Origin of the sequence: Anabaena sp. FACHB-83, assembly GCF_014697485.1 — a bacterium.
GTDB lineage: Bacteria > Cyanobacteriota > Cyanobacteriia > Cyanobacteriales > Nostocaceae > Nostoc_B.
Genome location: NZ_JACJRY010000017.1, coordinates 56,945 through 114,615 on the forward strand (window position 1 = coordinate 56,945; position 57,671 = coordinate 114,615).

The following is a 57,671-nucleotide window of genomic DNA, read 5'->3' on the forward strand; positions in this document are numbered from 1 at the left end:
GCGGCTAAAGCGGAGGAAATTCCCGGTATAACTTCAAATTCACAACCTGCTGCTTTTAAAGCTTCAATTTCCGAAGTACAGCGTCCAAAAATAAACGGGTCGCCTGATTTTAACCTGACAACTTGTTGACCAGCTTGACAGTGCTGCACCAATAATTTATTAATTTCCCCTTGGGTTGTACTTGGTTTACCACCACGCTTACCCACATCTAACCTTAAACAATTCGCTGGTACACAGTTTAACAATTGCTCATCCACCAGAGCATCATAGACCAACACCTCAGCCACAGCCAAGAGATGATAAGCCTTAACTGTCAGGTACGCCACATCTCCCGGCCCTGCACCGACGAGGTAAACTTTGCCTTGTTGTTTAGTCATGATCTGAGATTAATGCGATCGGGTAGAAAAATTTCATCCCAGAAGGCAAGATAATTAGCGATGAGTTAGTGATCGTAGAATAATTCATATACAGATAGATTACTTCGGCAAAGACGAAATCCTTAACCCTCAAGAAATAACATTACTATTTACAGAAGGTTTTGTTAAGGTATGCCCCTTCTAATTTAGTTTTTTAAGGAAGTGTTGATATGAGTATCCCACTTGTAGAACAGTCCGCAGAAGAAAAACTGATAACTCTCAAAGATGTTTCTTGGGAGCAGTTTAAAGGAATTGAAGCCCAGCTCTTGGACAACCACAATGTTCGATTGTCTTATTTATCAGGAATGTTAGAAATTATGTCGCCAATTGGTGAAGAACATGAATATGTGAAAAGAACTCTCGATTATTTATTAGAAGCTTATATGAGAGAGTTGGGTATACGTTTTTATGGTCGTGGTGGCTACACTTTAGAAGAACCTGGATATGCTTCAGGTACACCAGATGAATCCTATAGCATTGGCACGAAAAAAGAAGTCCCAGACATAGTTATTGAAGTTATCATCACCAGTGGAACTATTAATAGAAAAGAGTTATATAAACCTAAAAAAGTACCAGAAGTTTGGTTTTGGAAATCTAACTCTATCAAAATATTTCGCCTGAGCGAACAGGGTGAATATGAGGAAGTAGAAAGAAGTGGTTTTTTTCCTAATTTAGATCCAAGCATACTGCTAAAGTATATAACCATACCTGACCAGTACGATGCTGTACAGCAATTTATTCAGGATATCCGCAATTAAAAATTATTAATTTTTATTACAAATTTACCTTTAACCAGCCAAAAATTTCACCTACTGTTAACTGTAAACCTTGGCAGAAATCTGGCACTGGCAAAACACTATCAATTGCCTCAAATGCTAAAGGTTGTTTTCCCGCAGGATAAGCAGCAATAAATCGCTCGTCAGGGTCAATTAACCAACCCATTTGAGTGCCGTGATTGAGAGCGTGTAAGATTTTCTTTGTAACTTTCGTATGGCTTTGTTCTGGGGAAAGAATTTCGATCATCCAATCGGGTGCGATAGTAAACGTATTAGCAATATCACCATTTTCATCAACAGGAAGCCTTACCCAAGAAAACACAGCAACATCAGGAACTAGAGAAATTCCGCCAAATGTGCAGCGTAATTCAGGAAAAGCCCAACCCATTTTTTTGACTTTTACAACAGCATTCATTTTGGGACAGAGTTCTCCTTGAATAGTGCTATGCTTTCCTTGCGGGATATGTTTTTGAATTACTTGACCGTCGATGTATTCTGAGCTTGGCTGAGTTTCTGGTAGTGTGAGAAACTCTTCTAAAGTCAATGTTTTCTTTGGTGTTTGTACCATAGAGACTCAATTTAAAATGATTAATCAATATTTAAGTTGATTTGGCGTTGATTTTTGCCAATAACTGAGCCACTTTTTGGGCTTTTTCTGGTTGGCGTTTTTGAAATAATTTTTGGGCTGTTTGCAAATTAGTCTTAGCTGCTTCTGGTTGATTTTGCTGCATTAAGACATTGGCTAGGCGTAAATAAGCTTCGGGGTTTTTGGGACTGCGGCGAATGACTTCTTGGAATAATTCTGTGGCTTCGGCAATTCTATCTTGCTGATATACAACATCTCCTAAAAATAGACGCACGACATCATTCGTAGAGTTGATAGCAATCACTTTGCGAAACTCTGCTTCTGCGCCTGCATAGTCTTTTTGCTGATAAAGATTGATGCCTTTTTGAAAGTAGTTGGAGGTGATTAAGGTTTTCACAGCAAAATAAATCAGTAGAAAAACACTCGCAATCACTACCAAAATGGCAAGAATATCAATTACTGGAGGGGTGTCTAGCATTGTGTTAAGCCAACAAACAACCGATGGGGAATATTAAATATTCTAAGAAAAAGAGTTTCCAAATGAATTGATAAAATTGGGCGATCGCACGTTTATCTTGTAAGTCTACCGTTAAACTGCGAAACCACATCCCACACAGCAATAATAAATGGGTAATCACCAAAAATGCTGAGTTGACAGCCTCTAGCCGCAATACACCCGCCAACATCATCCCCAAATAGCAGAGGGTGAGTACCCAAAGTGCTAAGTTAAATACAGATTGCGTTCCGAGTTGAATTGTAAAAGTAGAGATATTGTACAAGCGATCGCCTTCGATATCAGGGATGTCTTTAAAAATGGCGATCGCAAAGGTAAACACTAAGATAAATATCGTCAGTACCCACACGGCGGTTGGAATTAATTCTTTGCTTTGCAGTACCCAATTAAAATGCAAAAATAAACCCAAATTCACAATTGTTCCACGTACCGAAAAAATGCACAGTGCTGCCCAAAATGGAAACTGTTTCAAGCGAATTGGTGGTAAGGAATAAGCTGTACCAATTGCCAAGCTTAATGCTACCATCCCAAATAAAAACGGCCCATTTAACCAGGCAATTACTAAAGCTAAAATCCCTGTTGTAATGACAATCAATTGTCCTATACGTCGAGAAAATTCCCCAGATGCTAGTGGTAAATGCGGCTTATTAATCTTATCTATCTCTACATCTTCTAGCTGATTTAAGCCGACAATGTAAACATTGCCACATAAACAAGCTATCCATGCACCTAAAACTGGTAAAAGGGAATTGGAAATTGGCAATAGGAAGTCAACTCGATGATTAATGGCAATGGCAATCACATATAAACCCAAAACACTCAGACTGGTGCCAATAATTGTGTGTGGACGAGAAAACTTCCAAAAGGCATATAACCAATTAAATGGCTGCGGTTTGCTTGCTAAAAGGCTGTTTTGAGAACTCTGGCGCATGAGTAGCTGAGATTAAGTATTCTGGCTTATTGTTAATCATTGTCACAGAATTAGCTGATTAACAACAGTCTTAGGTGGAATGCAGTTGCTTTGATGGACATATTGAGGGATGATGAATTTCGGACTCAGCTAAAACACATCTTTCAAGAAACCCAAGGGTATAGGTTTGAGTTTGTTATATAACTACCTGTAAAGGCTGATTAAAATTCATCACAGCAATTTTCTCATTCAAGATAAATCTGAGTATTATTGCTGTAGTCGATTGTCATAAAACGCAGTATCGCTTCCTATTTTCATTATCTTAAGTTATTAATAACACAGTATAGTATCAGTAATTTTTGGTAATGATTCCACGAATGTCAGGTAAGATAAAGACTTGGTAAACTACCTGTTAGACGCGATGTATATTGGACACTAATGGATACTGGTTACGTCATCCTGAATTGACGGTATGAATTCTATTTGAGTTTCCCCGGTGCAGAAGTTCGATGTGCAGCATTGAATGAACAACTACCAATTAACCATTCCTCTAGTAAACATCAATACTTCAAGGCTATATGGCTAATAAATTCCATCACAAAAATAGGCGATGGCGTGAGTGGGTAGGTGACAAATCATTCAACCCGATGAAACTCTTGACTTTCTTAGGTTTGGGGCGCAAGCTAAAACGGCTAGTGCCTGTGCTGATGTTAGTTTCTTTTGTGGCAGTATTGGTAGTAGATGGGCTAAAACCTGCGATCGCTCAACTACCACGCCAAGAAATTCGCGGTGTGTGGATGACTAACAATGATTTTAATGTTTTGCGCGATCGCGTCAAGGTGCGGGACGCTGTAAAACACCTACAACGCCTCAATTTCAATACTATCTATCCTGTGGTGTGGAACTCTGGCTATGCGATGTATCCCAGTGCAACCGCCCAAGGTGCAGGTATTCAGCCTTTTATTACCCGTGGTTTAGAGGGGCAAGATATCCTCGCAGACTTAATTAATCACGCCCATCGTAAAGGTTTGTTAGTTATACCCTGGTTTGAGTTTGGGTTCATGGCTCCGCCAACATCCGAGTTAGCATTAAATCATCCAGAGTGGTTAACGCAAAAGCGCAATGGTAGTGAAACTTCTATCAGCGCGGCGGGTGAAGTTGTTTGGCTAAATCCTTTCCATCCCCAAGTGCAACAGTTTATTACTAACTTGGTGTTAGAAGTCGTCACCCAATATGATGCTGATGGTATTCAGTTTGACGACCACATGAGTTTGCCCCATGAATTTGGTTATGACAAATATACAGTAGCTTTATATACCCAAGAAACCAAAAACAATCCTCCTGCAAACCCTAATGATTCAGCTTGGGTAAAATGGCGGGCAGATAAAATTACAGCTTTCATGGTGAGACTGAACCAAGCAGTGAAAGCCAGAAAACCCAATAGCATTTTTTCTGTATCACCAAATTATTATGATTTTGCTTATAAGTTCCACCTGCAAGATTGGCTGGCTTGGATACGGCAAAATATTGTAGATGAGCTAATTGTGCAAATTTATCGTCCTGATTTCCAGAGTTTTGTTGCCAATATCGGCCGTAGCGAAATTCAAGAAGCACAACAAAAAATTCCCACCGGAATCGGAATTATGGCAGGGTTACGCAATAACCCAGTCCCAATGCCACAAATTAAGGCTCAAGTACGGGCTACTCAAGAACGGGGTTTAGGTGTAGCCTTTTTCTATTACGAAAGTTTGTGGGATGTTGCTCCTGAAACAGTAGCAGAACGTCAGGAAGGATTTAAGCGACTGTTCCCTTATCCGGTAGTTCGCGCCAAAATCTGACAATTAGGTTGAAATTTAGCCATGAGGAACAAGATCCCCGACTTCTTCAAGAAGTCGGGGATCTGAACTTTAAAACAGTTTTTAATATCTGCTATTAGTTGAGTCAAACAAATGCGATCGCTTGATGTAATGAACCACAATTGAGCGATCGCATTTTACTATGTTCAATTTCAATATTCCTCACAAGTTCCTCAAATTTTAGCTGTATAAAAAATTGCACAGGTAAGATAACTAACCCAGCTATCTCAACTACTCCTAATCTTTTAAGCATACATGGAGACAGCTATGATTCGTTTGCTTGTGAATATTTTGGTATTTGTGATCAATACTGTTTATCGCGATCGCCCTTATCCTCGTTTTTATGTTTTAGAAACAGTAGCGCGTGTACCTTACTTTTCTTATCTCTCAGTGTTGCATCTTTATGAAACTTTGGGATTATGGCGCAAAGCTGATTGGCTGAAGGTTCATTTTGCCGAATCTTGGAATGAATTGCATCACCTATTAATTATGGAATCTTTAGGTGGAGACGCATTTTGGGGCGATCGACTATTAGCCAAAACTACAGCATTAATTTATTACTGGATTATTACTTGTGTGTATTTCTTTTCACCGCGTTCTGCCTATCATTTTATGGAACTGGTGGAAAAACACGCATACAGCAGTTATCACAAATTCTTGACAGCAAATGAAGTGGAATTGAAAGCCCAACCGGCTCCATTAGTAGCAATCCGTTACTATCGTGATGGCGATTTATATATGTTTGATGAGTTTCAAACATCTCATCAACCCAATGAACGCCGTCCTCAAATTGATCATCTTTATGATGTGTTTGTGGCAATTCGAGATGATGAAATGGAACACGTAAGAACTATGGAAGCTTGCCAACAAACTAATGCACAACTTTCATTTAAGAGTCCTCATACCTTGGAAATGAAGACAGTTACAGCTAACTTTGAGCTTGAGGTTCACTCATAGGACTTACGCATCAAAACGAAAAATCAATGGTTTCGGCGAGGGTATAGGGGAGCCACTGGCGTGGGCGGGTTTCCCGAATTAAGCCAAGTGGCGTGTGTACTTATTCAAAATCCTTACACCGTTCGGCTGACGCTCACGGCGAAGCCCCAAACCCTTTCACCCTAACACCCAATCTCCACAGATAATCTTTGTGCGTAAGTCCTGACTCATAAACCCCTCGGACTAGTTGCGTGTCTAGACTAAAGTCGTGCATAAGGTTCGTAGTTGCGATTTAGCGCAACTACGAACCTTTAATCTTTATGCGTAAGTCCTGATTAATCCTGTTGAGGTTTTGGAAATTCTCTCAATTATACCGAATGTACTCAGTTGAACCCAGACCAGAACTACTGGACTGTGCTTCCCTTTCCTTTTTGTCAGCATAAAGTGGGCAAGTTGCTCATCTTATGCTTACAGTGACACCCACTCCAAGTGTTCTAGACGATGCAGCAAGGAGTTTTATCTTGCTTTCCTGGGACTGTTAGAATGCCGTCTGTTGTTGGAATACTAATGGGTGACACCAGATAATCAGGAACTTTAAATGATACTGCAAAGAGTTTTATAAACGCAAGGTAGATATGGACAGCCTTGTTTGTTGTGCTGTCTTCTAGAGTCCTTTGTGAGACAAGGTTTTCAGTTTTTATATGGCACTAAAAACAGCTTTTCTATTTTTAATGCTTACAGAAAAAATAATCCCATGAATTTCCTAAACCCTATATAAAAGCTGACAACCTCTGTGGAAATTTCCACTCATCTGAGATACACCAAGCCAACTGAATGTACTCATTAAAAGGTTAATCAAATATGCACCTCTCATTCCGGCAACATTTACGCGCTGGCTGGAAATTCCTTAAATATCTAACAATACTGCTGACAGCACTGTGGTTCAGCATTTCTCTTCCCGGATGCAGCTTGTTCCCAGCCAATGTATCTCCAAATGCCTCCACTCAATCCACAAAAACTACAGCCCCTGTACAACGATTTGACGGGATAACAGTCAATGTTGTCACTCGTTCAGGCGTAATTGGTGCAGGGCTAAAACGACGAATTCCTGAGTTTGAATCGCTGACGGGAGCTAAAGTCAATTTGACGATGCACGACTTTGGCAAGGTCTATGATATGTTGCAAGCTGACTGGTCGAGTGCATCTCCTAAATATGACATGGCGGTGGCTATGCCGCAGTGGTTAATTGATTTTGTGAATGCTAATTATCTGGAAGATTTAACCGCTCGTGTCGAGGCTGATGCAGCGTTGCAGTGGGAAGACATTGCACCATTCTTTCGCAATGCCAATGCCATTCACAATCAGCGCATTTACGGTGTTCCGGTAGATGGGGATTATCATCTACTCTACTATCGCACCGACTTGCTCTCAAAAGCCGGATTAACGCCGCCCCTGACTTGGGATGATTATTTGAAAGTAGCGCAAAACTTTCATGGCAAAGACCTGAATGGGGATGGAACCCCAGACTACGGCTCTTGTATTGCCAAAGAGCCGGGACACGTCGGATTTTTCATGTTTAGCTCGATCGCCACATCCTATCTACAATCCAAAGGTACAGGGCAGGGGGCATTTTTTGACGCGGCAACCATGAAACCACTAGTAAAAAACGAGGCGTTTGCCAAGGCCTTGGATGTTTACAAACAAACGATGGCCTATGGAGTGCCTGATGATGCCAACTTGCAATTTGTTGAAGCCCGCAATGTTTTTCTCGCCGGGCGGTGTGCCTTGATGATCGACTGGGGCGACATTCCCACGCTGGCACTTGATTCAACTGTTTCAAAAGTCACGAATAAGGTTGGGGCAGCCATGACACCCGGTAGCTCTAAAGTGCTTGATCAAACCACGGGTAAATTCACGGTCTGCGATAAGTTTATCTGTCCCTACGCCATTGACGGCATTAATCATGCCCCTTTCGCGGCTAACCTGGGCTACACCGGAGTTATTTCCGCCAAAGCTGCGCCCAAAGTAAAAGATGCTGCCTATGCCTTTCTGTCCTATATGAGTCAGCCCGCCCAGGCAAATGTGGATGTGACAATTGGTGCGACCGGGTTTAACCCCTATCGAGTTACGCAGTTTAAGGACGTAGCGCCCTGGATTCAGTCTGGAATGTCGGCAGAAGCGGCCAATAACTATTTAGGAGCTATTGGCATTACCTTAAGCAATCCCAACATGGCATTAGATTTGAAATTACCCCACGCCAAACGTTATCAATTGGAAGTTCTTGATCCAGCACTAAAAGATTTCATGGCAGGAAAAATCAGCCGCGAACAGACAATGGGGCGGGTTGAGCAGGGTTGGCAGAAAATTACGGATCAGGTAGGACGGGAATCCCAAAAAACAGCGTATCGCTACAGCTTGGGATTGGAATCTTAGAGGAAAAAAGAATGCGTAAACAAAGCCTCAGCCGCAAAATTGTTTTAGCCTATTCGCTGCTAGTGACGCTGGCGGCTGGGCTGTTGACTACGGGGTTGTCCTGGCAACTCCGCACCGTCCAGCGTCAGGAAATGCGCGATCGCCTGATGGAACTTTTGCGCCTATCTGTCCCCCAAATCGACAGCGATTATCTGGCATTGACAGTGACACCCGACAGTATGAAGGAGCCGTTTTACAGAATCAATCAGGAACGGCTCAAAAATATTCAAGCTGCCAGCCCCTCCATCAGCCACATCTACACCCTGCGGCAACAGTCGGACGGGAAACTGGTTTTTGTGTTGGATTACGACAACGAAGGGGGTTCTAATGCGCTGGTGGGAGACCCCTTGCAATTCATCACCCCTGGGCTAAAAGGCGACATTGCAGACTTAGAGGAACCGCTTGTTGAACCCGATATTCTGTCAAGTCCGTTAGGTAAACCTGTTCTGTACGGCTATGCCCCAATCAAAAATCAGTTTGGACGCACCAATGGCGTATTAGTGATTGAACTAAATGCCAGTTCGGTCATTCAAAGCGAACGGCAAGCCACTGTTATTGCGTTGGGAATTTTTTGTTTAGTCTTGCTGTTGACCCTAGTGGTGATTTGGTGGCTGTCTCAGTCATTGGTGATTCGTCCTGTTCTGCAATTAAATCAGGCGGCTAAACAGCTGGCAAGCGGACAGTGGCAGCAAGTGTTACCAAGCGATCGCAACGACGAGTTGGGTGATTTGGCTAAGTCTTTTGATCACATGGCCAAGCAACTGCAAGAATCTTTTGCCACACTGGAACATCGGGTGCAAGAGCGCACTACTGAGTTGGAAGCCGCAAAACTCACTGCTGATTCGGCGAATCGGGCTAAAAGTGAGTTTTTGGCTAATATGAGCCACGAACTGCGTACGCCTCTCAATGGCATTCTCGGCTATGCCCAAATTTTGCAGCGTTCTAACTCGTTGCAACCATCCGAAAAAAAGGGGATCAGTGTTATTTATCAATGCGGCAACCATTTGTTAATGCTGATCAATGATGTGCTGGATTTGGCGAAAATCGAAGCCGGAAAACTGGAGCTAAATCCGTCAGACATTCATCTGCCATCGTTTCTGCAAGGGATTGCGGAGATGAACCGAGTCAGGGCTGAACAAAAGAAAATTGTTTTTGCGTGCGAACCTGCGGCAGATTTACCGCAAAGCATTTATGCCGATGAAAAACGATTGCGCCAGGTGTTAATTAACCTATTGGGCAACGCTATCAAGTTCACACAGCAGGGGAGTGTTTACTTTCGGATTACGGCTCATCAGCATCATGAATCCCTCGACTCTTACAAAATCCGTTTTGAAATTGAAGATACGGGTGTGGGGATGACCCCTGAACAGCTAGAAAAGATTTTTCTGCCGTTTGAGCAAGTGGGGGATGTGAAAAAGCAAGATGAGGGGAGTGGCTTGGGACTGGCGATTAGTCTCAAAATCGTCTCTCTCATGGGCAGTAAAATTCAGGTAGAAAGCACCTTGGGGCAAGGTAGTCTATTTAGCTTTGAAGTTGATCTCCCAGCATCACTGAACTGGTCAATTCAAGAGCGTCAGGACGGGAAAAACATCATTGTGGGCTATGGTGGGCAGAGGCGCACAGTCCTTGTGGTGGATGACAAATGGGAAAATCGATCGCTGATTGTCAGCTTGCTAGAGCCGATTGGATTTGATGTGGTTGAAGCCAGCAATGGTAAAGAAGGTTGGGAGCAGATCATGGCTCACAAACCCGATGTACTGATTACTGACTTGGTGATGCCCGTCATGCACGGCTTTGATTTGCTTAAACAACTGCGCCAGTCCACTGAATTGTCGCACATCTTGGCGATCGCTTCATCTGCCAGCATTTTTGCCCAAGATGAATTTCAAAGCTTGGAAGCAGGAGCCAACTGCTTCTTATCCAAACCCATCCAAGTGGATGAGCTACTGGAGATAATTCAAACCCATCTCAAGTTGACCTGGATTTATGAAGAACCAACTACAACCATAGAATCCTACAGCCAAGAGCGCGATACCCCTGCTGTGACAAAACTGTTTCCTCCACCAATAGAAATCCTGCATCAGCTGCAAAAGCATGTTCAGGAAGGTGATATAGATACAGTGGTTAACTTATGCGAACAGATTCAAAAGTCTCATCCAACATCATTTGAGTTTGCCAAAAAGTTGATTCAAATGTCTGAAGATTGTCAGATCAAACAGATGCGTGAATTGCTACAAGAGTCCTTGATTATTGCTGTTAGGAAAATGCGCTAGGACACCTGAAATACATATCTTCTCAATTCCATATATTACTCATGCAGGACAGCAATGACAACCGACCATCAGATGAGCAACAATCAAAAAAATGAATTTGTTTTGGTTGTGGATGACAATCCGACTAACTTATCAGTCTTGAGGCAAGTTTTAAAAGAAGCAGGCTTTCAAGTGCGGTTAGCAGAAGATGGGAAGAGCGCAATTGAGCAGGTTAATCTCGCCCCTCCAATCTTAATTTTGTTAGATGTGCAGATGCCTGTCATGGACGGCTTTGAAACCTGTTCCCGCCTCAAGGATAATCCCAAAACCCGCGATATTCCCGTGATTTTTACAACTGCACTGTCTGACATCGGTAACAAGCTCAAGGGGCTATCCCTAGGAGCAGTGGACTACATTACCAAACCTTTTGAGCAGGAGGAAGTCTTGGCGCGGGTCATGTTGCATTGGCGTATGCACAAGCTGACGCAGAAATTGCAACATCTGACCGAGACCCTGGAAGAGCAAGTCGCAGAGCGAACCGCATCCCTTCAGCAAGCTCAGATACGCCTAGTGCAGCAAGAAAAGCTTTCGACACTGGGGGAATTAGTTGCAGGCGTAGCCCATGAAATCAACAATCCGATTGGCTGTCTAATCAACAACATTCCTGCGGCTAAAGAGCATGTCACCGCTTTGCTACAAGCTTTGGAACTCTATCAATCTGAAGTCAAGCAGCCCTCTGAGTCGCTTCAGCAGTCCCTAGAAGATTTAGATATAGAGTTTGTGGCAGAAGACTTACCAAAGCTGTTGGGTTCAATGCACCTCAGCACCGATCGCATCAAGGAGATATCCCTTGCCCTACGCACCTTTTCTCGGATGGACAATACATCCAAAATCCCGTTTGACTTGCATCAAGGGCTTGACAGCACCTTGCTAATTTTGCAGCATCGACTGAAGGCACTAGGGGAACGACCTGCAATCCAAGTTATTAAGCAGTATGGAGTATTGCCTTTAGTAGAATGTTACCCTGGACAGATTAATCAAGTATTTATGAATATTCTGGCGAATGCGATCGATGCACTAGAGGAGTTCAATCATAGACATAGTTTTAATGAGATCAAGACCAATTCCAACCAGATTACAATTACCACAACAATGATACATAAATTTGTGAAAATCATGATTGCTGATAATGGCAATGGCATGAATGAAGAAGTAAAACAAAAGATTTTTGACCATTCATTTACGACAAAAGGAATTGGTAAAGGAACAGGTTTAGGATTAGCGATCGCCCACCAAATTGTTGTGGAGAAACACAAAGGAAATATCGATGTTTACTCCCAGCTTGGATGCGGAACTACCTTTGTCCTCACGCTACCCATTCAGGGTCAATGAAGTAGAGAGATTTTTATCGAGAAACTCTTTCAGAAATGGGATTGTAAATTAGTTTGTGTCAAATTAACTATTACTATGAAGGGCGTTGTCCCCAAACTGGCGAACTGCTGAGATTACCCCGCACTGCTTTGATAGAAGCAATTGCCCGTGGTTTAATGAACTATCTCGCTAGGGATGAGCGTTATGCTAGGGAAGGCAAGATGTATGGTGTTTTATTAGTTGAATTGCCCAGTGGTGAACAAAAAGTTATTCAAGCTTTCTCAGGATTATTAAACGGTCAAAGTGTTGTTGAGGGCTGGGTTCCACCAATTCCGGGACGAGAAGCAATTGCTTTATCAGAAGCGGAGACTTTAGCAAAATTAGAGGCGATTAAACAAGAAATTATTAATTTACAAGAATTACCAGAACGACAGCAGTATGAAATATTATCTGCTGAATTTACACAGCAATTGCAAGTCATGAGCGATCGCCATCGTGAATGCAGATATCAACGCCAAGCCCAACGCCAAATACTGGGCGAAACACTCACAGGTGAAGTTCTCACCACTGCACTTGCAGAACTTGACGCAGCCAGTCGCAAAGATGGGATTGAACGGCGACAACTCAAACGTCAGCGAGATGAAGTTTTACAGCCGCTTCAACAATTAATTACCGCCGCAGATACCAAAATCAGAGAATTAAAACAACAGCGTAAAACCTTATCTCGTCAACTCCAAGCCCAAATGCACGCTGCTTATTCGCTGATGAATTTTTTCGGTCAATCTCTCACCTTACAACAATTAATGCCGGATGGTTTACCCACGGGTACAGGCGACTGTTGCGCCCCAAAGTTGTTGCATTACGCCGCCACCCATCACCTTAAACCCCTCGCAATGGCAGAATTTTGGTGGGGGAAATCTTCAGGAGATAAAATTCAAGGGGAATTTTATGAAGCTTGTGTAGAACGTTGTCAGCCGTTGATGGGATTTTTGCTGTCGGGTATTAAACCTAATAGTTCAAGGGGAGTTGTCAGTCCCTCCGCTACTAGAGAGGAGATTATCTATCAAGACGAATGGCTAATTGCTGTGAATAAACCTGCGGGACTATTATCAGTTCCCGGCCGTTATCAAGACACCCAAGATAGTGTAGTGAGTCGTTTACGGAATTTATTAGCTGATGGGACGAACCTTGTATCTGTGCATCGTTTGGATCAAGAGACTTCTGGTATTTTGTTGATAGCACGCGATCGCAATACGCACTATCACCTCAGTCAACAATTCCAACAGCGACAAGTGCATAAAGTTTATGAAGCAATTTTGGCAGGTGCGGTGACTCAAAATCACGGTGTGATTGAATTACCACTTTGGGGAAATCCGCAAAATCGCCCTTATCAACAAGTTGATTGGCAACATGGTAAACCCAGTGTCACCAAGTTTCAGGTAATTGCCAAAGAAGGCGAATACACCCGCGTAGAATTTATCCCCCTCACCGGACGCACCCATCAGCTGCGGGTTCATGCGGCGGTAGGATTAGGCGTGGTAATATTGGGCGATCGCCTTTATGGATGTAATGCTAATGCAAATCGTTTACATCTCCACGCCAGGGAAATCAGTTTTTACCATCCCCAATTAGCCAAAACTCTTCATTTACAAGCAACAACACCTTTTTAAATCAGTGTCATCTACCATTGGTCAATTGTTACTGCTAATTTTTCACTGCTAAGGTAATTAAAAACTACCAATTGCGAGTGATATGAGATACAAACTCTTAGGCAAAAGTGGGTTGAGAGTTTCGGAACTCTGCTTGGGAACGATGACTTTTGGTGAAGACTGGGGTTGGGGTGCTTCTGTTGATGAAAGTCGGAGAATTTTTGAGACTTTTACAGCAGCCGGTGGGAATTTTATTGACACCGCCAATGGTTACACCAACGGTAGTAGTGAAAAAATTGTTGGTGAATTAATTGCTCAAGACAGAGAACGCTTTGTAGTTGCAACTAAATACTCTTTTCCCTCGCGGATGGGAGAAAATACAGGTAATCCCAATGGTAGCGGCAATCATCGCAAGAATTTGGTGCAATCCTTAGAAGGTAGTCTCAAACGACTGAATACAGACTATATTGATTTATTTTGGTTACATGCTTGGGATTTTACCACTCCAATTGAGGAGGTAATGCGATCGCTTGATGATGTGGTGCGTCAAGGTAAGGTTCTTTACATTGGGATTTCTGATGCACCTGCTTGGATTGTGGCTCAAGCTAATACTATCGCTCAATATCAAGGCTGGACGCAGTTTGTAGCTTTGCAAATTGAGTATAATTTAATTCAGCGAACACCAGAACGAGATTTGCTCCCAATGGCTAAAGCCCTTGATTTAGCAGTCACACCTTGGTCGCCCTTAGCTGGTGGTGTACTGACAGGTAAGTATAATCAGCCTCTGCAACCAGGAGAAGAACAAGGTAGGCTTGCCAACACTGCATTTGGAACTGTATCAGAACGCAGTTTAGCGATCGCCGCAGTAGTGAGTCAAGTTGCTACGGAAATTGGCGCTTCACCTTCGCAAGTCGCATTAGCTTGGTTACGCGCCCAAAGTGGTGTAATGATTCCTATCGTCGGCGCACGCAAACTCAGCCAATTTCAAGATAACTTGGCTTGTTTAGATATCACCTTATCGCCGGAACACCTGCAACGCCTCAACGAAGTGAGTCAAATTGAACTAGGTTTTCCCCACGACTTCTTGCAAAATGACATCATCCGCGATCGCCTGTTTGGTGGTACATTCAATGCGATCGACAACCACCGCCTTTGAATTACTGAGTATCCGCAAGAGTAATCAAGATAATAAATCATTCCTGCGGAAAAACCATCTGTCTTTCGGAAGTTCCCCAAACTCCATCACTATTTGTAGACTCAATGTGTCGATCAACAAATTTAGAACCATGAGCGACAATAAGCAGACATCCCGTCTTTATCCCTCTCGTATTGATATTCCTGCCGAAGCACGTTCTCAAATCGTAGCCATTCTGAATCAAACATTGGCAGCTACCTTAGATTTGAAAACCCAGACAAAGCAAGCACACTGGAACGTTAAAGGTACAGACTTTTATCAGTTGCACGAATTGTTTGATGAGATTGCAGGCGAATTAGAAGAATATGTTGATACAGTGGCTGAACGTGTCACCGCGTTAGGTGGCTATGCTTTCGGAACCGCAAGACTAGCGGCTAGTAACTCCATCCTGCCAGAATATCCTCTGGATATTTTGGATGGCAAAGACCATGTAACCGCATTAGCCGACCGTTTTGCACCTTACGCTAAACATATCCGAGAAGCGATCGCTAAAACCGACGACTTAGGTGATGCAGACACCGCAGACCTTTACACCGAAATTTCTCGCACCATTGACAAACGACTGTGGTTCTTAGAAGCTCATTTGCAAGTAGCAGAAATTAAAGCAGAGAATGGCTCTGCTACTACTAAAACACCAGCTACAGTTAGATAATTCCTGGCAAACTTCATAGTATCCTTTTGGTAAGTACGCCACTTTTTAGTGCGTACTTTTCATTTTATAGGTAGATATTCTAATATTTAAATAAGTCGAAAGCCAGCTAGATAAATCAAAATTCTCTCTGAGATTAGTGATTAATTGGCAGTTAAAATCTAGCGCATCGATTTGGTAATTAATTAACTGCATTAATTTGCATATTTCTGTACACAAGAATATTAATTATTGAGATTACCAAAACTAAATCAACTGAGGTAAATTTATGTCTCAAAATACAATTAACTATTTAATTCATGATCGAAACAATCGCGGTCGGAGCCAAATCGGCTGGCTAGATAGTTACCACACATTTTCCTTCAGCCATTTTTATGATCCCAATCGGATGGGATTCCGGTCTCTGCGCGTGATTAACGACGATCGCATTGCGCCTGGTGCGGGTTTTCCTACCCACGGACATCGAGATATGGAAATTCTCACTTATGTGCTGTCTGGCGCTGTTGAGCATAAAGATAGTTTGGGTACAGGTTCAGTCATTCGTCCTGGTGATGCTCAAATTATGAGTGCAGGTACAGGAATTATGCACAGCGAGTTTAATCCCTCACCCACCGAACCACTCCATCTACTGCAAATCTGGATTTTACCAGATGAGCAAGGCTTGGCTCCCAGATATGAACAAAAAGCATTTTCTGTAGAAGAAAAACGCGGTCAATTACGCTTAATCGCCGCCAAAGATGGCCGCGACGGTGCGGTAACAATTCATCAAGATGTGGATTTATACGCCTCTGTTTTAGAAAGCGGTGATGTGGTGAATTATCACCTGAAACGCGATCGCTATGCTTGGTTGCAAATAGCTCAAGGTATAGCCACACTGAACGGCGAAGAACTCAGAGCCGGTGACGGTGTACAAATCAGTGGCGAGGAAAAACTCGAAATTAGCACCAACCTGAGCGCGGAAATCCTGCTATTTGATTTAAAGTGAGTTCCATGAGTGCTGTTTGACCTCCAGCTTTTATCAGTTGACAATTGTCAACTGATTAGATTTACAAATAACTCATCGTGATGGCGGAAAAATCAGCACCCCCTACTACTGTAAAGGCGGGTTAATAGGGGATTTCCTTTACCCAGAGATTCTTTTACTCAACCTGCCCTTACCTATAAAGATAATTGCCAAAACTAACCTAGGATATCATACGCTTTTATATACTTACGTAATACTTCAAAAAGTCTTTAATTTTATTGCCTGTTATTTTTGGTAAAAACTACTATAATTGAATCCACTAGATAAAATACTTGCAACCATAAGCAACCCCTAACTGTGTTTACAACTGCATTTGCACCAAAAAACCAAACCCAATCAGGTGAACTACCACGAGATTTATTTGCTGCTATTGAGGATTTAAAAAAAGAACTCAATGCGGTAATCTTGGCGCATTACTATCAAGAACCAGATATTCAAGATATTGCAGATTTTATTGGTGATTCGTTACAACTGGCGAAAGCCGCAGCTCAGACCAATGCAGATGTAATTGTCTTTGCTGGCGTACACTTTATGGCAGAAACAGCCAAAATTCTCAATCCTGATAAGTTAGTACTGTTACCTGATTTAACTGCTGGTTGTTCTTTAGCAGATAGTTGTCCACCAAAGGAATTTGCGGCGTTTAAAGCAGCTTATCCTGATCATTTGGTGGTTTCGTATATTAACTGCTCTGCTGACATTAAGGCAATGAGCGATATTATTTGTACTAGTTCTAATGCTGTCAAAATTGTGCAGCAGATACCCAAAGACCAGCCAATTATTTTTGCTCCAGACCGGAATTTAGGGCGCTATGTCATGGAACAAACTGGCAGAGATTTGGTACTGTGGCAAGGTAGCTGTGTTGTCCATGAAACCTTTTCCGAAAAGAAAATCGTCCAGTTAAAAATAGCACATCCCCAAGCGGAGGCGATCGCGCACCCAGAATGTGAAACTAGCGTTTTGCGCCACGCTAATTATATTGGTTCGACGGCAGCTTTACTCAAATATTGTCAGACCAGCCCTGCCCAAGAATTTATTGTGGCGACAGAACCAGGAATTATTCACCAAATGCAAAAATTTGCGCCAGATAAGCATTTTATTCCTGCGCCACCGACAAATAATTGTAACTGTAATGAGTGTCCGTTTATGCGACTCAATACATTAGAAAAATTGTATTTAGCGATGAAAAATCGCGCTCCTGAAATTACAATGTCTGAAGATATTAGAGTGGCGGCGCTGCGTCCCATGCAACGGATGTTAGAAATGAGTGTTTAAAAGTGCTGCTGTCACAAACTTGGAATATTTGAGAGCAAAAAGATATCCGACTTCTTCAAGAAGTCGGGTATCTGAACAAGCTTTGATCACACTATTTAACTGGAAAGAAATGCTGTTTAATTACATCTAGCTGTGAACAATTCCAATAATCAATGTGAGAAATAATCAAATCATCAGAGTTAAGTTTTAATTCGCTCCAGCCAGTGATAGAAATGCGGGGTTTCCAAGGTAAAGGACTATTCCAACTCAGTGTCCACTCGGTTTTGATAGTGTCTCCCAAACGTTGAATACTATGTAAATCCATTTTGAGATTTAAAAAGAAAGTCTGGATAAATTTAATCATCCACTGATAAAGTTTAAGTCCTCGAAATTTGAAAACCGCATCTTGAAAATAAACATCTTCTGCGTAAATTGAATATGTTTGATTTTCAGGAAATCTTTGATAATCTTCTTTGAGAATTTCGATAATATCCATGAATAAAAATAGGGAGTAGGAAGTAGGGAGTAGGGAGTAGGGGGTAGGGACTAAGAATTAGGGATTAGTATTTTTTCTCAGCACTCAGCACTCAGCACTCAGCACTCAGCACTCAGCACTCAGCACTCAGCACTCAGCACTTTGCTATATTTCATTCCAAAGGCGTTCTAGTTGATATTGCCAAGTTGCTAATACTTGTTCTCTATCGTTAGCAGATTGGTTAATTTCACCCATTAAGCCTTCTGCATAAAATCTGTCTAGGTTTTGCATTGTGGCTTGTAGAGATTGTCCTTGCTGTTTTGCGCCTTGGATAATTTTGCGGAGGCGGTTTTCAATAAATCGATTGAAGACATCATTTAAACCAGCTTTATGAAGAGAAAGCAGTCTAGAAATAGCATTGGCAAAATCCGCACTCACTAATGTACCCATATTATGGTGATAGACTCCCCAAACTACTCCGTCATAGATGGCGTAGCGGGTTTCCTGAGTTTCATCAAAGTTGGCTTCTAAAAATTGGGTTAAAAATGTTTCCGCTTCTTGTAGCGGTACAATCGGCAATAGCACTCGCAGCCAAGTTTGGTCTTCTGACAGCAGCACTAACAGCCGAAAACTAGGTGAGTCTACTTGCCAAGATCCAGGTGCGATCGCAGCTATACTTTCTGTACCAAAGAATTCTGTTAGTGTTACCGCAATTTCGTCAGGTGTCATAGTCTAAATTTGAGCTTTACCATCTAGGGTAACGCTTTCAAGGCACAAAGGTTATCTGTGAAATTTGGGTGTCAGGGTGTGGGGGTGTTCTTTTAACTCAGCACTCAGCACTTTCAACTCAGCACTCTTCATAAAACTGTGCGCTGTAACTCTGGGAAAACTTTGGCTACTTTACTCAGCACGTAATCACCGTAGGTTCCTTGAAAGTTATGCACACTGGCTTTATCCCAACGTTCTTGAGAATCTTCTTGGACGACGTGATTTAATTCAATCGGTTTGACTTCTACATCAAAGTTGGGATCGAAGAAGAATGGAAAGGATAGGCGATCGCGTCCACTAAAATTTTGTACCCGATGGGGTGTAGATTTGTATAATCCGCCTGTCATGCGATCGAGCATATCGCCGATGTTACAGACAAAGGAGTTCGGTACAGGTGGCGCATCAATCCAGCGTGATTTTGATTTGATTTGCAAACCACCTAAATTGTCTTGTTTGAGAATAGTTAATACGCCGTAATCTGTATGTTCACCAACTCCCCAGCGAATTTTGTCGTTGCTTGATAACTGATCAGGCGGGTAGTTAAAGATGCGAAATAATATTAAGGGGTCGCTGGTGTAGCGATCGCTAAAGTAAGATGCTTCTAATCCCAAGCTTAAGGCAATACCTGTCATTAAAATATGTCCCAGCTTGGTCATTACTGACATATACTCTAGTACTGTCTCACGAAATAGTGGCAGATTAGGCGGAAACAAATTTGCACCGTGCATAGGTGTACCAGCTTTTACCTGCGGGTGTGATGAAGTTAATTCCGCACCAAAATAAATCCCCTCTTTTAAATCTGGCTTTCCTGATGTGAGTTCGTCACCAACAGGAAAGTAACCCCGCCATGCTTTTCCACCTAACGCCATAGGGATTTGCATTTTGGTGGCTAAATCTTGGGCAAAAAATTCACGGCTACAATCTTCTAGGCGCTGCTGCAAGTCTATATCTACACCATGCCCAATAATATAGAAAAATCCATATTCCCGACAGGCTTGACCAATTTTTGTTGCTGTCAGGTGGCGATCGCTACTTTCTGTGACTAAGGCACTGATATCTATAATCGGAATTTGGTATTGTGTGATTGCCATAGTTTGATTTTTTAGGTAATATTTAACACATCAATTTTTGATATATCTCATCACCTTTCTTAACTTAGTGAGTTATTGATAAAAATAATTAACCGCAGATAGATTTATCCTTCAGTCAACATAGTAAAATTTTCTCTCAATGCCAGATAACTTGTAGTTAATCTCTGCTAAATAACTGTGCAGAAATTCTTAACCTAAATTTGTACTAATTTTAACTGGTTCTTTGCTCATACTGTCTGTCTTCATAAGAAGATTATGGGGTAACAATACTAAAATACACTAAATCTATCAAGTTTTAGATGTATCGGCTAATTTCTTTCTGACAGAAGAAAAAAGGAGTCATTAATGTGATTGATTAAACTGACAATCGCACATCAATAAAACTTTTAAATATTACGGTAATGTCACCCGAAAAATTGACAAGATGCGACGCTGCATCAACTGTCTTTTTGGGATTTTTTTGTGTGGATTTGTTTAATTGAACGTGAGGAGTACAAATGCTTGAGGCTATCGTTGTTGCTTGGCTGTTATTATTTTTTGGTGATTTTTTATCTACATTCGTGTATCACATACCTGAGCATGTTTTTGGTAGCCTCCACTTAAGAACACATCATTCTTGGAAGAAGGACTTTCGCCACTATGCCATATTAACGGCAAATCTTCAGGTACTTTTAGATGGAATTTTGGGAGCTTTGCCTTATATAATTATGGCATTTATTTTCTGGTCTTTCTCTCCCATTGGTGTGATTTTAGGATTGCTATTAGGTCAGTTTCATGTATGGTGGAGACACGTTAGTGTTTTAGGTTGGCAAACTCCAAATATTATCAATGTTGTGTGTCAATTTCTATTCATCACCACTCCCGAAAGACACTGGCTGCATCATAATAAAACGAACCTGGGTTTTGGTGATATTTTCACTTTCTTTGAGCAACCTGCACAAATTTGGCTGCGGTGGTTGCGTCTTTTGAGAGTACGTCTGCGTTATTCGCGGATTTAGTTAATTGTTAAGAATTCAGGGGTCAGAATCCAGAATGATTAATAAATCAAGGTTTTGCTAGGCAGAGATTCTCAAAATCTAAAACTATGAAATATCAAACTGTGATTAATTCTGACTTCTGTATTCTAAATACTTACTTTAATGGCTTTACCAATTCTCCATTTTTTGGAAAATCGGTAAAGCAGAAATCGGTTTAAATATTCTTAGCTAATTGTCGTTCGGGTAGAAAAGCTAAAATTATATGTTCTTCTGGTATTCCTTCTGCGATTAAATCTGTGATAATGCCAGTTTCAATACCGTCGTATTCTACCCAAACTTTTTGCTCATGGAGAGTTACATAAATTATATTGCCTCTAACTCTTCTGCCTCGTTCCCAGCCTACTTGCATTAAGGCATATCGATTTTGCTGTTCATCAAAAACAGTATCTAGCCGAATTTCTCCATGAGATGGAGTAAATTGGGCATATTTCTGAATTACTTGTTTTATAATTCCTGCATAATTCGTGGTGGTATCCATTGTTTTACCTCTACCTTATTTGAATCTATAACCAGCAATTTCATAGGTAATTCACTAATCACCAATTGACCGATAGGTTCGCTAAATATTGCTTCGTAGATAATGTCTGTAATAGCAAGATATATTTCCCTTTCTGGATCAACTTGATTGAGTAAAAGTTGATAAAGAGTATATTGACCTATTGCTTGTTCTAAATCGGCAATTACAGACTTACCTCTAAATTCCTTAATTTCTATCGCAATCTGGCAATTTTGCCTTTCAGCACCAATAAATTGCGATGAAATTTGATGAGAGTTACTAGACTCTGTTGCCGCTAAATCTACAAACAAAAATCGTTCACCGTAGGATATTATGTATGGATCGTTGGTAATTGTCCAACCATCTTTGATGATAGCCTGTTTAACAAGAGTGTGAATAGTATCCCTTTGTGGCATAAATTGAAGCACATTTTCACCATAAAAAAGCCTCCCACATTGGGAGGCTAAAATTTTAGCGGAGACAGTTTTTAAACTAGACAAACACAACAGCGATCGCACCACCAAAGGCGGCGAAAATTGCAGAAACGACGGCTGTAGCAAATAACCACCAAGCGGCTGTGGCTGCGGCTTTGCGGGTTTCTTCGGCTTGCTTTTGGGCTTGACGTTTGACTTCTTCTAAACGGCGTTGTGCTTCTTGTTGGATGCGTTCTGCGCGTTGTAAGACTGTGTTCCGAGCGCGTTCTACTTGGTCAATAATGCGGTTAGCATCTTCCTCAGAGATATCTTCGCGGGAACTCATGATGGCGACTAGGGTATCACGGTTGAAGGCAGATAGGCGATCGCGCAAGGCATCAAATCCAGCTTGGGGATCGTCAAATAACTGGCGGATATCCCGCTTAACGCCATCATAATTAAGTTCTGGGCGATCTAAAGAATTGAGATAGTTACGGATACGGTCAAAAATATTATCTACAACATCTTGTATCCGGCGTTGAATACTCCGTATTTGTTCGACAAATTGATCCCGGACGGAAATCATATTGTCGGCAATTCTGGCGGCTTCTTCATCACTCATATCTTCCCGAATTTTCAGTAAAGCGATGATAGTAGAACGGTCAAAATGCGCCAAGCGATCGCTCAAACTTTCTACCCCGACCCGTGGATCATGCAACAATAATTGCAAGTCACGTTTAATACCTTCAGGGTTGAGTTCTTCTTTGCCTGTTTGCCGCAAATATTCTTCCAGATAAGCTTTGAATGTATCCATTCTTTGCTGGGTACGAGTAGCAAAACGGCGGGGCGCACGCGCAATATTGCGGATTGATGTTTGCATCGAGTCAATTATTTGGTTGACTTGTTCTTCACTCAAGTCTCGTCGTTGACTCAATAATTTCACTAAGGTATCTCGGTCTAATTGCGATAAACGTCGCCGCAGGGCGATCGCACCTTCTCTAGGATTGGCAAACAAGCGATCTAAATCTCGTTGAATCCCTTCGGGGTTGAGTTCTGCTTTGCCAGTGTTCCGCAGATAATCTGTAATTGTCGTCATCACAGAATCATATTGTTCTTTGGCTTTGTCAGCGACGGCTTGCGGTGCGTGGCGAATACTGTGCCAAGAATCTTCCACAGTATGAATAATGTTATGAACTTGGTCTTCGCTCAAATCTTGGCGCTGACTCAATAACTGTACCAAGGTATCGCGGTCAAAACGAGACAACCGAGTGCGAATGGCAATCATCCCGGCTTGGGGGTCTTCTAATAATCGCTTCAGGTCGGCGCGAATTGCATCAGGATTTAATTCTGCTTTGCCTGTGTTCCGCAGATATGATTCTACATTCAACCACAGGGTTTCGGCTTGATATTTTGCCTGTTCTGCTATACCTTGGGCGGCAATTAAAACGCGATCGCGTTGTCTTTCCAATTCATCTAAAATTGGTTCAACTTCATATACTTGCACATCGTTGCGTTCCAGCAGAATTTGTCGCATTTCTGCCCGGTCAATTACTGCCAAACGGCGTGACAGTGTTTCATAATCTGCATCAGAGTCGGACAACAAAGACTGAAAATCCCGTTCAATACCTTCCGCCGTCAAATCTGATTTTGGTGTGACTAACAGATAACTTTCAACTCGCCGTTGTAAATCTTGGGTAATTTCTCGTTCTTCTTCGGCTGTAACGGTGACTAATACTGATTGACGCACAACTTCTAGATGGTCGGCGATGCGTTGAATTTCAACTTGGGTGAGTAGACCTCTATCTTGCAGAATCTTGACGAAATCATTACGAGACAGGCGGTCTAATTCTCTTTTAATAATGCCAGGGTCGGCGGCTGGGTCATAAATAACATCGCGGAATTCTTGGGCGATTCTTTCTTGGCTGAGTTGCCAAGCATAAGTGTTATGCAGATAATTTTCGATGTCAACGCGAATTGGGCTGTAAGGTTGGGAAGGTACGGGAAGACCTAGTTTATCAGCTTGTTCTGTGGCTTTATCTTTGGCTGTGGTTAGGGACTGTAAAATCTTTTCCACATCAATATCTGATAAATCAGTGCGTCCCAAAACAATCCCAGTCAAAGCCGTTAGACCTTGCTGGACTGTCTGCTGAATCAGTCCAGGTGTGGCTTTTTGGTCGGCTGGTTTAGCTGAACGGCTTTCAGTAATTAACTGTTCTAGTTTGGCGTTGAGTTCGTCAGTTCTGGTTTGTCCTGGTGGTAAAGATTTGAGATAGTCAACTAATTCCCCTAAACGGTCTGGAACAGGTGGCTGTTGCCCTACTACTTGCTGCCAAACATTGTAAAGTGTATCTGCAATGCGGTTAACGTCGCGTTTAGAAAGGTCGGTGCGACTGCTGACTAAATCGATAAATTTTTCGCGGTCGATCTGGCGTAAATCGGGGCTACCGGCGTTAGCGTAGCTTAACGAAGTTATCGCTTTTAATTGTGGATCATTAAGTAATTTTTCAAATTCGCCCCGGATTTGGGAGATATCCAACTCAGGCGGACGCAGTTTTTCTAGGTAATCTTCAACATTTTCTCGAATACTAATCGGGTCAATTGCACTACCTAATTCTCGACGTACAGCAGCTGCGGCGGCTTCGGCAGTGGCTACCACTTGCTGATTTACGGCTTTCGCACCCAAGGCGGCGGTAGCAGTTCCCATAATCGCCTGAAAACCAGAGGTAGCAGTATTCACCACTGAACCAATTAAGGAACCCACAGTAGTAGAACTAACCCACACTAGTAATAAGAAGTATGCACCCCAAATCACTAACCCCAAAATCGCCCCTAATCTGGGGTCAAAAATCACTAAGCTTAATTTTACGGCTAGGAAACTGGCAATTAATAAGGCGATCGTAACAGTGACTAATGTCCAAATCCCTACAGCCGTCCCAATTTTGCGAATTGTGCCGCCAAAACTACCTGCTTCCCCATGATGAGAATCCGCATCTGAGGAATGTCCCAAGTAGGAAATACCAGCAGCAACGGAGAGATTAGTTAGCACTAATTGAAAAGCAAAAGCTAAAATCACCCCGGAAATTAAGGCGACAAAAAAGCGCGGCCCGGAGGTCAGCACCGATGCTTGCGCTGGCGTGACGTTGGAGGGATCTACAGAAATTTGTGCTACCCATAACAATGGTTTGTAGAGTCCCAACATAATGCCTGTACTTTGAATCATTGTATTTCCTTATTTTTTAATGTTTAACTTTGGAGAGATATCAGAATCATCTGAGCAGCAATTATGCAATTAATATCTGTTAACAATCGCTATACCTAACTCTTGTAAATCTCAGAATCGGGCAATTTAGGCGATTCCAGCATCCATCTGAAGTTTGAATAATATATCTAGCGTCGGGTAGAAGTTTGATGAATCGAAAGATTTAATTTTGGGGAGATTGCTGAAATTATCACAGGAAAATGCCTATGATTATAAATATTGTGGCGATTAATTTCCATTAATTAATATTGTCTAAATCCTCTGATTTCATCTTAAAATATCCAAGATTTAGCTAATAGCAATTTACATTTATTTATAAATATGCTTTTTAGCACCTCTAAAGAAAGAGATGTTAACAGTTTTTGGCTGTTTGTATCTTCCAGAAGAGGTGGCTAGAGTTTGTACCTCTAGACGGAAAGCAGGCTGGTGGTAAATAGCTAACGTGAAGTTAAGTAACAAATCAATTTGGACTCAACAAATGGAACCTCGCTCCTCGACGAATTTACCACCAGTCGCTACAGAGTATAACGGCATAGACCGCAATGCGTTTATTTTTGGCTGGACTCCCCAAGCTGAACTCTGGAATGGTCGCTTGGCTGCGATTGGTTTTGTGGCTTATTTACTTTGGGATTTAGCAGGTTATAGCGTTCTGCGCGATGTCTTACATCTAATAGGTCGCTAAATAGGACTTACTTACGCATCAAAACGAAAAATCAAGGGTTGTGGCGAGGGTGTAGGGGTGGGAGGATGGTAAAGAAATCTTTCCCCCCTCTCTTCCCACACTCCCCACACTCTCCTCTCTTCCTACACTCCCCACACCCCCTAACCATGCGTGAGAAATTCGGGATAGGGGTGTACTGATTCAAAATCCTTACACCCAATCTCCACAGATAATCTTTGTGCGTAAGTCCTGACTAAAGAAAAATTTGCCAACACTAAATTAATTTTGGAGAACAATCATGGAAACTCGTCCCTCTACAGATTTACCGGGAGTTGCTAATGCTTATAATGGACGCGATCGCAATGAATTTTTGTTTGGTTGGACTCCCCAAGCCGAACTCTGGAATGGCCGTTTAGCAGCAATTGGTTTTGTGGCTTATTTACTCTGGGACTTAGCCGGCTATAGCGTAGTTCGTGATGTCCTGCATTTGATTGGTTACTAATATATGGGAATAGGGAGTAGGGAGTAAGGGTGTATGTATCTAAAACCCTTACTCCCAATCTCCTTAGTCCTGGTAATGAGTAATGAGTAATTACTCATTTCCTAATGGTCTGGGAAGGCGGAACCAAAAACGGGAACCGCCTTCGGGACGAGGTAAATAACCAATATTTCCACCCCAACGTTCAATCGTCATTCGACAAAAATAAAGACCGATTCCTCCTCTACCTGCGCGATTTTGACCTTGGGAAAACTTTTGAAATAAATTATTGCTCATTTCTGGTGATACACCTTCACCTTCATCATCAATAGTGAAGAGTACATATCCTACTTCTGCTTGCAAATTAATAGTTACTGTTGAGTCTTCTGGACTGTGGCGATAAGCATTTTCCACCAGATTTGTAATAACTCTGTCTAGGCGTGATTGTTCGCCTACAACTTTCCAATCGGCTGTGCTGTCAACATTAGCTGCAAGCTGTAACTGTTGGTTAGTCAGTGCAAAGGTAGCTTTAAATAGTTCGATAGTTTCTTCTACAGCCCTAAGAATATCAGGCGCAGTGTCAATATCTACGATAAAACTTTCTAGCGATCGCACCTCATCCGAAAAAGCATCTAAAATATTTCTAATTAACATTTCTTGCTTAATCGATTGCTTACGAGCGATTTCTAAATTTTCCTTACCTTTATCTGTTAAATTTTCAAACTCTAGCAAGGCTAAACAGCAATTAATGGCGTTGAGTTGCCCTGCTATATCATGAATAATACAATTAATTAAGACTTCTTTTCTTTGATTGTCTTTTAATAATTGTTGATAATTTAATTGTTGTTCTCGACCTGCTTGAATTAGGTGCTGTTTATATTTAAATTTATCTTCTGCTAATTCAATTAATAAAATTTTACTTTCATTTACACACAAAGCATAAGCTTCTAACTGCTCTTCATAGCCATTTAAATTTTTTTGACTCCAAAGACCAGAATTAAGCTTACCAATCTTATTTTCGCTCCAAAAATCTTCGGCATCAAACAAAAAATTTTCTAAAAATGCAAATTCCTCTTGCGGAATTAACATATCCATGCCAAATCTTAATTGCTGGCTACAAAAACGCTGTAACCATGTAGGTGGTTGAGCCGTAACTCTAAATAAGCCAATATCAATTCTTTCTAAGACTAAAATATTTAAGCCTAAGAATAAGTCAGATAATATAGTTGTAGTCATATCATAAAAATATCTAGCAATCCAACTTGATAACTGAACATCATTGCGTAGGCAGGTAATAGGAAAAAGAGATTATAAATATACCTTGTTTTTTCCCAAATCAAATATGAGTTTTATAGATAATATAGTTTTTATTCTTAGGAAACCTTCAGCAAGCTCAGTGCATCGCTGGGTGATTAATATTGGTGGAAAATTTCGTGATTCATGGGTGAAATCAAAATAAAACTTTTTTCTTCCTTTAAACTCCATCCTTTATGGGTGGAGCATTTTGAATTCTGTCTTCTGACTCCTGTTTATTAATTATTCTGAATTTTGACTGCTGATTCCTAAATCTTTCTTTATCAATCTATCAGATTGTTCTTGTGCTAGGCTGGAGTAGTTGGCTTCTTGCTGCATAGCTGAGAGATGCTTTTCATCTAACATACTATTCAATAGTAATACCCAATCACCTTCCTCGGAGGGAAAAATATGGACATCCGCACAGATACTTGCTGCGATTTTGATTAAGGGGAGAAATAACGGAGAGTCATCTATAGGTAGTAAACCTTCGAGAAAAAAAATTTGTTCACATACCGATATTCCTTGACTGAGATTTGTAATGCCATACTCAGCGAGTTTTCCCCCCCAGGCTTCCAGTCCACCGTCCTTGTTGACTAAGAGATAAGCAAGCGATCGCTCTTCGATAATAAAATTGAGAATATATAAAACTACAGCCTTGGGGATGTCTGCCATTTATCGATTGATGATTTGATGAGCAAGTGTTTGAAAGACTTCTTCCACACCCTGTCCTGTTTTAGCACTGGTTTTAATTACATTCCAGCCTTTGCTGAGAATACTATCTAACTCCTGGGGTTCAATTTCCCATTCCTCTGTCATATCCCATTTGTTAAAGACTAAAATAAACGGTACTTGACCAATACTTTCTTCTACTTTAGTTTGCAACTCAAAAGCTTTATCGAGAGTGCTACGCCTTGTACCATCTACAACTAAAATATAACCGGATGAGCCTCTGAGGTAAGACATTCTAACTTTCTGAAACTCGTCTTCACCGTAAAGATCCCAAAGAATTAAATTAACATTGTTGCCTTGCAGACTGAGAGTTTTTTTATCAATTTTGACACCGACAGTTGTATAATACCTATCAGAAAAAATACTGTAGATAAACCTGGAAACTAAACTGGTTTTACCAGTAGCAAATGCACCTACCATACAGATTTTTTTTTGCAGCATGATTTATTTACTTTTGTCAGTGATGAATACTTGAAAAGACACTCTCCGATTCAGTTGTCTGGCATCTAAATTTAATTCTGGTTGATAAGGTAGTGTAGAACCTAAAGCAGCAAGTTTAAATTTATTGGTATGAATTTTCGGCAGATTTAAAGCCGTAAAAATTTTATTCGCCCGTATTTGACTGAGGAGGAAATTTTGTCCTTCTGTACCAGTAGTATCAGTGTGACCACGAATTAAAACTTGTACGTCCTGATTTAAGGATTGAGCTATTTTGAAAAGGGTAGAAAAATTTGTCCGTAACTTGGGAATTTTTTGATTTTCTCCAGGAATGAACTCATCTTTGCCTTCAACAAATAAAAATGTCGTGGATTCAATTTGATTTTTAGCCGATTCTAGTTCTTTTAGTTCATTTGCTAATAGGTTTTTAGTTTGAAATTGTGTGATTCCAGGAATAAAACGCCAGAGTTTCTGAGCTTCTGTAATCCATTTTTGTGATGCGTAGCCACTAGCTACAAGAATGCCAGAATCATTCACTTGTAGTTTTGTAGTGGTTGGTGGTTGCAGTAATTCTGTGGCTCTTTTAGTGATAATTTCTGGTTCTAATGATATGTAAGATTGCCATTTAGCTATAACTTTATCTGGCTGCAAATTGGTTGATTGAATCAGGGTGTTGGGATCTACAGCCACAGGATCACGCATTCCTGAAATAAAGTGTTTCCCGTTGTAATATCGAGTGTTCAGCACCACAATTCCCGGTTGGGAGTTTAGTTTATGGAGATAAGTTTGCCAACGGATATTTTCTCTCACAGCAAAAAAGCCCCAACTTCCAGCTGCGATCGCCATTAAACCGAAGAAAGTCCAAGCATAGATATAATTTTGCCGAGCCGGAGTTTTATACTGTGCTGTTAAGCAGCTTTCTAAATAAGGTTCACTAGCTTGAAATGGTTCGGTTTCGCCTGTAAAACTCTGGAGTTCTGTTCCGAGTTTAAGGTGTAATTTTTCAATTGCTGCTTGAAAAACGACGCGTAATTCTTGCGGTGGTTTACCGCGAATTATCCCCGCGATAATTGCTTGTGGCCCTGCTTCCACCCAAATTGTGAGTTCGCCAAAGCGCAGACTTCTTAATGTATCTTCTTGCTGTACTTTAAAGGAATCTTTGACAAAATCTTGAATTGCTGTCAACATTGCTGCTACTAAATCGGGATCTTGAACGGCTACTTGTTGTAACCTGACATGATGCAGCAATAAACTAGTGTGTCTGTGAATCAAAAATATTTGCTCAACGCGGTAAATTAAAGTCCGCAGCAAGACAATTTCTGCAAAGGATTTTCCGGTGCGCCTAGCTTCTAACCTCCATTGAAAACTTTGTACCGACAGGCTATTTTCTAAGGCTTGGTTCAGCGATTGCATCATTTCGTCTAAGACGTTAGCGATCGCTTTACGAGAAGCTGGGCCAATAATGGGAAAAAATGCTTCAGACAGCACATTTTCATCTTGGCTGACAGAGGCTTGAATTGCTTGTTCCACAGTCGCAACCATCGCTTCTACTAGCTGCTGATCTTGCTTGGTACGCAAAACCACAGCTTCGGGAAGCAAACGACTGATATCTTCTGGTTGAATTTGCGGATTATTTAATCTTTCGTAGAGTTTATTGAGTTGAGAAGGTTCAATCCCCAGGAGTAAACTGCGAAGTAAAGTGAGGTCATCTTGATTGAGAGAATCTAAGTCAGCAGATTCTCCATTCATACTTTTTGCTTCTGTAGGTACTCGATTCGGGAGATAATTATTCATTACCCAAATCCCTTAATCTAAACAAGTAATTTAAATTTCATCTCAAAATTTATGATCTGTATTCAGTCGTACTGCTAGTTCTGTAAACAAAGCAGCCAACTTAGAACGGTCTGTTTTCTCTCTTTGCATTTCTTGCATTTCGCGTTTGAGTACCGCTAAAATTTCTTCATATTTTTGCTGAAGATCATCCTGTAAATTTTTCGATTGATTGAGGATATGTTCACGCAATTCTCGTTGACGGTTGGTAGTTTGTTCGTCAACTTGAGAAATTTTATGTTCTAAAGATAAGTTACTATTTTTCTGTTCTTCCGAGAGCGATCGCATCCCACTATCACGCTCTAATTGCTCTTTCTTCAGTTGTTCTGTTAACGAATCAACCTCTTGTCTAATATAACTTTCTAAAACATCTAAACGTTTGCGGGTTTCCTCTCGCAAGCTCACAAGTTCTGAAAATAAATTTTCTTCTAAGCGAGTCAGTCTTTTGTCAACATCACGTATCTGGTTGCCAAACAGAAGGTCTCGGACTTTATCTAAACTGTTAGTTTCACCAATTCCATTAGTAGTAAATTGTAGTTTGTTATTGACTTGATTCACCCCCCCTTGTACTGGTTCAAGCGCACTGTAATTGGTATATTCTTCAGGCGGGTTCATAACTTTGATCCTTTTTGAAGCTGATTTAGATTTTGCTCTTATACTTATAATGCAACATTTATAGCCACTACAAAACCATACACGTAAGTATATTTAAATACGTGCTGTTAAAATCATCCCTCTCCAGAAGGAATTTGTATTAGTTGTGATTATGTCTAGATCAGAAATCGCACTAACACATATAATCCCGAAGTTGCTAGTTGCAAAAACATCACGGGAATACCGTAGTGCAGAAAGGTTTTAAATGATATGCGGCGACCATGTTGTTCGGAAATACCAGCCGCAACTATGTTAGAAGATGCGCCTACAAGTGTACCGTTACCTCCCAAGGTTGCACCAAACATCATGGCGTAAAACAACGGTAAAACTTCAGCCGGAAATTGCCCTTGAAAGTCTTGTGCTAACACCTCTGTTGGCGCTAACCCTACACTGACAATATATTGTTTGAGTAAGGGTACCATTGCCACCACTAAAGGAATATTCGGCACAACACTAGATAATATCCCAACAAATAATAATAAAACTAAAGAACCGAGAATGATATTTTTTCCTAAAATAAGTGCCAAAAAACCTGATAAACCACTAATTACACCTGTTTTTTCTAAGCCGCCAATTAATACAAAAATACTCATAAAAAATATTAATGTACTCCAATCAACATCACGTAAAATATTGTTAACATTATCAATGCGGCTGTGATGAGATAGTAACAAAGCCAAAGCTGCACCTAATAAAGCCACAGCAGCAGGTGAAATCGGCACTGGTAAAGATTCACCAATCACAAAAAATATTAAGACAAAGGCGATAATCACCGCCCCCACAGTTAATACTCGTGGATGATTAATTTGGGGATGTGGTAATTCTTCCAGATTATCTAGCTTAGTCTGCCAAATTTTCCGAAATAAAAATGGTAGGGTGGCTGTAACTGTAACAACAGCAATTACGCCACCTAAACTTAATTTCCAGAGATAATCGATAAAACTAATATTAATTGCATCTCCCACAATAAACGTCGCTGGATCACCGACTAAAGTTAATAAACCAGCACTATTAGCTATAAACACCATTAATATCAACAATGGTACAAAATTTATACCTATTTCTTCTGCCATTGGCGGAATTAATGGCGCTAATAACATTACGGTTGTGGCATTGGGTAAAACTGCACAAATCGGCGTAACAATCCCGACAATACTTAATAACAAACGTTTGCCATCACCTTTGGCTAAAATCACAATTTGAGTAGCTAAATAATCAAATATTTTAGTTGGTTCAAATGCTCTGACAAGCACCATCACACCAAAAAATAACCCTAATGTTCCATGACTATTACCGATATAACCCACAGCTTCTTTTAATGTCATGACGTTGGTGAAAACTAATAGCAATGCTCCCAATAAAGCAGCGATAGTCAGATGCACCCATTCCGTCATAATTAGGAGAATTACACCCAAAAAGGTGAAAACGCTCAGGATAGCTTGCCAATGTTCCACTTTATGCCTCTTGATATCTAGCTAGTTAGTTGCATATTACTGAAAAAGCCACCTAAGAGCTGATGCGTAAACAAAAGCTTAAGATGCCATTCGCCTGATCATCAGACGAATCAATGAGCCATGAATCATAGCTTTTTTACCACTATCAAAACCTTATACCTCCTGCACTGGCTTCTTTTTTCCTCGCTACAGTAGAGTATTCATCTCATACCATTTTGGATTTTAGATTTTGGATTGGGTAAGGGTTGATCGGTAAGCTTTTGAGTCATCCATCTGTCGCAATCATTTTTTAATTTGGTATCACCCTCAATTTTGTCGCAGTTGGTAAATTTGCAGCCAAAATGCCAAAATCATTTCTGAATTATGACAGTCAGTGATGCCAGCAAAAAATTAGTCAGAGAAAGAGCTAAATTTCTTGGTTAATTTTTTCAACTGTAAGTTTCGGGTATACCCACAGGTGATAAACCTGCGATCGCTCGCAAATTTTGGCAACGAATTAACTCGGTAAAATCTAACCCAGGACGTTTTTCTGCTTTTGCCATTGCTTCAATTGCAGAGAGTAAATATTGAGCCGCTTCTGTTTCCGAATAACCCCGGCGTTGGGCTATTTTAATGGCTGCTTTATCTGCATTTAACTCTGACTCTGATGATTGATTGCTGCGCCAGATGCGGAAAGCTGCGATCGCACTTAATCCCACAGCCACACCCACACCCACAGCATCAGACTGTGACGATTCAATTAATCCCGCCAACAATCCCAGCAACACAACCCCTTGATAAATATCCGGTTTAAACCATCTCACCCCACTCAACCAACTCACCTTCTGCAACAGCAATAAATCCCGTTGTGGCTTGGTTAAACGTCCCCACAAATCAAAATTAATATATATCGGTCTATACTGTTGCCAAGGCAGAGGAAAAGTAGCATCAATTACTTGTGCCTGCTCCGGTTTGCTGACGATTTTAATTGCCATTCTCCCCGAAGCTGGCATGACATCTAACAACCGACGAATTTCAGCATTTTGTTCCATCTTTGTATTTTTTGCGACTGTTGTGGTTAGTTTTGATGAAAAATTGAGATGTTCAGATCCCCGACTTCTTTGAGAAGTCGGGGATCTTGACCTTTAGACAAATTAAGAGTTGTAAAAAAACAGACGAATTTAGCAAAATACCAGATAAACAGATATATATTAATTCGGGCTGATATGCTGCCTACTGAGATTAAATTTTAAATTACATGGACGCTTTTGCTCCCATCCCACCTGAATGGACATCCAAGGCAGTTCACGCCTATGAATTTTGCTGTCCAACTTGCCGTTCTAGTAGTTTAGAAGCATTACAGGTTTGGATCAATCGGCGATCGCCTGTATTCTCAGAAGAACATCGCCGCAAATGGCAAGAATTTTATCAATGCCATTGTGGTTGTGCATGGTGGGCTTGGAGTAGCGACAGACCGCCATCAGATTTAGTCAAACCAGAAGATAACTTGAATTTGTGAAAATTATAATTACTCAGATCCCCGACTTCTTTGAGAAGTCGGGGATCTTGTTCTTCACAAATGCTCCTAATAAATAAAACCCCACCGTTAGGTAGGGTTTTATTCATCTCATCCAAAACTGAAATCTAGAAAGAGAAGGTGGTACGCAGTGTACCTACGTAGATAGTATCGTTGTTGTCGTTATGTTCTGGGTTGAAGATTACCAACAAGCCAGGAGTAACTAAGATGTTATCGCTGACTTTGATTTTATAAAGACCTTCTAAGTGATAAGAAGTGTCTCTGTCGGTATTTGCTCTAGTACCAAAATTGAGGTCAGTAACTTTGGGTGGTTGACCAAAAATGATACCCAAGGTGTTGCCTTCTCTACCCAAGTCTTTAACTGATAAGTTAGCAGCCCAGTACCAAATATCTGCACTACCAGAGGTTGTACCTTGTACAGCTTGTGCATCGGTGTAGCCTACCCAACCACCAATGCCAATTTTATCGGTGGGGCGGAAGTTAGCCATGAAACTGTAGTTATTCGCTGTGGTACCAATATTACCGAAAGGTCTGTTGGAAAGAGAACTACCTTGGCTACCAAACAGGTTGACATCAATACCGTTTGTAGTAGGACTATCATTTTGATAGGTATGAGAGTAGGCAAAACCAACGTTGATCTGTTTGCTTGGTTTGAAGTCTATTTGACCAAAGTAGGCATTAGATCCGTTGAACAGACCATTACCTTGGCTGGGGTCACTAGCGTTGGGTGCAAGATACGCACCTGTTAAGCTGATGGGGCCTTTGGGGTTGAGTGTGACTGTCAAACCAGCACCGCCAGGAGATGATGCACGATAAATTGGGCTGAAACGTCCGTAGCGGGATAAAGCGCCTGTACCGCTACTTCTAAAGTCTGGGTTGAACACGTTAATGTTGTTCCACAGTTCCGCACCAAAGGCATCAACCTTGACTCGCACTGCATCACTCACCAGGTTGAATTCATAGTTGAGTTTATCAATTTCAACCTCGTTTCTGTTATCACCATCATGGCCTAAGCGAGTCATGTTGGTTCCTGTAACAGCAGTACCAAATTGCGTGAGATTCCGAGCTTGCAAACGAGTTTGCAATCTGTCTGAACCTGTAAAGCTGGTGTACAAGTTCAACCGCACCCGGTCAGCCAAAATAACATTGCTATCTAAATCACGGTTGTTGTTGCGATTAGTGTCTGTATCAGCGCGGTCATCCCCGAAAGGAGCAGCTACAGTAAAGATAGCTTCACCAACCAACTTGGTGGTAGTAGAAAATTGATTAGCTTCTAACTCAGAAGTGCGGGCTTCTAGTGCATCTACCCGACCACGCAGAGTTGCCAATTCCGCAGAAAATTCTTCTTGTAGACGTTGTAATGTGGCTAAGTCTTCTTTGGTGACTAAATCTGCTGTGGCTGTAGCAATTAATTCGTTAACTCTGTCTAAACAAGCATTCAAACCAGCCGCAAACTCATAACGAGTCAAAGCTCGGTTGCCCCGATATGTACCGTTGGGATAACCTGCGATACAACCATAACGTTCTACTAAAGACTGTAACGCTTGGAATGCCCAATCTGTTGGTTGCACATCCGAAAACTGGGATACAGATGTTACTTGACCCATGCTGTCGTTTTGTTGGGTTAATTGTGCAACAGTTGTGATTTGTTCGTTAGCTTCTCCAGCTAAGGCACTGTTAGCTGCTAATAAAGAAGCAGCTAAAACTGCTGGACTAACTTTTAGTACATTCCAGAAAGAATTTTTCATGATTTTGTTTGCTTTCACTCACACCATACCGTCAAAGTTTCTGGGTATTTTCCTTATTATTTTTTAAGGGAAAATACTCAGGAACTCTGTTTTGATTATATCACGTAAGTGTGAATTTAGAAAGCGAAAGTTGTACGAAGTGTACCGACGTAGATCGTATCGTTTCTGTCGTTATTTTCTGGGTTGAAAATTACCAACAAACCAGGAGTCACTTGAATATTGTTGCTAACTTTGATTTTGTACAGACCTTCCAAATGATAAGCAGTGTCTCCATCTCTACGGTTAGCAACAGGAGTATCTGTGACTGTTGGCTGCTGACCAAATACTAAACCCAGTACGTTACCTTCTCTACCAAAGTCCTTGAGTGCTAAAGTTCCAGCCCAGTAGATGATTTCTGCATCTCTACCTCTATTGGGGCCACTTTCCGCTACAGCATTAGAGTAACCAGCCCAAGCACCAAGAGTCAACTTATCACTAGGTCTAAAGCTAGCTTGGATACCATAGTGATTACCTGTGGTTGCAACAGCAGTACCAAAGGGGCTGATAGCAAATGTACTACCAGTATTACCAATAAAGTTGATAGCGTTACTTGCTGTACCAGCTGGTGAAGTTCTACCACCGTCGTAAGTATGGGCGTAGGCGAAACCAATATTAAAAGCTTGACTGGGTTTAAATTCTAGTTGTCCAAAAGCTGCATAGTCACCGTTGAACAAGCCAAAGCCTGCATCGGGGGTACTGGCTTTAGATGCTAAATAAGCTCCACTTAAGGTAATAGGGCCTTTAGGGTTAACAGTAACCGTTAAGCCAGCGCCGCCAGAACCTACACGATAAATCGGGCTGAAACGTCCGTAACGTGAAATTGCACCTGTTCCACTGCTTCTAAAGTCTGGGTTGAAGACGTTGACGTTTTCCCACAACTCAGCAGTGTTAGCATCAACCTTCACCCGAATAGAATCGCTCAAATTGAAAGCGTAGTTAATTTTATCAACTTGAACTTGGTTGTCAGTCGGGTCAGCAAATGACAGACGGGTTTGACTGGTACCGGTGACAGCTCTGTTATTGGCGATATTACCAGCTTGTAACCGGACTTGCAGTTGATCTGTACCAGTGAAGCTGCTCAGTAAGTTTAAACGTACCCGATAATCAAAAGTAGTGTTGGAGGTTAAATCTGTTGTGGGTGTACTGGGGTTAGATACCGCTTGGTTCCCACCAAAGGCTTGAGATACGTCAAAAATAGCTTCACCAACTAACTTGGTGGTAGTAGAAAATTGATTGGCTTCTAACTCAGAAGTGCGGGCTTCTAGTGCATCTACCCGACCGCGCAGAGTTGCCAATTCCGCAGAAAATTCTTCTTGTAAACGTTGTAATGTGGCTAAGTCTTCTTTGGTGACTAAATCTGCTGTGGCTGTGGCGATTAATTCATTAACTCTATCTAAACAAGCATTCAAACCAGCCGCAAACTCATAGCGAGTTAAAGCCCGGTTGCCGCGATATGTACCGTTGGGATAACCTGCAATACAACCATAACGTTCTACTAAAGACTGTAACGCTTGGAATGCCCAATCTGTTGGTTGCACATCCGAAAACTGCGATACGGATGTTACCTGCCCCATGCTATCTGACTGTTCAGACAACTGAGCCACGGTTGTGATTTGTTCGTTAGCTTCAGCAGCTAAGGCACTGTTAGCTGCTGATAAAGAAGCAGCCAAAATTGCTGGACTAACTTTTAGTACATTCCAAAAAAGTCTGTTCATTATCTTTACTCTCACTCACACCCACTAGTGCAATGTATGGATGTATTTGGGCTACAATCGCTGCTTGTTTTATGGGTATTCACTAAATAATTACAGGCATCAATATATCAGACAGGATGCAACCAACACAAGTTAATAAGCATTGTTTTTAGCTATAGTTTGGGTAGTAAATTTATTTGGTAAACGCAAAATAATCCGCCGCTTGTATCTTAATAAGACTCCTTCTTCTTCAAATTGTTGTAATAGTCTGGTAATTGTCACCCTAGTGGTGTTTAAAACTTCGGCAATTTCTTGATGAGTGATGTTGATGTCGATAACTCGATCTTGTTCGACATCCCGTCCAAATTTATCACTCAGCCAAACCAAAAATTTCCATAACCGCAGGGAAATGGGTTTGAGATGGACAATGCTTAAAAGCTCTTCTGATTGTTGAATATGGGAAAACAAACCTGCCATATCTTGATGCCAGAGATAAGCAGGTACAATACTTACCTCAACACTGGTAAGGCACTCAATTTGGTAGGGTTTCACTTTCGATAAGGGAGAACCAATCAAATCTCCTGGCCCCCAGTAACCTAAAGTGATGAAGGTTCCATCTTCAGCCCAAGTAAGGGTGCGGACTGCACCACGCTCGATGCGCCAGATGACCTCGTTTCTTAAGGGAATAATTTCTTTTCTGGCAAAAATTTTTAGTGATAGTTGCTCACTAATAGATGCGGTGGGAAATGTTGGTGTCAGACTAGTAGATGTCATTATAAATTTTATGGGATCTGGTGAAAGTTTTGATTTGTTCTCAAGGCGATCGCAGCAAAATTAATTAGACTAATTCCTCACAGCTATTTGCTTGATAAAACCAGAAGATTTTAGCTAAATAATAGATGGCTGATTATGTGGCTAATTGAGGATTTTGATATATTTTGTTAGTAGATATTGCCGTTTTTGTGATAGCGATAACCGCCGGTTTTGGGGGTGCATTTGGTGTTTTATCAGGCCAATTAGAACCCAGGGGAACTTTGCGAGTTTGCAAAAATTCTTCACCTGTGGTAGAGGTCACTACAAATTTTCTGGTTTCGATTGCTTGGTTTTTTCTTGTGCCATTTGTTTCACCTGGATGTTGTATGGATAAGAACATAGTTGTTTGATCATTTGTGAAACAAGGGCCTGTCGTTTCACATTCCATTGGCCCCATTGCAAATAAAAAGGCTTTGCCTGCATCTGCGCCACTGGTGGGGATAAACCACATAGAGTTATTGCCAAACAAGCCAGACAAACTCACCGATTTTCCGGGTTCAGCATTGCGGTTATTCACGGCGTTATTGAGTTTGGTGGTGGAAATATCTGTCACCATCCAGACATTACCTTGTCGGTCGAGTAATAAATTATCGGGATTGGCAAAACCCATCCCGCCTGCGGCTGGTTCTCCACCTGTGGCTAACATTTGCCAACGAAAACTCATGGCTGCGGGGTCGTTGTTATCTTCAGTTAAACGCATCACCCAGCCGTATTCATAGCCTGGTTCACCTTTGGGACTTTTAAATACTCGCACATCCGAACCACCTTGTTTGTCTGGCGCACCAGAAGTAAAAGTGATGTATAAATCACCGTTGGGGGCTATTTCTGTATCTTCTGGACGGGCTGTGCAGGTAGCGCCAGCAGCATTAGCGGCGTAATGTGCATCAATTAAAATTGCGCCTTGTTTTTCTTCGGTGTTGCCTGTGTAAAGGTCTGCGAGTTTTTGATACTTTTGTTTGTACTGGGCGATCGCTTCATCTGTGGTGACTGCAAAATAACCCGCCTTCAGGTCTGTTGTTTCAGCTTTGGTTCCCAGGGGCAACAAAATGATATTACCAGCAATTTGACTCGGTACATCTGGATTCACCGGAGTCTCGGCTTTTAGGGGTATCCAGTTACCAGTACCATCAGCGTTGAATTTGGCGGCGTACAGCATTCCCTGTTGTAATAGCCGTGAATTGCCTTTGTCTTGGGGATTTTTGACTTGATCTCGACTAACAAACTTATATATATGTCCGCCACGGCGATCGCATCCTGAATAAAATGCGAGTGGTTTACCTGCTTCTACCCGCACACCGACGGCTTCATGGCGATAACGTCCTAACCAAGTGTGTTTTGTCCCATAATCTTGGGGGTTAGCAGGGTCAATTTCCACAATCCAACCATATTTATTCCCGGCTAAACCAAATACATTTCCTTGTCCGAATAATTCTTCATCACCCAAAGCAAAGGGCAATGTCCCAGGGTCAAAAGCTGTACCATCAGCATAAACTGGTTCTGGTACTTGGGCTTGGAAATTTTCTTCGGCACTCAAAACTGTACCCCAAGGTGTTGTTCCCCCTGCACAGTTAGCGAAAGTCCCAATAATGCGATCGCCCAGTTTATCGATGTATCCTTGTCCTGTTTGCTTGCGAAATATTGCCACGGCTGGGCCTGTGGCTTTTAAATAGCGATTATCTTTTAAGCCCGAAATTCCACTAATGCGTCTATCTGCTGGGGAATTAGTTCTTTCCCACTTACCATTGGCTGTTTTTTGCAGGGAAATTACACCTAAACCTTGGTCTATTAAAGCTGCTTGACAAATTTCGGCAATTTGAGCTTTTACTGGATTATTATCTGGCAAAGCATATGCGTTAATGGCATTTTTACCAGAATTTGTGCTGTCTAAAGCCGCTTTCACCTCAGCAAATGGTAATGATTGACCAATGACTTGCTGATAAGTTTCCATCCAAGGAATCGCACTGATATACTCAAAGTTCACTGCCAGATAACCAGCATTTTCTGTGGTGGAGATAAACGATAAATAATCGTTGTTATAACCAAAGCGCGAATCCCCGACTTGATCACCCCAAGCCGCAATGACTTGATATCCAAACCCTTCTGGCAGTACCAAGTCATCTACAATTTCATAACTACTATATTGGACTTGTTGCTGTTCTCGATTAAAGCCTGCTGTTTCTAAGGGAATCGGCCCTTTAATGGGTTTAAACGAAAATGCCGATTCTCCTACAAATGATGTGTTTCTTTGCGTCGTTGTCTTTTGACCGCAACCTGTGAGATTAGCCAGCGCCAATGCACTCGCGCTACCTCCCATCAATAGCAATAAATCCCGACGCTTGATACTCATTTATATCAGTAAAGCGATAGTTCCTGTGATTTCCGATACTCTAATCAGCTAAGGTTAAGAATAGGTAAAAATTCAGTGAAATCTAACTCAGTTAAGCAAGTTTTAACTTTTTGGTAGTTCAAAATACCAGTCATACCATTTCACGAAATTACTGATAGAAATCGCTTCCTCTGCAACTCTGCTTCTGGTCGCCGAGCGAAGTCGAGGCGCTACTTGCATATCCGTATCATTTTTAAAGTGAAATGGTATCAGTTCAGATCCCCGACTTCTTAAAGAAGTCGGGGATCTCTTGATTCCTCAGCTAAAAAAATCGAGAATTGGAACTTTATATATCCCAATTCTCGATTTTTTTATGTTGTATTTAGTAACAAAAGATTTGCTAAATCATCAATTCCATAATATGGAGAAATCTCAAGAACTCATATTTGATTTGGGGAAAAATCAATACAGCCACTCCCCATTCCCTACTCCCTATCCAAACAAGTAGATTCGGCAATCCAACCGGTTATTAACCACGTTGACCAGTGACAATATATGCTACTCTCTGACCAATATTAGTAGCGTGATCTGCCATCCGTTCCAGACAACGAATTGCTAGTGCTAACAAAATAATTGGCTCCACCACTCCAGGAATATCCCGTTGTTGAGCTAAAGTTTGATAAAGGCGATCATACGCATTATCTACCGCATCATCTAAGTGCTTAATTCCCCGTCCGCCAGCTTCATCTAAATCAGCCAAAGCTACCAAGCTAGTTGCTAACATTGCTTGGGCATGGTGTGACATGATTTCAATTTCTGGTAAAGATGTATGAGGTGGATAAGGGAAAAGTTTAACTGCTATTTTGCCTAAATCTTTAGCATAATCTCCTATCCGTTCTAAATCTCGGACTAATTGCATAAAAGCACTCAAACAGCGCAAATCTTGGGCTGTTGGTGCTTGAGTCATGATGGCTGTACAGTCTGATTCTATTTGTCTATAAAAACGGTCAATTTTTTTATCTAATTGGGGGAGTTCTTCAGCAGCCGTAAGGTTACGAGCAAATAACGCTTGGTGGCTGAGGCGAAATGATTGTTCTACCAAAGCTCCCATACGTAAAACATCTCGTTCTAAGCGCCTGATGGCACGCGCCAACTGAGAACTGTCAGGGTTGGAATTATAAACGACAGCTTCCACACTTGTATTCTCAAAAGTGAAGATACTATTAACTATAGTCTTGGCTTTGAGAGTTCGCCACAACTTCGGGAAGTATCACCTGCATCCAAGCACCACCTGTTTGGGGGTGATTCATGGCTTTAATGGAACCACCGTGAGCTAAGAGAATTTGCCGGACGATCGCTAAACCCAAACCATTGCCGACAATAGAACCAATGGAATTATCTTGTAAGGGGGAATGTGTTCTAGCTTTATCTCCCCGATAAAATCGCTCAAAAATATGTGGTAAATCGGCTTCGGAAAAACCTGCCCCAGCATCAATTAAATTTATTTCTAACAAGGGAGATATCGAATTATTTTGATGATTGTCTTCAGAAAATTTAATCTTTGCTTCTACTTGAATGTTGGTGCTAGGAGAACTGTATTTAATACTATTGTCAAGCAAATTTAGAAAAACTTGATAAATTCTGGCTTGATCAGCTTTTACCCAAATATCTTCCGGCCCAGAATAGTGAAGTGAGAGGTGTTGTCTTTGTGCTAAGGGTTCTAAGGTTTCCCAAACCGATGTAATCAGCGATCGCAATTCCACTGGTTCTAAATGCAATTGCATGGTTGGGTTAGCTTCGATTTGCGTTAGTTCTAACCAGCCTTGGACTAAGCTAATTAATCGGTCAACTTCTTGCATCAAGCGGTCAACCCAACGGTTTAAGGGTGGTTCTAGGCGATGTTGTAAGGTTTCTGCAACCAGGCGAATGGAAGTTAAGGGTGTTCTGAGTTCATGGGCTAAATCAGAAAATGAGCGATCGCGTTCTTGATTTACGTCTAAAAGTGGTTGACGATTTTCTAAAAATACGCCTACTTGACCATTGGGTAAGGGTAAGCCAGAGGCGCGTAAGGTCATAGACTTGATTGTAGGTAGTTCGGCTGGATTGTCGGATGAGGGATGAAATAACCATTCTTTGGTTTGGGGTTTTTGGCGATCGCGTGTTTGTTCCACCAACCGATCTAATTCATAGGAACGCACCAATTCTAACAGCAAGCGCACCTGTCCCGGTTGCCATCGTTGCAGATATAAAATTTCTCGCGCTTGTTCGTTGCACCACAGCAATTGATTTTCTTCATCTACTTGCAAGTATCCTATGGGGGCAAAATCCAATAGGTCTTGATAAGTTTGTAGGGATTGCTGTAAATCTTGGCGCTGCTGTTGTAATGTCTTGATTTCCTGACGCAAACGAGGTAATAGCGGTAGAGCTACATCTGTAGAACTAGAGTAGGGTTGAAGAACTCTCCCCAAGTAACGGTTTAATTGAATCTGTTGCCAAATCCAAAACCCTATACCTACCGCCAAACCTAGAATTAATCCCAATAAGAACATTGTGAGTCCCAGTTGCTAGTTGCGTCGTAATTAATAAAAACTAACAACTATCTTCACCAATTATCCGAAACGATAGCCAAATCCTCTTACAGTCACAATATATTCGGGGTGGCTAGGATCTAACTCTAACTTCTCCCGCAACCAGCGAATGTGAACATCTACAGTCTTGCTATCGCCAACGAAATCTGGCCCCCAAACCTGATCTAACAACTGTTCCCGCGACCAAACTCGCCGCGCATAACTCATAAACAATTCCAGCAACCGGAATTCTTTCGGGGAAAGATTAACTTCTTGACCCCGCACTAGTACCCGACATTCTTGGGGGTTTAAGGTCACGTCTTTGTATTTCAGAACGGGTAATTGCGGTAAAGTGCTTAAACGTTGACGACGCAACAAGGCGCGACAACGAGCCACTAATTCCCGCATACTAAATGGTTTGGTGAGATAGTCATCTGCGCCAACTTCTAAACCCAACACGCGATCGGTTTCACTTCCCTTGGCACTCAGCATCAAAATCGGCACTGGATTGCCTTGATGGCGCAATAAGCGACAAATATCTAAACCATTGATTTGCGGCAACATCAAGTCAAGAATCACCAAATCAAAAGGGAACTCACCGGAGTTGGGTTCAACACTTTTGAGATACTCGATCGCAACCCTGCCATCTGGCGCTGTCACGACCCCGTAACCTTCCTCCTCCAATGCTACAGAGAGCATCTCTTGGATTAACTCTTCATCTTCTACCACTAGAATCTGACTTGTGTGTCCGATATCTGCTCTGGCAGAATACTTGGTCGATTCACTGGTGTACATTGATATCACAAAAGTCTGCCCTGTGCTTGTATCAATATTGAGAAACGAGTCAATTATCTAATCTCTCGGTGCATTCACTGTCGCACCTGAGCAAATTACTTTGCAAAAAGTAACATATATAACAGTCATGTCTACAAAACATTATAAAGCAAGTTTGTTGCATATTAGCAAAAAACTCGTTGTCAAACTTCACACTCAAATGTTATGGAGTTTGCTGTTATCTGCTACTAGTTGCAGACTAGGTGATTCTACACTGCTACATCGCCGAAAAACAAGCTTTTCACGTCAGCCATCACTCTCTCTTGACAAGGGCAAGAGAGTTTGAGTATACTTGTTAGTACAAATTTACTATATACAAGCGATCGCAGTATTAGGTAAGGACATTTTAAAGCCTTCTGCCTTCTACTAACTAGAAGCCATACCAACAACTAAAGCAGTACGGTTAATTGACATCGTACTGGATTTTAAGTATTTCTTTATTCCAGTATTTGTACTGAACAAAAATCACTGTGTTAAAGGTTACTCTGATGTCTGCATAGGGTAGCTATTGGTATGGTTTGCTACCTGTTCAATTCATTGCTAATTAAGGGAGTTTGAGTATGACTTCAGTTGCAGTTAAAGACAGTAAACAGCAACTAATACAAGCATTTCAACAAATTTTAGCTGAACAAAAAAAATTAGAATCAAAAATTGCGACTAAACAAGAAGAAGCTGAAAAAGCCAAAAACCAAGAAATTTTAACTGCGGCTTCTACATATACAGTTGATAGCATTGTTAAAGGTTTAGCCGATTTACAACTTGAATTTGGTAGTATTGTCACCTCTCTATCAGAAAAACTGGCAAAAGAAAATTCCAAATTAGATGAACTCAACCGAGCGATAGAAATTGCTACTCAAAACCTTCAAGAACTGCAAAGAATTAGAATTGTTGCAGATACATTAGATATTCTTACTCAAGAACATCAAGAAAAGTTAAAAACTTTAGAACAAGATACCGCCAGTAAACAAGAATCTATTGAAAAAGAAATTGCTCTCAAACGTAAAGAATGGCAAAAAGAGCAGTCAGAATATGAAGAAGCTATCACAGCATACAATGATACAACCAATAAAGAACGTCAACGAGAACAAGAAGAATATCAATATAAATTAGAAACTACTCGTAAGCTCAACACCGATGCTTACGAAGCCAAAAAACGCACCTCAGAAAGAGATATCCAAGAAAAGACTGAACAGAAAGAAAAAGACTGGACTGAACGGGAGAAAGTTTTATCTAGTAATCAAGCTTTATTTAAAGAATATCAGCAAAAAGTAGCAGCCTTCCCCACTGAATTGGAAGAAGCCGTGAAAAAAGCGCGAGAAGAAGCAATTAAAGAAACTAGTCAAAAAGCCAAAATTGAAGCTGATTTATTTGAGAAAGAATGGGAATCTACCAAGCAAAGCTATGAACTCAAAATCCAAAGCTTAGAACAGACAATTACCAAGCAAACTGAACAAATCGAAAGTATTTCTACCCAATTACAAGCCACCCTGAAGCAAGCGCAAGATTTAGCCATGAGAGCTTTTGGTAATTCTGCTGCTAAATAGATAATTCTTATCTGAGTAATTTAGAATCATTGGAGGTTAAATATGGCTAGTAAGAAACTCACAGATAAGAATACCAAGGCGGAAATTCTGCAAGCTTATGAAGAGTTATCTAAAGAAACATCAGGGCTAAAAACTCAACTAAATCAAGCCTTAAAAGCAAATCAAAATACCAACGTAGAAAAGCCAAAAGTAGAACAAAATACAACTATCACTATGACTCAGCCTGCAACTATCCAACAAAAGATGAATTATACAATTGAAAGTTTAGCTAAAATTCAATTGGGCTTTGGTAGTGCAGCAAATGAGTTATCAGAACAGTTAACCACCCAAGCTTCTAAATTAGGAGAAATTAGGCAATCTGTAGAAACAGAAATTACCGCCTTAAAACAATTACATAATTTAGAAGTTGGTGAAGATACATTAGATACTTTGATTACAGCCTATGAAGATAATTCTAAGGCATATCAGGAAGAATATAATCAGCGTTATGAAATATTATCACAAGAAATACTTGAGCAACGTATTACTTGGCAAAAAGAACAGGACGAATATAAGCAATCAATTAAAGAACGCAATGATAATTTAAATAAAACCCGACAACGAGACACAGCCGAGTATAAATATGATTTGGAGTTGCAACGCAAATTAGAATCTGATGAATATGAACAAACTCAAAAAACTTTATACAAGCAGTTAGAAGAATTTCAACAAGAAACAGAAAAGCAATGGGCTGAAAAGGAAAAACAAATTGCAGAACGCGAAAAGCAGTTTGAAGAAGCGAAAGCAAAGGTAGAAGGATTCCCGAAAGAGAAAGAAGCAGCCATCAAAAAAGCTACGGAAGAAGGTAAAGGAATCGCTCATTACCAAGCCAAGGTAAAATCTGATTTATATGGGAAAGAAGTCGAGGGACAGAAGCGTTTTTATGAGCAGAGATTACAATCTCTAGAACAAACTATTACTAATCAAGAAACACGGATTCAAAATCTATCGAAACAATTAGACTCTGCATTGAAACAAGTCCAAGATTTAGCAGTTAAGGCAATTGAAGGAACTGCAAATGTCAATTCTTACCAAGCAATTAAAGAGATTGCGTTAGAACAAGCAAAAAGTCAGGTGAAGAATAAATAAAAATTAATTTAGAGACGTAATTCTAAATTACGTCTCTACTATTTAGGCATAATTTGTAGTCAATAATTATTGATAATCAGGGTTCGGTTTTATTCGGTTTACCATTGTTCAGAGGTTTCTTGCGGGGCGTTACGCTTTCATTAGATTTTTTGTTGGGTTGGGGGTTGGGGTTTGATTTTTGGTTAGACATAATACTGTGGAATTAACTCTATATTGACATACAACAAGAATATTACTGAATCCAGAAATTAGTCAAAAAATTTACATATAAAAATAAAAAAGAGACGCGGTTATACTTGCGCCTCTAGATAGAGAAGAAACCCAATATTGTAAAAAATTAAAAGTTTTAGTAAATGTGATTGCTATAGTTAGTTAAGTTTTACAAAAAACTATTCTGGTTTATCAATTTTGTTCGAGTTCTGTTGATTGATTGTGTCAATTTTGCCAATGAACCGAATAGCACCAGGTTCTGTTTGACGTGGCTTACCGTTATTCCGGGGTTTTTGACGAGTCATAAGATTACACTGATTGTTCGTAAACTCTTTACTACTTTAATTACAACAGTGTAAATAGCTATTCCGGAAATTAGAGACGACGGATAAAGTAGTTGCAGTTGTAGAGACGCTGGATACAACGTCTCTACTTAGGGCGGAGTAGAAACTATGTATGATTGTGTTTAGCCGCGATTTTAAATCGAACTATTATTAAGCAAAGGAAGAAAAGCCAAGATTTGGTGGTACATCTTGAATGCGTCCTGGGCCGATCGCTCGTAGTGCTTCTTTGAGTAAAATATCGCCAGTATACAAAGCACGTCCCACAATTGCACCTGTGACACCTAGTGGTTCTAAGGCTAATAAACTCAACAAATCAGTTACCGAACTCACACCACCAGAAGCAATTACGGAGATGGAAATCGCATTGGCGAGTTCGCGTAATGCTTCAATATTGGGGCCGCTGAGAGTACCATCACGGTGAATATCTGTGTAGATAATGGCTGCTGCACCTAATTCTTGCATTCGCACCGCGAGTTGGGTGGCTAAAACTTCCGAGGTTTCTAACCAACCACGGGTAGCGACTTTCCCATTTCGTGCATCAATACCGATGATAATTTGTTGGGGAAATTCTTGGCAGAGTTCTTGGACTAGCTGTGGTTGTTCGACAGCGACAGTTCCTAAGATTGCCCATTGTACACCCAAGTTAAACACTTGCTGCACACTAGAGCGATCGCGCAATCCACCACCGATTTCAATTGGTACTGATATTGCTTGAGCGATCGCTTCAATCGCTTTCAAATTTACTACTTTACCTGCTTTTGCGCCATCTAAATCAACTAAATGTAAGCGAGTTGCACCTTGATCTACCCATTGTTTAGCCACATCCACAGGATTCTCACTAAAAACTTGGGATTTTTCATAATCTCCCTGATACAGTCGCACACAACGACCTTCAAGTAAATCAATTGCAGGAATTACATCCATTTATCTTATCCTTGGTTAATTTTTGTTTGAAAAGAGAAGTGAGAGCTGAGAAATAGAGGGACGGGGTAATGTAACAATATTCTTGAATCCCTATTTATTTAGCTGATTCACTGCACTATTGCGTTCTCGCTCAATTTGTTTGACTAAACTAGCGGGTAATTGGGATTTTTTAGTCAAAGCTGTGTCAAAATTAGCGATCGCATCTCGCAGCAACTCTTGACTTTTTTCCCGTTTTCCCTTTTCCCTGAGAATTTGGGCTTTGAGATAATACAACTCTGGGTTATCTGGTGCGCCTTGAATTGCTTGATTGGCATAATCTAAGGCTTGAGTATATTGTTTCAAATCTCGGTAGCCGATCGCAATGCCTCTATCTGCCAAATATCTTGGTGCTGCACTTGTCTCTAACCGCCCAATTGCCTCATCTGGATTGGCAAAGGGTAAGTTAACAGAAAGCATCAAATCCATGTAGCCTCTGAGTAAATTCAATTCGGGGTCTTTGGGCGAAATCGCTTCGGCTTTATCTAAATACTCGTACACCTGGCGCAACCTACCTAAAGCTTGAGTCGCACCTTTCGCCGCACCTTCCCGCGTCACAATTACCGCACCTTCAAAAAAATGCCCAACGGCGGTGTATAAATTACCACGCAAAGGATCACTAGCAACTAATTTCTGCCCAGCATCTAAAATTTGCTGGCTATATTTATCTAAACCTGTCATATCCCCCTTGGTGTATGCCAACGATGCTTGCATGGCATAAGCTAAGGGTTCATTTGGTTCTTTTGCTAAGGCTTCTTTGAGGTGACGTTCCGCTTCGGGATAATTACCTTGTTGGAAAATAGCTTTAAAAGCCGCTTCTGTATGATCGCCAATTTGATGTGCTGCGTTGCGTCCAAAGGGGTCGCCAGCAAAAGCAGGAGTTACCCAAAGATGAAATGCGATCGCAGTCGTAAAACTTACCTGGGCAATTTTGGTTAATTTAGTAAAAACTATTTTTGCATTGGGAAATGGTTGAGTCATCAGCACCCTCAGAATAATTGCGGTTGAAATAGTTTTATATGTTACCTAGAATGCAACAATGTTTCATCTCAATTTAGTCCTAATAGCAGTAACCAAGTTAGTTAATATAGCAGAAGGCAGGAGGCAGTGGTTCGGCTACTTCGGCTGCGCTCAGTACAAGTTCGCTCACCAACCAGGCAGAAGGAAAAGTCTTACTATTCCTGGCATTCAAGCTTTGAAATTGTCCTAACATCTCTGACTACCGCTATACATCGATGAAATGCAAATAAAAACAACATCCTTCTAACTCTGTAACCTATCACCTCTCACCTGTAACCTATTTGTCATTACATTCCCAAAAGGTTGACTAGGCTCATTTTTGCAAGTTCCCATGATTGTTCTAGTTCTGAATCTAGGGTTCTTCTGCCAAAATAAAAAGATAGTCTGGCTGTGAGATCATGCTTGAAGCGTTTCGGAATTCTCCGGTTGTACTTGGTGTAGTTAACGTTAGTTAGTAAGCTATTCGCCAATTTTGGTAATTTTAACAAATGCTCTATCTCAGAAATTTAGTTTATCATCCCACAGCTTGCCCAACCGCAATTCTCAAGTCAGTTAACCTAGAATTACCCCCTCAGCAATTAGGTTTAATTATTGGCCCTAGTGGTTCTGGGAAAAGCACCTTACTCGAAATTTTGTCTGGACTGGCCGAACCAACTTCTGGCGGAGTGTTTTGGCGAGAACAAGGACTCATCGCCGAACAACTACAACAACTAGCGGGAATTGTATTTCAGTTTCCTGAACGGCACTTTTGCGGCGGGACAATTTTAGAAGAATTGCGCTTAGGACATCCAGAGTTAGGAACAGAACGAGTCAAGCAAGCACTTACTGAAGTGGGATTAGAACATTTATCTTTGTCTGCTGCGCCTTATGCTTTAAGTGGAGGACAGCAACGGCGTTTAGCTTTAGCAGTGCAGTTAATTCGTCAGCCAAACCTCTTGTTATTAGATGAACCTACAGCCGGGTTAGATTGGTCAATGCGCCAGCAACTAGTTAATTTATTGGCGAAACTCAAACAAGACTGGACATTGTTAGTAGTAACACATGATGCTGGAGATATGTTAGCGATCGCTGACTGTTGTTGGACACTCAATCACGGCGAACTGCAATCAGTTGATCCAGCGACACTTAGTAGTAAAGTGAAAGAACCCCAACCAGCAGCGTGACTTCATAAGTATGAAGTATGAAGTGTGAAGTATGAAATTTCATCTTTTAGTCTTCTGCCGTTTGACCAATGACCAATGACCAATGACTAATGACTAATTCCACCACTCCCTTGCTGCCAGAAATGGCAGAAATTTGGCAGCAAACCCTCAATTGGCAACCAACTACACAGCAACAGGCACAATTCCAGCAACTTTATGAGTTAATTCTGGAAGGTAACAGCCAATTAAACTTAACTCGCATCACCGCACCCCAGGAATTTTGGGAAAAACATCTCTGGGATTCCTTGCGGGGAATTGTACTCAACAACCAATTTATTACATCTCTCCAAACAGGTGCATCTGTTATTGATATTGGTACAGGTGCAGGTTTTCCCGGCGTTCCCGTAGGAATAATTGCACCCAACAGCACAATTACTCTGTTAGATTCCACCCGCAAAAAAATTGCTTTTATCGATAAAGTATTAACTTCACTAGAACTCAGCAATTGCAAAACTCTCGTTGGCAGAGTTGAAGAAATCGGTCAGCAAACTCAACACCGCCAAACCTATGATCTTGCCCTCATTCGTGCCGTCGGTACAGCTTCCGAATGTGCAGAATACAGCCTACCATTAATTAAAAAAGGTGGTTTAGCCGTAATTTACCGAGGTACTTGGACAGAAGAAGAAACCACAGTTTTGCAAAATGCTGTGAAACAGTTAGGTGGTGAAATTGCAGCAATTGAACAATTCACAACTCCCTTAACTAATAGCATTCGCCACTGCTTATATTTGCGAAAGATAGCAAGCACACCGCCTCAATTTCCCCGCGCGGTTGGTGTCCCTCATCAAAAGCCATTGTGACGTTGAAATACTTATGAGAAATGAAAGTTTGACGAAAATATCATAATCAGGACTTACGCAAAGTCATGAAAAAACGAACCGCAAAGGGCGCAAAGGACACGAAGTTAAGAGGATTTGAGAGGGTGTTTGCGTAAGTCCTAATAATTATGTACTTGATTACTTACGAAAAACTTTCAACTTTACCCTGATAAAGCTGTAATTTTATCTATGGAAGTCAAGCTTTAGTAGTCAATAAATAAGAATCAAATTTTCTGACTTTGCCGAAAACTCAGATAAATGATGCTTTTTAGTAGCCAATGCAGCGCAACTTCCTTGCTTGGTCGTAGCTCAAGGAGTGCGATCGCGTTTGTTGATTATGTTGTTAAGCACATTTAAATCTTTTTTACTAAATTTTAAGTTTAATAAGCTTCAAATATCGTGACCAAAGAAGAGTTTTACTGGAGTAAACACATTGTTGCTATTGAATGGTGGCTGTATGAGTGTGATTTGCCAAATAAATTAACTTGGGCAAGGCTTCGGGTGTTTGATGATGCTACGGCTGACTCTTGCTTTGAGGAGGGAGGTAAATTGTACGGTTTTGAAAATCGGGATTTTGCGGCGTACATTCTCAGCGAGGACGAATATGTAAGCTTTCAAGGAATGGATGTAGAGGATGAGCAAGAATACGGGATAAAACTAGCAGAAATTTACACTCCTGCTTGGCTAGACAATCCTGATCAATTATTTGAATACTTTGGAAGCTACTAAGTGAACACAATTTATGAACTCGATATTAGCTTCAATAGTGCAGAGAACTTGCAAAGCACTAACAGCGATCGCCTAGCCTAATGTCGTGTTATATGGGTTAACCGACATTGGGGTAAAGTCAGCTAGTATAAGCATTTAGATTAAACTCTGCTCTCATTGCCACTCTGCTAAAAAGATGCCTAAGTTTGCACACTAAATTCTTCAGGAGCAATACCCCAGTTTATCCAGCTAATACCATCTTGTGCTGATTTAATATCCGGTGGTACGCGCAATACATGAATCCTTTGGGTGCTAGGACAGGTCATTTTCAACAAAGAAATTGGTTCTATATCTATATCGGAATTAATTTTAAGAAGTGTGTATTCTTGCCAGGAATCTAATTCAACTGCTTGTAACTGTTCAATAATTCGAGAATAACCAATGCCTTGAATTAACACGCGCCGCAGTTCAGCATTCTTTTCTTCTAACAACCATTTTGGTTGCCATTCCTCTGGGTGTAATTTGCCATATTTGTCTGGCAACCTAACACCGTGATATGCGTAAATACTATATCCGTCAGCGAATTGAACTGCTGCTTCTCCTTCAGCATGGAGAAGGTATTCGTGATCAAAGGATAGTTTGGTTGAGCGAGCGCAGACAAAGCAGAATCCGTTAAAAGGAAATATTATTCCACCCATCAGTAATACTTGTTGTACAACTTGATATAAATCCGGGTCATAGTAACAATTCAACTCTGAAATGAAAAAATCAAACGTGGCAGCAATGTATATCCAATTAAAAGGTGAAATACATACATAATTTATCTTCTTGCTCCAAAGTCGCCAAACCAATTCAGATTGATTCCCAGACAGAATCATATTTAATAAGTTAAACGGATTGTCAGTATAAAACTCTAAATCATCACCATCTAAACTTCTTAATAAATAGTTTATATGATTTGAACTGCTTTTTTTCAATAATGTTTGTTTCCAAAAATCTTTAAGTTGTTTATTGACTATTTTTTCTATATTACCTACTAAATTATTATTCAATTGGCACTGAGAAGAATTAAGTAATAGCATTTCATTGATTGCTGCATAGGGGCTATTACACAAAATAATTTGAGGACTTCTTTTATTTACAAGTGAATAAATTTTTTCAGTAAACTCTAATACATTATTATTAATAGCTTCAGTCGAAAATGCTATGTTTCTCCACTTCTGCCAATAATTTAAAATTAAAGCTTCCTGTTCTGGTGTTAATTTTTTAGATTTTTGATTAGACATTTTAAGCTAAAAATAGTCACTGTCTAATTGTGGCTACACTGCTCCCAATTAAACATTCGTAAAATCCTTGATTTCTTTATGGATTGGGCGTAAGTAAGAAAGCCCATTAAGAAAAAAATTAGATTATTTGTTCAATTGCCTAAACTGTAAGACTTTCAGCCGCCGCGAACGCGCACCTTGATTGCGAAACACTGGCGGTGATCGCAGTTTTCTTCCCCAGCTTCGACTGTGCAATAGAGATGCACAACACTGGCTCTCACAACCATTGATTTATCTGAGTGTGACTAGTGTTAGTAAGAAATTCAGGGTGGAATTTGCTTACTTTGAGGGTATTGTAATTATCGCTTGACTGGGAGCGATCGCACTCACTCATCTAAGGTATTGTAATTATCGCTGGATTTGGAGCGATCGCACCACAACCCACCATATTGTGCTGTACTAGCTTTTTTCTGGACTCCAGTGGCTGGTAATATTAGCAACAGAAGATTCTGGGGGTAAATTCCATGAAAGGCAGCCTAACAGCATGTTTCTTGAAGTACTTAGAGTTACGGTCAGGCTTGCGCTGCTTGAGTGCTAATCAGTTGTATTGGTTACTGCTGTTATTTTCTCCGCCTTTATTTGTTGCTTCTTCGTCTATAGTTTCATTGGCTGCACCTTTGGAAATCGCTCAAGCTGTACCAAATGCTGCAATTTCTCGTCCGACGCTGAAAATTGGCTCTCAAGGGGAACGTGTTTCGGAGTTGCAAGCCGCACTCAAGCTTTTAGGCTTTTACTCAGGCAATGTTGATGGAGTTTATAACGAAAATACGGCAAATGCAGTTTCTCGCTTCAAGCAAGCCGTTGGTTTAAATCCTGATGGGGTAGTTGATGCGGCTACTTGGCAAAAACTGTTTCCTAAAGAACCAGCATCTACCAACACGGCTGCATCTTTGTCCGCAACTCGACCAAGCACTACCAACGCTGCTGTAGCGAAACCAGAACCAAGACCTGCTACTCCTAGAACTAGAACCACCCAAGTACCAACACTCGCACCAGAACCAAAACCAGTTAACCGCAGAACTCCCACAACGCAACGCAGAACTCCGACAAAGCCAGCAGCACCAACTATTACTTTTCGCCAAGTTCCGGGAATTCAATACACTGCGGAAGGATATCCCATTTTACGTTTAGGGATGAGTGGTCAAGATGTCATCACGTTGCAAAAACAATTACAAAGGTTTGGTTTTTTGAATAGTGGTAATGTCGATGGTGATTTTGGACGCACCACCGAAACCGCAGTGAAAGCGTTGCAAAGGCGTTATGGGTTAGAAGAAGATGGTGTAGCTGGTGGCGCTACCTGGGACATTCTCTTGCGGCGATCGCCTGGGCAACGATAGGCTAATAATACGTAGTTATGTCAGTTTTCAGTAGGGATGGTATATGGCATCTCTACTCAATTTATGTGATGGAAGTAGTACCTGTTTGATATGAAACACTTTTTGTTAACTTGGCTGGCTACTGCGGTGGCGTTACTGATTACCTCTAGAATTGTCGATGGTTTTATTGTCAATAACTTTGTTGCGGCTTTGGTAGCAGCATTGGTTATTGGCTTGGTCAATGCTTTTATTAGACCAGTTTTACGCCTGTTAGCCTTTCCTATTACTTTACTAACTTTTGGGTTATTTACATTTGTCATTAATGCTTTATCTCTGTGGTTAGCCAGTGCTATTACTCCCAGTACTGGTTTTGAGATTAAAGGCTTTTTACCCGCATTGCTGGGGTCAATTGTATTATCAATTGTGTCGAGCGTGATTAATTATTTTCTCAGAGCTGTTGAATAAATAATGACAATTCGCAATTCGCAATGACGTGACGCTCGTTCCTCGCTAACGCAATTAAGAAATCTAGCTCCAGTAAGACTTTCCTGATTTATATCTGTCGCATTCTTTTCTTAAATTGGTATAAGTTGGTGCTGTCATTATTCATTGGCGACAGTTTCCAGACGACTTAAATTTCGTAATATAGTTCAGCTTATTTGCCAGACTTCCTTCTCCCTTGTCTCCCTTGTCTCCCTTGTAATTACAACTCCCTGAATCACGCTTAAATTTCTTGCGCCACCGCTACAGTTACTACCCCAGGTAGTTCTGATAAGCGGAAAATATTTTTTGGAACCAATAATTTAGCACCAAGTTTGGCATTGTCAGCCGCCAAAATCGCCGCCGCTTCTGCAACACTGGGTGTTCCCGTGGCTGTGGTAATGATTGCAGATGGGTTGGGGACTATGACAGTAGATAACTTTGCTGCGGAAAATGTTTGCAAAAGCCAATGGCGTTGATGGCAAATTTCTATTAATGCTGTATCTGATGCTTTTGTATCAATGGTAGCAATTCCGGCGATCGCACTTTCATCGAGTAAATATTTTTGAAATACTTGTTCAATGGCTATCACCATCAACTGCGCCGAAGTCCCTTGTTTAAAACCAATTCCCACCCACAAATTTTGTCGGTAATCAGAATCTTTTGCCTGGGATTTTGTAGTGAAATTAATCAGCAATCTCCGATGATTTGAGTTGGGGAAATTGTCGTTGATTGCAATACCGGAAAATTGATCGATAGAATACTGTTCCCAAAAATTAAAAACTATATATTGAACTTGTCTAGCACAGTAGGAAGCACCAAGGGAGAGGATAGGCAAAAACATTAGGTTATTTCCTCATATTTTGCTTCATTTTTAGCATTGAAGCATTAACTTTTCGCCTGTGCTTTACCTTGGTGTTTCAATTTCTTTTTCTCTGTCGCAGTTGGCGAAAATAGCTGCGATGGAGTTTTGCTGTTTGGAAGTTAAGTAGAACGACGAGAAAAAACCAAAGTATGTAAAGATAAATAAATACGTAATATTTGCGATCGCAGTAGCTACAGCATTCAAGCTTACAGTTATCATAAATCCACTATCAATAAGCCAAATAGCGGCAAAATTTTATGTGTCTATTCTACTGGTAAAACTACTGATGCGCTAAACCTGGGGGCGATCGCTTTTCGCGGCTATTTAGTCAATTGCAACGAATCTTTGCTAATTCTAGGTAAGATGAAGTGCGATCGCCATAACTCATCACAGGTAATCTTACCTATATTTCTCCACAGATTCCACAGCAACATTAAATTGTTGAGCAATCTGTTCTACACTCATCCCACTTTTCAGTAACAGTGGGACAGCAACTTTCAAAATTTCTTCTCGACCTTCCGCTTTTGCTTCCTGATATACTCTTGTTTGTTCTAAAGTCAGTCCTAGCATAGCTTCTACTTCCTCTCGACTCAAAGATGAAAACTTGTAAACAGCAATTGTCGTAATAATTTCGATGATTTCGGTTTTTGGTAGTTTGCCTGTTTCTTCTAATTTTACCCGTTGAATTAGTTGCTTGGCTTGTTCTGCCATTGTTTCGGAGGATGCGGTTGTCAACTGTATTAAGTTGATGCCTATTGGCAGAGTATCAGAAGTACCTAACTCATCCAAATAAATGCACTGAACTTGGTCGCTGTTTAAAAATATGCGATGAGTTCTTTTATCGTTTGGTTCTAAAGAGCGTGATGGAAAGATTACCACACAGTACCAATCATCGTATTGATCTTGATTGCGGTTCAAATACATCATTGATTCCGTAAAAAACCGATGATAAAGACCTTCATCTTTCTGAAATTGCACTTCGGCAAAAAATATAACTCTAGATGTTGCGTCTTCTGGTGGTAAGAAAACACCATCAATCCGAAAGGCGGTTTCTTTCACCTCCACTGACTCAAATCGATAGTTTTGCGCCTGTGCAGGACGGTTATCAACGAGTTCAAATATTAACGCAGGAAACCGCTTGAAAATTTGGTAATAAATAGAGTCGCGTTTCACAGAAATATTTAAATATGGGAATTATTTCGAGATTAATTTTATCAGTCTATATCTAAATACTTAATAACAAGGCGATCGCTCGTTACGGAATCAAGGTATACCTTT

Annotated in this window: 54 protein-coding genes (1 of these 54 cut by a window edge); 22 read left to right on the forward strand and 32 right to left on the reverse strand. The window is 40.9% G+C overall.

The features are described 5' to 3' along the window. Positions 1-377: the 5' end (the start) of a uroporphyrinogen-III C-methyltransferase gene (gene cobA, locus H6G79_RS20075; protein ID WP_190591361.1), read on the reverse strand. 1,210 nt of this gene lie to the left of the window's left edge; 377 of the gene's 1,587 nt are visible here — the first part of the coding sequence; it begins with the start codon at positions 375-377; its stop codon lies off the left edge, out of view. Between the two features lie 209 nt (positions 378-586). Here cobA and H6G79_RS20080 point away from each other — a divergent pair, with 209 nt between their 5' ends. After that, complete coding sequence (locus H6G79_RS20080; protein ID WP_190591362.1) at positions 587-1,174, forward strand: Uma2 family endonuclease; 588 nt, start codon at positions 587-589, stop codon at positions 1,172-1,174. Between the two features lie 16 nt (positions 1,175-1,190). Here the strand turns inward: H6G79_RS20080 and H6G79_RS20085 are convergent, their stop codons facing one another. From H6G79_RS20085 to H6G79_RS20095, 3 genes are read right to left on the reverse strand one after another with little or no spacing between them, the layout of a single operon-like run. Further along, complete coding sequence (locus H6G79_RS20085; protein ID WP_190591363.1) at positions 1,191-1,760, reverse strand: Uma2 family endonuclease; 570 nt, start codon at positions 1,758-1,760, stop codon at positions 1,191-1,193. Positions 1,761-1,791: 31 nt separating this feature from the next. Beyond that, a complete protein-coding gene (locus H6G79_RS20090; protein ID WP_190591364.1) occupies positions 1,792-2,256 on the reverse strand; it encodes a M48 family metallopeptidase in 465 nt (154 codons plus the stop codon). A gap of 4 nt (positions 2,257-2,260) precedes the next feature. Beyond that, positions 2,261-3,223, reverse strand: coding sequence for a homogentisate phytyltransferase (locus H6G79_RS20095; RefSeq protein WP_190591365.1), 963 nt, complete (start codon positions 3,221-3,223; stop codon positions 2,261-2,263). 557 nt (positions 3,224-3,780) lie between these two features. On the opposite strand from H6G79_RS20095, the gene H6G79_RS20100 reads away from it, so the two are divergent. Beyond that, positions 3,781-5,040: a glycoside hydrolase family 10 protein gene (locus H6G79_RS20100; RefSeq protein WP_190591366.1), complete on the forward strand. Its 1,260-nt coding sequence runs from the start codon at positions 3,781-3,783 to the stop codon at positions 5,038-5,040. Positions 5,041-5,143: 103 nt separating this feature from the next. Here H6G79_RS20100 and H6G79_RS20105 read toward each other — a convergent pair whose 3' ends face one another. Next, positions 5,144-5,311, reverse strand: coding sequence for a hypothetical protein (locus tag H6G79_RS20105; RefSeq protein WP_190591367.1), 168 nt, complete (start codon positions 5,309-5,311; stop codon positions 5,144-5,146). A 14-nt stretch (positions 5,312-5,325) separates the two neighbouring features. Here H6G79_RS20105 and H6G79_RS20110 point away from each other — a divergent pair, with 14 nt between their 5' ends. The 9 genes from H6G79_RS20110 (at position 5,326) to nadA (ending at position 17,878) form a co-directional block, all read left to right on the forward strand. Further along, positions 5,326-6,015 (forward strand): alternative oxidase, encoded by a 690-nt coding sequence (locus H6G79_RS20110; protein ID WP_190591368.1) that lies wholly within the window; start codon positions 5,326-5,328, stop codon positions 6,013-6,015. A gap of 840 nt (positions 6,016-6,855) precedes the next feature. Next, complete coding sequence (locus tag H6G79_RS20115) at positions 6,856-8,427, forward strand: ABC transporter substrate-binding protein (RefSeq protein WP_190591369.1); 1,572 nt, start codon at positions 6,856-6,858, stop codon at positions 8,425-8,427. 11 nt (positions 8,428-8,438) lie between these two features. Further along, complete coding sequence (locus H6G79_RS20120) at positions 8,439-10,739, forward strand: ATP-binding protein (protein WP_190591370.1); 2,301 nt, start codon at positions 8,439-8,441, stop codon at positions 10,737-10,739. Between the two features lie 72 nt (positions 10,740-10,811). Beyond that, entirely contained in the window at positions 10,812-12,110 is a 1,299-nt protein-coding gene (locus H6G79_RS20125) for a response regulator (RefSeq protein WP_190591458.1), read from the forward strand. Between the two features lie 53 nt (positions 12,111-12,163). Then, complete coding sequence (locus tag H6G79_RS20130) at positions 12,164-13,759, forward strand: RluA family pseudouridine synthase (protein WP_199333999.1); 1,596 nt, start codon at positions 12,164-12,166, stop codon at positions 13,757-13,759. An 82-nt stretch (positions 13,760-13,841) separates the two neighbouring features. Beyond that, a complete protein-coding gene (locus H6G79_RS20135) occupies positions 13,842-14,894 on the forward strand; it encodes an aldo/keto reductase (RefSeq protein WP_190591371.1) in 1,053 nt (350 codons plus the stop codon). Between the two features lie 130 nt (positions 14,895-15,024). Then, positions 15,025-15,585 carry a DNA starvation/stationary phase protection protein Dps gene (gene dps / locus H6G79_RS20140; RefSeq protein WP_190591372.1) on the forward strand — a complete coding sequence of 187 codons (561 nt, stop codon included), beginning with the start codon at positions 15,025-15,027 and terminating at the stop codon, positions 15,583-15,585. A gap of 265 nt (positions 15,586-15,850) precedes the next feature. Further along, complete coding sequence (locus tag H6G79_RS20145) at positions 15,851-16,567, forward strand: pirin family protein (protein ID WP_190591373.1); 717 nt, start codon at positions 15,851-15,853, stop codon at positions 16,565-16,567. A 336-nt stretch (positions 16,568-16,903) separates the two neighbouring features. Then, entirely contained in the window at positions 16,904-17,878 is a 975-nt protein-coding gene (nadA, locus tag H6G79_RS20150; protein WP_190591374.1) for a quinolinate synthase NadA, read from the forward strand. A gap of 91 nt (positions 17,879-17,969) precedes the next feature. Here nadA and H6G79_RS20155 read toward each other — a convergent pair whose 3' ends face one another. The 3 genes from H6G79_RS20155 to H6G79_RS20165 all read right to left on the reverse strand — a co-directional run bounded on the left by H6G79_RS20155 (position 17,970) and on the right by H6G79_RS20165 (position 20,191). After that, a complete protein-coding gene (locus H6G79_RS20155) occupies positions 17,970-18,353 on the reverse strand; it encodes a DUF2358 domain-containing protein (RefSeq protein ID WP_190591375.1) in 384 nt (127 codons plus the stop codon). 144 nt (positions 18,354-18,497) lie between these two features. Then, a complete protein-coding gene (locus H6G79_RS20160) occupies positions 18,498-19,061 on the reverse strand; it encodes a hypothetical protein (protein WP_190591376.1) in 564 nt (187 codons plus the stop codon). Positions 19,062-19,189: 128 nt separating this feature from the next. Then, positions 19,190-20,191, reverse strand: a complete 1,002-nt coding sequence (locus tag H6G79_RS20165) for an isopenicillin N synthase family oxygenase (RefSeq protein ID WP_190591377.1) — start codon at positions 20,189-20,191, stop codon at positions 19,190-19,192. Positions 20,192-20,688: 497 nt separating this feature from the next. On the opposite strand from H6G79_RS20165, the gene H6G79_RS20170 reads away from it, so the two are divergent. Next, positions 20,689-21,189, forward strand: a complete 501-nt coding sequence (locus tag H6G79_RS20170; RefSeq protein WP_190591378.1) for a fatty acid hydroxylase — start codon at positions 20,689-20,691, stop codon at positions 21,187-21,189. Positions 21,190-21,382: 193 nt separating this feature from the next. Here the strand turns inward: H6G79_RS20170 and H6G79_RS20175 are convergent, their stop codons facing one another. From H6G79_RS20175 to H6G79_RS20185, 3 genes are read right to left on the reverse strand one after another with little or no spacing between them, the layout of a single operon-like run. Beyond that, positions 21,383-21,706, reverse strand: a complete 324-nt coding sequence (locus tag H6G79_RS20175) for a XisI protein (protein WP_190591379.1) — start codon at positions 21,704-21,706, stop codon at positions 21,383-21,385. Next, a complete protein-coding gene (locus tag H6G79_RS20180; protein ID WP_242048472.1) occupies positions 21,673-22,284 on the reverse strand; it encodes a XisH family protein in 612 nt (203 codons plus the stop codon). Before H6G79_RS20180 ends, H6G79_RS20175 begins: the two co-directional genes overlap by 34 nt. Next, positions 22,217-25,357: an MFS transporter gene (locus tag H6G79_RS20185; RefSeq protein ID WP_190591380.1), complete on the reverse strand. Its 3,141-nt coding sequence runs from the start codon at positions 25,355-25,357 to the stop codon at positions 22,217-22,219. The genes H6G79_RS20180 and H6G79_RS20185 overlap by 68 nt, the downstream gene beginning before the upstream one ends. Positions 25,358-25,874: 517 nt before the next feature. Between H6G79_RS20185 and H6G79_RS20190 the strand changes: the two genes are divergently transcribed. Both H6G79_RS20190 and H6G79_RS20195 read left to right on the forward strand, forming a co-directional pair. Further along, complete coding sequence (locus H6G79_RS20190) at positions 25,875-26,078, forward strand: high light inducible protein (RefSeq protein ID WP_190591381.1); 204 nt, start codon at positions 25,875-25,877, stop codon at positions 26,076-26,078. 277 nt (positions 26,079-26,355) lie between these two features. Then, positions 26,356-26,559, forward strand: coding sequence for a high light inducible protein (locus H6G79_RS20195; protein WP_190591382.1), 204 nt, complete (start codon positions 26,356-26,358; stop codon positions 26,557-26,559). A gap of 90 nt (positions 26,560-26,649) precedes the next feature. Here H6G79_RS20195 and H6G79_RS20200 read toward each other — a convergent pair whose 3' ends face one another. From H6G79_RS20200 to H6G79_RS20230, 7 genes are all read right to left on the reverse strand, one after another. After that, positions 26,650-27,771, reverse strand: coding sequence for a sensor histidine kinase KdpD (locus H6G79_RS20200; protein WP_190591383.1), 1,122 nt, complete (start codon positions 27,769-27,771; stop codon positions 26,650-26,652). A gap of 300 nt (positions 27,772-28,071) precedes the next feature. Then, positions 28,072-28,503 carry a hypothetical protein gene (locus H6G79_RS20205; protein WP_190591384.1) on the reverse strand — a complete coding sequence of 144 codons (432 nt, stop codon included), beginning with the start codon at positions 28,501-28,503 and terminating at the stop codon, positions 28,072-28,074. After that, a complete protein-coding gene (locus H6G79_RS20210) occupies positions 28,504-29,001 on the reverse strand; it encodes a Rab family GTPase (protein ID WP_190591385.1) in 498 nt (165 codons plus the stop codon). 3 nt (positions 29,002-29,004) lie between these two features. Then, complete coding sequence (locus H6G79_RS20215; RefSeq protein WP_190591386.1) at positions 29,005-30,792, reverse strand: OmpA family protein; 1,788 nt, start codon at positions 30,790-30,792, stop codon at positions 29,005-29,007. A gap of 42 nt (positions 30,793-30,834) precedes the next feature. Beyond that, positions 30,835-31,443 (reverse strand): hypothetical protein, encoded by a 609-nt coding sequence (locus tag H6G79_RS20220; protein ID WP_190591387.1) that lies wholly within the window; start codon positions 31,441-31,443, stop codon positions 30,835-30,837. Positions 31,444-31,598: 155 nt separating this feature from the next. Continuing rightward, positions 31,599-32,936: an ArsB/NhaD family transporter gene (locus tag H6G79_RS20225; protein WP_190591388.1), complete on the reverse strand. Its 1,338-nt coding sequence runs from the start codon at positions 32,934-32,936 to the stop codon at positions 31,599-31,601. A gap of 428 nt (positions 32,937-33,364) precedes the next feature. Then, positions 33,365-33,967, reverse strand: a complete 603-nt coding sequence (locus H6G79_RS20230; protein WP_190591389.1) for a DUF3318 domain-containing protein — start codon at positions 33,965-33,967, stop codon at positions 33,365-33,367. A gap of 206 nt (positions 33,968-34,173) precedes the next feature. Here H6G79_RS20230 and H6G79_RS20235 point away from each other — a divergent pair, with 206 nt between their 5' ends. After that, positions 34,174-34,434 (forward strand): hypothetical protein, encoded by a 261-nt coding sequence (locus tag H6G79_RS20235; RefSeq protein ID WP_190591390.1) that lies wholly within the window; start codon positions 34,174-34,176, stop codon positions 34,432-34,434. Positions 34,435-34,559: 125 nt separating this feature from the next. Here the strand turns inward: H6G79_RS20235 and H6G79_RS20240 are convergent, their stop codons facing one another. From H6G79_RS20240 to H6G79_RS20270, 7 genes are all read right to left on the reverse strand, one after another. Beyond that, the gene (locus H6G79_RS20240; protein WP_190591391.1) at positions 34,560-36,200 is read right to left on the reverse strand and encodes an iron uptake porin; all 1,641 of its coding nucleotides are present in this window, start codon (positions 36,198-36,200) and stop codon (positions 34,560-34,562) included. A gap of 116 nt (positions 36,201-36,316) precedes the next feature. Then, positions 36,317-37,954 carry an iron uptake porin gene (locus tag H6G79_RS20245; RefSeq protein WP_190591392.1) on the reverse strand — a complete coding sequence of 546 codons (1,638 nt, stop codon included), beginning with the start codon at positions 37,952-37,954 and terminating at the stop codon, positions 36,317-36,319. Positions 37,955-38,086: 132 nt separating this feature from the next. After that, entirely contained in the window at positions 38,087-38,707 is a 621-nt protein-coding gene (locus H6G79_RS20250) for a Crp/Fnr family transcriptional regulator (RefSeq protein WP_190591393.1), read from the reverse strand. A 133-nt stretch (positions 38,708-38,840) separates the two neighbouring features. Further along, positions 38,841-41,093, reverse strand: coding sequence for a PhoX family phosphatase (locus H6G79_RS20255; RefSeq protein WP_190591394.1), 2,253 nt, complete (start codon positions 41,091-41,093; stop codon positions 38,841-38,843). Positions 41,094-41,601: 508 nt separating this feature from the next. Next, positions 41,602-42,267, reverse strand: coding sequence for a phosphate signaling complex protein PhoU (gene phoU / locus H6G79_RS20260; RefSeq protein ID WP_190591395.1), 666 nt, complete (start codon positions 42,265-42,267; stop codon positions 41,602-41,604). A gap of 28 nt (positions 42,268-42,295) precedes the next feature. Further along, entirely contained in the window at positions 42,296-43,621 is a 1,326-nt protein-coding gene (locus tag H6G79_RS20265) for a PAS domain-containing sensor histidine kinase (RefSeq protein WP_190591396.1), read from the reverse strand. Between the two features lie 60 nt (positions 43,622-43,681). Then, the gene (locus H6G79_RS20270) at positions 43,682-44,434 is read right to left on the reverse strand and encodes a winged helix-turn-helix domain-containing protein (RefSeq protein WP_190591397.1); all 753 of its coding nucleotides are present in this window, start codon (positions 44,432-44,434) and stop codon (positions 43,682-43,684) included. Positions 44,435-45,033: 599 nt separating this feature from the next. Between H6G79_RS20270 and H6G79_RS20275 the strand changes: the two genes are divergently transcribed. Both H6G79_RS20275 and H6G79_RS20280 read left to right on the forward strand, forming a co-directional pair. Further along, on the forward strand, positions 45,034-46,017 hold the full coding sequence (locus tag H6G79_RS20275) for a hypothetical protein (RefSeq protein WP_190591398.1): 984 nt from the start codon (positions 45,034-45,036) through the stop codon (positions 46,015-46,017). 42 nt (positions 46,018-46,059) lie between these two features. Further along, positions 46,060-47,145 carry a hypothetical protein gene (locus H6G79_RS20280; RefSeq protein WP_190591399.1) on the forward strand — a complete coding sequence of 362 codons (1,086 nt, stop codon included), beginning with the start codon at positions 46,060-46,062 and terminating at the stop codon, positions 47,143-47,145. Between the two features lie 389 nt (positions 47,146-47,534). Here H6G79_RS20280 and H6G79_RS37385 read toward each other — a convergent pair whose 3' ends face one another. The 3 genes from H6G79_RS37385 to H6G79_RS20290 all read right to left on the reverse strand — a co-directional run bounded on the left by H6G79_RS37385 (position 47,535) and on the right by H6G79_RS20290 (position 49,640). Continuing rightward, a complete protein-coding gene (locus H6G79_RS37385; protein WP_277877280.1) occupies positions 47,535-47,660 on the reverse strand; it encodes a hypothetical protein in 126 nt (41 codons plus the stop codon). Positions 47,661-47,849: 189 nt separating this feature from the next. Next, positions 47,850-48,623, reverse strand: a complete 774-nt coding sequence (gene hisA / locus H6G79_RS20285; RefSeq protein WP_190591400.1) for a 1-(5-phosphoribosyl)-5-[(5-phosphoribosylamino)methylideneamino]imidazole-4-carboxamide isomerase — start codon at positions 48,621-48,623, stop codon at positions 47,850-47,852. Positions 48,624-48,713: 90 nt separating this feature from the next. Beyond that, on the reverse strand, positions 48,714-49,640 hold the full coding sequence (locus H6G79_RS20290) for a Sll0314/Alr1548 family TPR repeat-containing protein (RefSeq protein WP_190591401.1): 927 nt from the start codon (positions 49,638-49,640) through the stop codon (positions 48,714-48,716). 527 nt (positions 49,641-50,167) lie between these two features. Here H6G79_RS20290 and H6G79_RS20295 point away from each other — a divergent pair. The 3 genes from H6G79_RS20295 to H6G79_RS20305 all read left to right on the forward strand — a co-directional run bounded on the left by H6G79_RS20295 (position 50,168) and on the right by H6G79_RS20305 (position 52,428). Then, positions 50,168-50,842, forward strand: coding sequence for an ABC transporter ATP-binding protein (locus H6G79_RS20295; RefSeq protein WP_190591402.1), 675 nt, complete (start codon positions 50,168-50,170; stop codon positions 50,840-50,842). 89 nt (positions 50,843-50,931) lie between these two features. Next, the gene (rsmG, locus tag H6G79_RS20300) at positions 50,932-51,681 is read left to right on the forward strand and encodes a 16S rRNA (guanine(527)-N(7))-methyltransferase RsmG (RefSeq protein WP_190591403.1); all 750 of its coding nucleotides are present in this window, start codon (positions 50,932-50,934) and stop codon (positions 51,679-51,681) included. A 417-nt stretch (positions 51,682-52,098) separates the two neighbouring features. Beyond that, positions 52,099-52,428 carry a hypothetical protein gene (locus H6G79_RS20305; RefSeq protein WP_011319159.1) on the forward strand — a complete coding sequence of 110 codons (330 nt, stop codon included), beginning with the start codon at positions 52,099-52,101 and terminating at the stop codon, positions 52,426-52,428. 179 nt (positions 52,429-52,607) lie between these two features. On the opposite strand, the gene H6G79_RS20310 is transcribed toward H6G79_RS20305, so the two are convergent. After that, complete coding sequence (locus tag H6G79_RS20310; RefSeq protein ID WP_190591404.1) at positions 52,608-53,693, reverse strand: DUF6745 domain-containing protein; 1,086 nt, start codon at positions 53,691-53,693, stop codon at positions 52,608-52,610. 503 nt (positions 53,694-54,196) lie between these two features. Here H6G79_RS20310 and H6G79_RS20315 point away from each other — a divergent pair. Continuing rightward, entirely contained in the window at positions 54,197-55,069 is an 873-nt protein-coding gene (locus H6G79_RS20315) for a peptidoglycan-binding protein (protein WP_190591405.1), read from the forward strand. Positions 55,070-55,159: 90 nt separating this feature from the next. Beyond that, positions 55,160-55,513, forward strand: coding sequence for a phage holin family protein (locus H6G79_RS20320; RefSeq protein WP_190591406.1), 354 nt, complete (start codon positions 55,160-55,162; stop codon positions 55,511-55,513). Positions 55,514-55,772: 259 nt separating this feature from the next. Here H6G79_RS20320 and H6G79_RS36850 read toward each other — a convergent pair whose 3' ends face one another. The 3 genes from H6G79_RS36850 to H6G79_RS20335 form a co-directional block, all read right to left on the reverse strand. Then, positions 55,773-56,372, reverse strand: a complete 600-nt coding sequence (locus tag H6G79_RS36850; protein ID WP_190591407.1) for a cobalamin biosynthesis protein — start codon at positions 56,370-56,372, stop codon at positions 55,773-55,775. A gap of 63 nt (positions 56,373-56,435) precedes the next feature. Continuing rightward, positions 56,436-56,612, reverse strand: a complete 177-nt coding sequence (locus tag H6G79_RS20330; protein WP_190591408.1) for a hypothetical protein — start codon at positions 56,610-56,612, stop codon at positions 56,436-56,438. 180 nt (positions 56,613-56,792) lie between these two features. After that, complete coding sequence (locus H6G79_RS20335) at positions 56,793-57,566, reverse strand: Rpn family recombination-promoting nuclease/putative transposase (RefSeq protein WP_190591409.1); 774 nt, start codon at positions 57,564-57,566, stop codon at positions 56,793-56,795. Positions 57,567-57,671 lie beyond the last annotated feature (105 nt).

Bases quoted from the DNA above. Each gene is read 5' to 3' on its own strand.
- H6G79_RS20120 (WP_190591370.1), top strand. From the start codon at position 8,439: ATGCGTAAACAAAGCCTCAGCCGCAAAATTGTTTTAGCCTATTCGCTG.
- H6G79_RS20275 (WP_190591398.1), top strand. From the start codon at position 45,034: ATGACTTCAGTTGCAGTTAAAGACAGTAAACAGCAACTAATACAAGCA.
- H6G79_RS20195 (WP_190591382.1), top strand. From the start codon at position 26,356: ATGGAAACTCGTCCCTCTACAGATTTACCGGGAGTTGCTAATGCTTAT.
- H6G79_RS20205 (WP_190591384.1), bottom strand. From the start codon at position 28,503: ATGGCAGACATCCCCAAGGCTGTAGTTTTATATATTCTCAATTTTATT.
- H6G79_RS20135 (WP_190591371.1), top strand. From the start codon at position 13,842: ATGAGATACAAACTCTTAGGCAAAAGTGGGTTGAGAGTTTCGGAACTC.
- H6G79_RS20185 (WP_190591380.1), bottom strand. From the start codon at position 25,357: ATGATTCAAAGTACAGGCATTATGTTGGGACTCTACAAACCATTGTTA.
- H6G79_RS20220 (WP_190591387.1), bottom strand. From the start codon at position 31,443: ATGAACCCGCCTGAAGAATATACCAATTACAGTGCGCTTGAACCAGTA.
- H6G79_RS20250 (WP_190591393.1), bottom strand. From the start codon at position 38,707: ATGACATCTACTAGTCTGACACCAACATTTCCCACCGCATCTATTAGT.
- H6G79_RS20210 (WP_190591385.1), bottom strand. From the start codon at position 29,001: ATGCTGCAAAAAAAAATCTGTATGGTAGGTGCATTTGCTACTGGTAAA.
- H6G79_RS20280 (WP_190591399.1), top strand. From the start codon at position 46,060: ATGGCTAGTAAGAAACTCACAGATAAGAATACCAAGGCGGAAATTCTG.
- H6G79_RS20255 (WP_190591394.1), bottom strand. From the start codon at position 41,093: ATGAGTATCAAGCGTCGGGATTTATTGCTATTGATGGGAGGTAGCGCG.
- H6G79_RS20110 (WP_190591368.1), top strand. From the start codon at position 5,326: ATGATTCGTTTGCTTGTGAATATTTTGGTATTTGTGATCAATACTGTT.
- H6G79_RS20230 (WP_190591389.1), bottom strand. From the start codon at position 33,967: ATGGAACAAAATGCTGAAATTCGTCGGTTGTTAGATGTCATGCCAGCT.
- H6G79_RS20245 (WP_190591392.1), bottom strand. From the start codon at position 37,954: ATGAACAGACTTTTTTGGAATGTACTAAAAGTTAGTCCAGCAATTTTG.
- H6G79_RS20235 (WP_190591390.1), top strand. From the start codon at position 34,174: ATGGACGCTTTTGCTCCCATCCCACCTGAATGGACATCCAAGGCAGTT.
- H6G79_RS20270 (WP_190591397.1), bottom strand. From the start codon at position 44,434: ATGTACACCAGTGAATCGACCAAGTATTCTGCCAGAGCAGATATCGGA.
- H6G79_RS20080 (WP_190591362.1), top strand. From the start codon at position 587: ATGAGTATCCCACTTGTAGAACAGTCCGCAGAAGAAAAACTGATAACT.
- H6G79_RS20200 (WP_190591383.1), bottom strand. From the start codon at position 27,771: ATGACTACAACTATATTATCTGACTTATTCTTAGGCTTAAATATTTTA.
- H6G79_RS20290 (WP_190591401.1), bottom strand. From the start codon at position 49,640: ATGACTCAACCATTTCCCAATGCAAAAATAGTTTTTACTAAATTAACC.
- dps (WP_190591372.1), top strand. From the start codon at position 15,025: ATGAGCGACAATAAGCAGACATCCCGTCTTTATCCCTCTCGTATTGAT.
- H6G79_RS20085 (WP_190591363.1), bottom strand. From the start codon at position 1,760: ATGGTACAAACACCAAAGAAAACATTGACTTTAGAAGAGTTTCTCACA.
- H6G79_RS20170 (WP_190591378.1), top strand. From the start codon at position 20,689: ATGCTTGAGGCTATCGTTGTTGCTTGGCTGTTATTATTTTTTGGTGAT.
- H6G79_RS20295 (WP_190591402.1), top strand. From the start codon at position 50,168: ATGCTCTATCTCAGAAATTTAGTTTATCATCCCACAGCTTGCCCAACC.
- H6G79_RS20095 (WP_190591365.1), bottom strand. From the start codon at position 3,223: ATGCGCCAGAGTTCTCAAAACAGCCTTTTAGCAAGCAAACCGCAGCCA.
- hisA (WP_190591400.1), bottom strand. From the start codon at position 48,623: ATGGATGTAATTCCTGCAATTGATTTACTTGAAGGTCGTTGTGTGCGA.
- H6G79_RS20125 (WP_190591458.1), top strand. From the start codon at position 10,812: ATGAGCAACAATCAAAAAAATGAATTTGTTTTGGTTGTGGATGACAAT.
- H6G79_RS20320 (WP_190591406.1), top strand. From the start codon at position 55,160: ATGAAACACTTTTTGTTAACTTGGCTGGCTACTGCGGTGGCGTTACTG.
- H6G79_RS20215 (WP_190591386.1), bottom strand. From the start codon at position 30,792: ATGAATAATTATCTCCCGAATCGAGTACCTACAGAAGCAAAAAGTATG.
- rsmG (WP_190591403.1), top strand. From the start codon at position 50,932: ATGACTAATTCCACCACTCCCTTGCTGCCAGAAATGGCAGAAATTTGG.
- H6G79_RS20165 (WP_190591377.1), bottom strand. From the start codon at position 20,191: ATGGCAATCACACAATACCAAATTCCGATTATAGATATCAGTGCCTTA.
- H6G79_RS20145 (WP_190591373.1), top strand. From the start codon at position 15,851: ATGTCTCAAAATACAATTAACTATTTAATTCATGATCGAAACAATCGC.
- H6G79_RS20160 (WP_190591376.1), bottom strand. From the start codon at position 19,061: ATGACACCTGACGAAATTGCGGTAACACTAACAGAATTCTTTGGTACA.
- H6G79_RS36850 (WP_190591407.1), bottom strand. From the start codon at position 56,372: ATGTTTTTGCCTATCCTCTCCCTTGGTGCTTCCTACTGTGCTAGACAA.
- H6G79_RS20155 (WP_190591375.1), bottom strand. From the start codon at position 18,353: ATGGATATTATCGAAATTCTCAAAGAAGATTATCAAAGATTTCCTGAA.
- H6G79_RS20175 (WP_190591379.1), bottom strand. From the start codon at position 21,706: ATGGATACCACCACGAATTATGCAGGAATTATAAAACAAGTAATTCAG.
- H6G79_RS37385 (WP_277877280.1), bottom strand. From the start codon at position 47,660: ATGACTCGTCAAAAACCCCGGAATAACGGTAAGCCACGTCAAACAGAA.
- H6G79_RS20090 (WP_190591364.1), bottom strand. From the start codon at position 2,256: ATGCTAGACACCCCTCCAGTAATTGATATTCTTGCCATTTTGGTAGTG.
- H6G79_RS20310 (WP_190591404.1), bottom strand. From the start codon at position 53,693: ATGTCTAATCAAAAATCTAAAAAATTAACACCAGAACAGGAAGCTTTA.
- H6G79_RS20330 (WP_190591408.1), bottom strand. From the start codon at position 56,612: ATGATAACTGTAAGCTTGAATGCTGTAGCTACTGCGATCGCAAATATT.
- H6G79_RS20100 (WP_190591366.1), top strand. From the start codon at position 3,781: ATGGCTAATAAATTCCATCACAAAAATAGGCGATGGCGTGAGTGGGTA.
- H6G79_RS20105 (WP_190591367.1), bottom strand. From the start codon at position 5,311: ATGCTTAAAAGATTAGGAGTAGTTGAGATAGCTGGGTTAGTTATCTTA.
- H6G79_RS20115 (WP_190591369.1), top strand. From the start codon at position 6,856: ATGCACCTCTCATTCCGGCAACATTTACGCGCTGGCTGGAAATTCCTT.
- H6G79_RS20315 (WP_190591405.1), top strand. From the start codon at position 54,197: ATGAAAGGCAGCCTAACAGCATGTTTCTTGAAGTACTTAGAGTTACGG.
- H6G79_RS20240 (WP_190591391.1), bottom strand. From the start codon at position 36,200: ATGAAAAATTCTTTCTGGAATGTACTAAAAGTTAGTCCAGCAGTTTTA.
- H6G79_RS20265 (WP_190591396.1), bottom strand. From the start codon at position 43,621: ATGTTCTTATTGGGATTAATTCTAGGTTTGGCGGTAGGTATAGGGTTT.
- H6G79_RS20190 (WP_190591381.1), top strand. From the start codon at position 25,875: ATGGAACCTCGCTCCTCGACGAATTTACCACCAGTCGCTACAGAGTAT.